The sequence below is a fragment of the Streptomyces sp. DI166 genome, assembly GCF_900091315.1.
GTDB lineage: Bacteria > Actinomycetota > Actinomycetes > Streptomycetales > Streptomycetaceae > Streptomyces > Streptomyces fuscus.
The window spans coordinates 1-56897 of record NZ_FLSP01000049.1 but is presented as its reverse complement, the minus strand read 5'-3'; the positions used below and the strand labels follow the sequence as shown (position 1 = coordinate 56897).

General features: G+C 72.0%; 48 protein-coding genes, 1 tRNA gene and 2 pseudogenes (1 of these 51 running past the window's edge). 20 read left to right on the top strand and 31 right to left on the bottom strand.

Translation table 11 applies throughout. From position 1 onward, the window contains the following. The 4 genes from GA0115233_RS23305 to GA0115233_RS23290 form a co-directional block, all read left to right on the top strand. Window positions 1–203, top strand: partial view of a vitamin K epoxide reductase family protein gene (locus GA0115233_RS23305; RefSeq protein ID WP_093722218.1) — the 3' end only. Its footprint begins 406 nt before the window's first position; the window shows 203 of its 609 coding nt (coding positions 407–609); its start codon lies off the left edge, out of view; its stop codon occupies window positions 201–203. 131 nt (window positions 204–334) lie between these two features. Beyond that, on the top strand, window positions 335–847 hold the full coding sequence (locus GA0115233_RS23300; RefSeq protein ID WP_093722217.1) for a hypothetical protein: 513 nt from the start codon (window positions 335–337) through the stop codon (window positions 845–847). 159 nt (window positions 848–1006) lie between these two features. Beyond that, a complete protein-coding gene (locus GA0115233_RS23295) occupies window positions 1007–1477 on the top strand; it encodes a tyrosinase family oxidase copper chaperone (RefSeq protein ID WP_093722216.1) in 471 nt (156 codons plus the stop codon). After that, window positions 1461–2327: a tyrosinase family protein gene (locus GA0115233_RS23290; RefSeq protein WP_093722215.1), complete on the top strand. Its 867-nt coding sequence runs from the start codon at window positions 1461–1463 to the stop codon at window positions 2325–2327. Before GA0115233_RS23295 ends, GA0115233_RS23290 begins: the two co-directional genes overlap by 17 nt. Window positions 2328–2464: 137 nt before the next feature. Here GA0115233_RS23290 and GA0115233_RS23285 read toward each other — a convergent pair whose 3' ends face one another. From GA0115233_RS23285 to GA0115233_RS23275, 3 genes and pseudogenes are all read right to left on the bottom strand, one after another. After that, a complete protein-coding gene (locus tag GA0115233_RS23285; protein ID WP_093722214.1) occupies window positions 2465–2755 on the bottom strand; it encodes a chaplin in 291 nt (96 codons plus the stop codon). A 92-nt stretch (window positions 2756–2847) separates the two neighbouring features. Further along, window positions 2848–3808 (bottom strand): annotated as a pseudogene (locus GA0115233_RS23280) (D-2-hydroxyacid dehydrogenase family protein). Between the two features lie 130 nt (window positions 3809–3938). After that, complete coding sequence (locus tag GA0115233_RS23275) at window positions 3939–4535, bottom strand: hypothetical protein (protein WP_093722213.1); 597 nt, start codon at window positions 4533–4535, stop codon at window positions 3939–3941. Window positions 4536–4627: 92 nt separating this feature from the next. Between GA0115233_RS23275 and GA0115233_RS23270 the strand changes: the two genes are divergently transcribed. Continuing rightward, entirely contained in the window at window positions 4628–5230 is a 603-nt protein-coding gene (locus GA0115233_RS23270; RefSeq protein WP_093722212.1) for a response regulator transcription factor, read from the top strand. On the opposite strand, the gene GA0115233_RS23265 is transcribed toward GA0115233_RS23270, so the two are convergent. Further along, window positions 5171–6334: a sensor histidine kinase gene (locus GA0115233_RS23265; protein WP_255310314.1), complete on the bottom strand. Its 1164-nt coding sequence runs from the start codon at window positions 6332–6334 to the stop codon at window positions 5171–5173. The genes GA0115233_RS23270 and GA0115233_RS23265 overlap by 60 nt on opposite strands. A gap of 274 nt (window positions 6335–6608) precedes the next feature. Between GA0115233_RS23265 and GA0115233_RS23260 the strand changes: the two genes are divergently transcribed. The 3 genes from GA0115233_RS23260 to GA0115233_RS23255 all read left to right on the top strand — a co-directional run bounded on the left by GA0115233_RS23260 (window position 6609) and on the right by GA0115233_RS23255 (window position 13347). Then, window positions 6609–12809 (top strand): DNRLRE domain-containing protein, encoded by a 6201-nt coding sequence (locus GA0115233_RS23260; protein WP_093722228.1) that lies wholly within the window; start codon window positions 6609–6611, stop codon window positions 12807–12809. A gap of 78 nt (window positions 12810–12887) precedes the next feature. Further along, window positions 12888–13064, top strand: coding sequence for a hypothetical protein (locus tag GA0115233_RS41160; protein ID WP_176711913.1), 177 nt, complete (start codon window positions 12888–12890; stop codon window positions 13062–13064). Next, the gene (locus tag GA0115233_RS23255) at window positions 13057–13347 is read left to right on the top strand and encodes a hypothetical protein (RefSeq protein WP_093722211.1); all 291 of its coding nucleotides are present in this window, start codon (window positions 13057–13059) and stop codon (window positions 13345–13347) included. Before GA0115233_RS41160 ends, GA0115233_RS23255 begins: the two co-directional genes overlap by 8 nt. 107 nt (window positions 13348–13454) lie before the next feature. Here the strand turns inward: GA0115233_RS23255 and GA0115233_RS40685 are convergent, their stop codons facing one another. The 5 genes and pseudogenes from GA0115233_RS40685 to GA0115233_RS23235 form a co-directional block, all read right to left on the bottom strand. Next, entirely contained in the window at window positions 13455–13688 is a 234-nt protein-coding gene (locus GA0115233_RS40685; protein ID WP_141689558.1) for a hypothetical protein, read from the bottom strand. A gap of 819 nt (window positions 13689–14507) precedes the next feature. Continuing rightward, window positions 14508–15890, bottom strand: a pseudogene (locus GA0115233_RS23250) (Cys-Gln thioester bond-forming surface protein); the annotation flags it as partial. Between the two features lie 261 nt (window positions 15891–16151). Then, window positions 16152–16607, bottom strand: a complete 456-nt coding sequence (locus GA0115233_RS23245; protein WP_093722210.1) for a single-stranded DNA-binding protein — start codon at window positions 16605–16607, stop codon at window positions 16152–16154. Between the two features lie 181 nt (window positions 16608–16788). Then, window positions 16789–18621 (bottom strand): YfjP family GTPase, encoded by a 1833-nt coding sequence (locus tag GA0115233_RS23240; protein ID WP_093722209.1) that lies wholly within the window; start codon window positions 18619–18621, stop codon window positions 16789–16791. Between the two features lie 3 nt (window positions 18622–18624). Next, a complete protein-coding gene (locus GA0115233_RS23235; RefSeq protein WP_093722208.1) occupies window positions 18625–20232 on the bottom strand; it encodes a dynamin family protein in 1608 nt (535 codons plus the stop codon). A gap of 320 nt (window positions 20233–20552) precedes the next feature. Between GA0115233_RS23235 and GA0115233_RS23230 the strand changes: the two genes are divergently transcribed. The 6 genes from GA0115233_RS23230 to GA0115233_RS23205 all read left to right on the top strand — a co-directional run bounded on the left by GA0115233_RS23230 (window position 20553) and on the right by GA0115233_RS23205 (window position 24647). After that, window positions 20553–20625: transfer RNA gene (locus tag GA0115233_RS23230), tRNA-Arg, on the top strand. A 197-nt stretch (window positions 20626–20822) separates the two neighbouring features. Continuing rightward, window positions 20823–21362 carry a hypothetical protein gene (locus tag GA0115233_RS41155; RefSeq protein ID WP_176711912.1) on the top strand — a complete coding sequence of 180 codons (540 nt, stop codon included), beginning with the start codon at window positions 20823–20825 and terminating at the stop codon, window positions 21360–21362. A 21-nt stretch (window positions 21363–21383) separates the two neighbouring features. Further along, window positions 21384–21710, top strand: coding sequence for a GYD domain-containing protein (locus tag GA0115233_RS23220; protein ID WP_093722207.1), 327 nt, complete (start codon window positions 21384–21386; stop codon window positions 21708–21710). Window positions 21711–21888: 178 nt separating this feature from the next. Then, entirely contained in the window at window positions 21889–23553 is a 1665-nt protein-coding gene (ettA, locus tag GA0115233_RS23215; RefSeq protein ID WP_093722206.1) for an energy-dependent translational throttle protein EttA, read from the top strand. A gap of 6 nt (window positions 23554–23559) precedes the next feature. Further along, window positions 23560–23976, top strand: a complete 417-nt coding sequence (locus GA0115233_RS23210; protein ID WP_093722205.1) for an acyl-CoA thioesterase — start codon at window positions 23560–23562, stop codon at window positions 23974–23976. After that, window positions 23973–24647 carry a hypothetical protein gene (locus tag GA0115233_RS23205; protein ID WP_093722204.1) on the top strand — a complete coding sequence of 225 codons (675 nt, stop codon included), beginning with the start codon at window positions 23973–23975 and terminating at the stop codon, window positions 24645–24647. Before GA0115233_RS23210 ends, GA0115233_RS23205 begins: the two co-directional genes overlap by 4 nt. Window positions 24648–24676: 29 nt before the next feature. On the opposite strand, the gene GA0115233_RS23200 is transcribed toward GA0115233_RS23205, so the two are convergent. Then, window positions 24677–25081, bottom strand: coding sequence for a globin (locus tag GA0115233_RS23200; protein WP_093722203.1), 405 nt, complete (start codon window positions 25079–25081; stop codon window positions 24677–24679). 105 nt (window positions 25082–25186) lie between these two features. Here GA0115233_RS23200 and GA0115233_RS23195 point away from each other — a divergent pair, with 105 nt between their 5' ends. Next, window positions 25187–26185 carry a methyltransferase domain-containing protein gene (locus GA0115233_RS23195; RefSeq protein ID WP_093722202.1) on the top strand — a complete coding sequence of 333 codons (999 nt, stop codon included), beginning with the start codon at window positions 25187–25189 and terminating at the stop codon, window positions 26183–26185. Window positions 26186–26335: 150 nt separating this feature from the next. Here the strand turns inward: GA0115233_RS23195 and GA0115233_RS23190 are convergent, their stop codons facing one another. The 15 genes from GA0115233_RS23190 to GA0115233_RS23120 all read right to left on the bottom strand — a co-directional run bounded on the left by GA0115233_RS23190 (window position 26336) and on the right by GA0115233_RS23120 (window position 46089). After that, window positions 26336–27721 (bottom strand): FHA domain-containing protein, encoded by a 1386-nt coding sequence (locus GA0115233_RS23190; protein WP_093722201.1) that lies wholly within the window; start codon window positions 27719–27721, stop codon window positions 26336–26338. A gap of 94 nt (window positions 27722–27815) precedes the next feature. After that, window positions 27816–29162, bottom strand: a complete 1347-nt coding sequence (locus tag GA0115233_RS23185) for a vWA domain-containing protein (RefSeq protein ID WP_093722200.1) — start codon at window positions 29160–29162, stop codon at window positions 27816–27818. Window positions 29163–29264: 102 nt separating this feature from the next. Then, window positions 29265–30575 (bottom strand): protein phosphatase 2C domain-containing protein, encoded by a 1311-nt coding sequence (locus tag GA0115233_RS23180; protein WP_093722227.1) that lies wholly within the window; start codon window positions 30573–30575, stop codon window positions 29265–29267. A 3-nt stretch (window positions 30576–30578) separates the two neighbouring features. Beyond that, window positions 30579–33065 carry a serine/threonine-protein kinase gene (locus GA0115233_RS23175; protein ID WP_093722199.1) on the bottom strand — a complete coding sequence of 829 codons (2487 nt, stop codon included), beginning with the start codon at window positions 33063–33065 and terminating at the stop codon, window positions 30579–30581. Next, the gene (locus GA0115233_RS23170) at window positions 33062–34399 is read right to left on the bottom strand and encodes a hypothetical protein (RefSeq protein ID WP_093722198.1); all 1338 of its coding nucleotides are present in this window, start codon (window positions 34397–34399) and stop codon (window positions 33062–33064) included. The genes GA0115233_RS23175 and GA0115233_RS23170 overlap by 4 nt, the downstream gene beginning before the upstream one ends. A 58-nt stretch (window positions 34400–34457) precedes the next feature. Further along, window positions 34458–35501: a glutamate ABC transporter substrate-binding protein gene (locus GA0115233_RS23165; protein WP_093722226.1), complete on the bottom strand. Its 1044-nt coding sequence runs from the start codon at window positions 35499–35501 to the stop codon at window positions 34458–34460. Between the two features lie 14 nt (window positions 35502–35515). Then, window positions 35516–36889, bottom strand: a complete 1374-nt coding sequence (locus GA0115233_RS41150) for a hypothetical protein (RefSeq protein WP_093722197.1) — start codon at window positions 36887–36889, stop codon at window positions 35516–35518. Window positions 36890–37115: 226 nt separating this feature from the next. Then, the gene (locus tag GA0115233_RS23155; RefSeq protein ID WP_093722196.1) at window positions 37116–37889 is read right to left on the bottom strand and encodes a glycosyltransferase family 2 protein; all 774 of its coding nucleotides are present in this window, start codon (window positions 37887–37889) and stop codon (window positions 37116–37118) included. Window positions 37890–38076: 187 nt separating this feature from the next. Next, window positions 38077–39048, bottom strand: a complete 972-nt coding sequence (locus GA0115233_RS23150) for an N-acetylglucosamine kinase (protein ID WP_093722195.1) — start codon at window positions 39046–39048, stop codon at window positions 38077–38079. Beyond that, window positions 39039–40304: a 6-phospho-beta-glucosidase gene (locus tag GA0115233_RS23145; RefSeq protein ID WP_093722194.1), complete on the bottom strand. Its 1266-nt coding sequence runs from the start codon at window positions 40302–40304 to the stop codon at window positions 39039–39041. The genes GA0115233_RS23150 and GA0115233_RS23145 overlap by 10 nt, the downstream gene beginning before the upstream one ends. 8 nt (window positions 40305–40312) lie before the next feature. Then, window positions 40313–41206 carry a carbohydrate ABC transporter permease gene (locus GA0115233_RS23140; RefSeq protein ID WP_093722193.1) on the bottom strand — a complete coding sequence of 298 codons (894 nt, stop codon included), beginning with the start codon at window positions 41204–41206 and terminating at the stop codon, window positions 40313–40315. Continuing rightward, a complete protein-coding gene (locus tag GA0115233_RS23135) occupies window positions 41206–42141 on the bottom strand; it encodes a carbohydrate ABC transporter permease (protein ID WP_093722192.1) in 936 nt (311 codons plus the stop codon). The genes GA0115233_RS23140 and GA0115233_RS23135 overlap by 1 nt, the downstream gene beginning before the upstream one ends. Before the next feature lie 6 nt (window positions 42142–42147). Beyond that, window positions 42148–43479, bottom strand: coding sequence for an ABC transporter substrate-binding protein (locus GA0115233_RS23130; RefSeq protein WP_093722191.1), 1332 nt, complete (start codon window positions 43477–43479; stop codon window positions 42148–42150). 111 nt (window positions 43480–43590) lie between these two features. Beyond that, window positions 43591–44808 carry an ROK family transcriptional regulator gene (locus GA0115233_RS23125; protein WP_093722190.1) on the bottom strand — a complete coding sequence of 406 codons (1218 nt, stop codon included), beginning with the start codon at window positions 44806–44808 and terminating at the stop codon, window positions 43591–43593. Window positions 44809–45000: 192 nt separating this feature from the next. After that, a complete protein-coding gene (locus GA0115233_RS23120; RefSeq protein WP_093722189.1) occupies window positions 45001–46089 on the bottom strand; it encodes a mechanosensitive ion channel family protein in 1089 nt (362 codons plus the stop codon). 300 nt (window positions 46090–46389) lie between these two features. Between GA0115233_RS23120 and GA0115233_RS23115 the strand changes: the two genes are divergently transcribed. After that, on the top strand, window positions 46390–46926 hold the full coding sequence (locus tag GA0115233_RS23115) for an HNH endonuclease (RefSeq protein ID WP_086843133.1): 537 nt from the start codon (window positions 46390–46392) through the stop codon (window positions 46924–46926). Window positions 46927–46986: 60 nt separating this feature from the next. Here GA0115233_RS23115 and GA0115233_RS23110 read toward each other — a convergent pair whose 3' ends face one another. The 5 genes from GA0115233_RS23110 to GA0115233_RS23090 are packed head-to-tail and all read right to left on the bottom strand — an operon-like array spanning window position 46987 to window position 51217. Continuing rightward, window positions 46987–47580 carry a hypothetical protein gene (locus GA0115233_RS23110; RefSeq protein ID WP_093722188.1) on the bottom strand — a complete coding sequence of 198 codons (594 nt, stop codon included), beginning with the start codon at window positions 47578–47580 and terminating at the stop codon, window positions 46987–46989. Continuing rightward, on the bottom strand, window positions 47577–48908 hold the full coding sequence (locus GA0115233_RS23105; RefSeq protein ID WP_093722187.1) for a hypothetical protein: 1332 nt from the start codon (window positions 48906–48908) through the stop codon (window positions 47577–47579). Before GA0115233_RS23105 ends, GA0115233_RS23110 begins: the two co-directional genes overlap by 4 nt. Then, window positions 48905–49666: an ABC transporter ATP-binding protein gene (locus tag GA0115233_RS23100; protein WP_250742137.1), complete on the bottom strand. Its 762-nt coding sequence runs from the start codon at window positions 49664–49666 to the stop codon at window positions 48905–48907. The genes GA0115233_RS23105 and GA0115233_RS23100 overlap by 4 nt, the downstream gene beginning before the upstream one ends. A 28-nt stretch (window positions 49667–49694) precedes the next feature. Further along, window positions 49695–50621 (bottom strand): zf-HC2 domain-containing protein, encoded by a 927-nt coding sequence (locus GA0115233_RS23095; RefSeq protein ID WP_093722186.1) that lies wholly within the window; start codon window positions 50619–50621, stop codon window positions 49695–49697. Beyond that, the gene (locus tag GA0115233_RS23090) at window positions 50618–51217 is read right to left on the bottom strand and encodes an RNA polymerase sigma factor (protein ID WP_093722185.1); all 600 of its coding nucleotides are present in this window, start codon (window positions 51215–51217) and stop codon (window positions 50618–50620) included. The genes GA0115233_RS23095 and GA0115233_RS23090 overlap by 4 nt, the downstream gene beginning before the upstream one ends. Before the next feature lie 296 nt (window positions 51218–51513). On the opposite strand from GA0115233_RS23090, the gene GA0115233_RS23085 reads away from it, so the two are divergent. The 3 genes from GA0115233_RS23085 to GA0115233_RS23075 all read left to right on the top strand — a co-directional run bounded on the left by GA0115233_RS23085 (window position 51514) and on the right by GA0115233_RS23075 (window position 54512). Further along, complete coding sequence (locus tag GA0115233_RS23085; RefSeq protein WP_093722184.1) at window positions 51514–51777, top strand: hypothetical protein; 264 nt, start codon at window positions 51514–51516, stop codon at window positions 51775–51777. A gap of 97 nt (window positions 51778–51874) precedes the next feature. Next, window positions 51875–53998 (top strand): 4-alpha-glucanotransferase, encoded by a 2124-nt coding sequence (gene malQ, locus GA0115233_RS23080; protein WP_093722183.1) that lies wholly within the window; start codon window positions 51875–51877, stop codon window positions 53996–53998. Window positions 53999–54239: 241 nt separating this feature from the next. Next, window positions 54240–54512, top strand: coding sequence for a hypothetical protein (locus GA0115233_RS23075; RefSeq protein WP_093722224.1), 273 nt, complete (start codon window positions 54240–54242; stop codon window positions 54510–54512). Window positions 54513–54623: 111 nt separating this feature from the next. On the opposite strand, the gene GA0115233_RS23070 is transcribed toward GA0115233_RS23075, so the two are convergent. Then, on the bottom strand, window positions 54624–55223 hold the full coding sequence (locus GA0115233_RS23070) for a TetR/AcrR family transcriptional regulator (RefSeq protein ID WP_093722182.1): 600 nt from the start codon (window positions 55221–55223) through the stop codon (window positions 54624–54626). Between the two features lie 131 nt (window positions 55224–55354). Between GA0115233_RS23070 and GA0115233_RS23065 the strand changes: the two genes are divergently transcribed. After that, on the top strand, window positions 55355–56881 hold the full coding sequence (locus tag GA0115233_RS23065; protein ID WP_093722181.1) for an FAD-dependent monooxygenase: 1527 nt from the start codon (window positions 55355–55357) through the stop codon (window positions 56879–56881). The last annotated feature ends 16 nt before the right edge of the window (window positions 56882–56897 follow it).

Sequence of the window (56897 nt, the reverse complement as noted above, 5' to 3'; positions counted from 1 at the left end):
GCCTGTGGTGCTGTCTGGCGTGGATCGCCACCGTCATCCTCTTCTGGTACGTCACCTCCCTGCTCGTCACCCGGCAGCTGGTGCCCGCGCCGGGCTGGGCGGTGACCTTGTTCGCCGAGTTCACCTGGGTGCTGCCGGTACTGCACCTCGGCATCGTCGGAATGCTGATCCTGACCCGTTGGTGGGACTTCTGGACGAGCTGACGAGCTGACCGGATGTAGGTCGTACTACTGCGGCACTCGGGGGAATTTGTGCGCTGGTCGTGATCCCGGAGTCGTTGTGCGGAGCGGATGCCGATCCACCGAACGAACCCCTGGAAGGGACCGTAGCCGAAATGAAGTCGACCACCCGAGGAACCCTTGTCGCCGTAGTCACCGGCGTGGCCGCCGCGGTCGCCGGCGCCGCACCCGCCGCCGCGGTCGGCACGGTTCCCGTCCCGGTGCCGCTGGACGGCGTGGAGAAGTCCCTCAACATGGAGCTGCCGAGGATCGCCGGCGAGCTGCCGGTGCCCATGCCGGGCGCCCCCGAGGGCCCGCGGTACGTCGAGGGCCGGCTCATCCCCGAGCGGGTCCTGCCGCAGCTCCCGGTCACCGGCGGGCTGCCCGGCCTCGACGTGCGCAGCCCGCTGCCGCACCTCCTCGGCGACGACTTCGACCACGTCGGCGTGGACGCCCCCGCCTCCGACCTGCGCACCCTGGCGCCCGGCCTGACCCTGGACGCCCCGCTCACCCCGCCGAACCCGGACAACTTCGGCCTGCCCGACCCCAAGCTGCCGCAGGTGGGGCTGCTGGCCCCGGTCCTGCAGACGGTGACCGGCGCGGACGTGGCGGCGGGGCCGGGTCTGTAGGTCGTTCGTTGTCATCTACAGGTCATTCGTGGTCAACGGCCGTGGGCCCGGGGCGTTCGACGCCGGCCGGGCCCTTCGGCTGTCCGGGGCACGGGCGGTGACCCGAAGCCGGGCCCGGGGGTTACCGCTACGACAAACCAACCTGATGAGGAGCACACGATGGTCGTAGGCGTCGGTGGCGTGGCCGTGGGGGCGGAGCCGGGCGCGCGGGGGGCGAGACCCGTGGCGGCGCGCGGTGGACGGCGGGACCTGCTGCGCGGGCTGCTCGCCGCGGCCGGGGCGGTGGCGCTGGCCCCCGTGGTGGCCGCCTCCCGCCCCTCGTCCGAAGTCCGGGGCGGGGACGCACCCGGCGAACTGGCCTTCGACGAGACCTATCGCGGCCGGCACATCCGCGGCATCCACCACACGGGCGCCCCGGTCGGCGCCGCGCAGTGGCACGTCACCGTCGACGGCGTACGTCTGCATCTGATGCGCCGGGCCGACGGCACCTGGCTCAGCATGGTCGACCACTACCGCTCCTACGCCACCCCGCTGGACGCCGCCCGGGCCGCGGTGGACGAACTGGGGCCGGGACAGCGGCTGCGGGACAGCGGAACGGACACGGGGGACCACCATGGCGTACACGCGTAAGGACGTCACCAAGCTGACCCGCACCGAGCGGCGGCGGCTGGTGAACGCGTTCCTGGAGATCAAACGGAGCGGCGAGTACGACGAGTTCGTACGCACGCACATCGACCACTACGTCTCCGACGGCGAGGGCGGACTGCGTACGGCCCACATGACGCCCTCCTTCCTGCCCTGGCACCGGCAGTTCCTGCTGGAGCTGGAGCGGGCGCTGCGCCGGGTGGACTCCTCGGTGACGCTGCCGTACTGGGACTGGACGAAGGACCGCAAGGCCGGGGCGGCGCCGTGGACGGAGGATCTGCTGGGCGGCAACGGGCGTATCACGGACCGGCAGGTGATGACCGGGCCGTTCGCCTACTCCTCGGGCAACTGGACGATCCGGGAGAGCATGACGGACGCCCTCTTCCTCCGTCGGGACCTCGGCCGGCGGCGCGACCCGATCGAGCTGCCGACCAGGAGCGACCTGGAGTGGGCGATGTCGGACCCGGTCTACGACAGCTCGCCGTGGGACTCCACGTCCCGCAAGGGCTTCCGCAACAAGCTGGAGGGCTGGGGCGCCGGGCGCGGTCCGGTGGCCTGGCGCAACCACAACCGGGTGCACCGCTGGGTGGGCGGGGACATGGTGGGCGGCGCGTCCGTCAACGACCCGGTGTTCTGGCTGCACCACGCCTTCGTCGACCTGTGCTGGACGCGGTGGCAGAAGCGGCACCGGAACCACCGCTACCTCCCGGCGAAACCGCCGGGGATCGGTGACGAGCAGCGGGGCCGGATCGTGGCGCGGCACCAGAAGCTGCCGCCGTGGGACGTGACACCGGATCAGCTGGAGGACGTGAGCCGGATCTACCGCTACGCGTAGTTCTCGGACTTCACATGTTTCCCATGGTTCGCATGGGGAGAGCCCCGGCGCTCAGGGTGCCGGGGCTCTCGTGCGTCACGTCCGGTTGGGGAAGGCGCGGACGGGACGGAAGGGCGTCGTGGAGACGGGGAACGGTCTCAGTCGCCGTAGCCGCCGTTGCCGTGACCGCCGTGTCCGCGGTCGTGGTCGCCGTTGTTGACGCAGGTGTTGCCGAAGGCCGGGTTCAGCAGGGCGATCACGTCGACGGTGTTCCCGCACAGGTTGACGGGAACGTTGACCGGGACCTGGATGAGGTTGCCCGAGGCGACGCCGGGCGAGTGGGCGGCCTTGCCGTCTGCGCCCGCGTCCGCCAGGGCCATACCGGCCCCGCCGACCACCATGGCACCGGTACCGACGGCGACAGCGGCTGCCTTCGCGATGCGAGACATCACGTTCTCCTTTGACTCGGTGAGCTCGGCGGCGGCAGTTGGCGCCGCCGCACTTCCCGTTCAACGCCGCTGATCGCGGAGGGTAACGGGTGTTACGGCAGTTGCCGTACGGGTGAGCCCGCGAGGTAGGCACGGATGTTCTCGACGGCCTGGCCGTAGTAGGTGCGGTAGTTGTCCTGGGAGACGTACCCGAGGTGGGGAGTGGCCAGGAGCCGGGGAGCGGTCCGCATCGGGTGATCGGCGGGCAGCGGCTCGATGTCGAAGACGTCGACTCCGGCACCGGCGATCCGGCCCGCGCGCAGGGCGTCGAGGAGGGCGTCCTGGTCGACGATGGCGGAGCGGGAGGTGTTGACGAGGTAGGCGGTCGGCTTGAGCAGCCCGAACTCCCGGGCCCCGATCAGCCCGCGGGTCCGGTCACTGAGCGCGAGGTGAATGGAGACAAAGTCACTGCCCGCGAGCAGGTCCTCCTTCGAACCGGCCCGCTCCACCCCCACCTCGGCCGCCCGTTCCTCGCTGAGGTTCTGACTCCAGGCACTGACCCGCATCCCGAAGGCGAGCCCGACCTGGGCGACCCGGCTGCCGATCTTCCCGAGCCCGAGCAGCCCCAGCCGGCGCCCGTGCAGATCGGCCCCGACTGTGGACTGCCAGGGCCCGCCGGAACGCAGGGAGTCGCTCTCCCGCACAATCCCCCGGGCCAGTCCCAGCAACAGCGCCCAGGTCAGTTCGACGGGCGGGGTGGAGGAGCTGGCGGTACCGCAGACGGTGACCCCGTGGGCCTCGGCGGCGGCGTAGTCGATGACGCTGTTGCGCATACCGGAGGCGATGAGCAGCCGCAGCCGGGGGGAGCCGGGCGAAGACAGCGGCGGGAAAGGGCACGCGCTCGCGCAGGGTCACGACGATGTCGAACCCGGCGAGCGCGGCGACCAGGGCGTCCTCACTGTCGAAGTGCGCTGCGAAGGACACCACTTCGACGTCCTCGGCGATCGGCGACCAGTCGGCGAGCGTGGTCGCGACCTGCTGAAAGTCGTCGAGGACGGCGCAGCGGAGGGGCACGGGGGATCCTTTCGTGGGCTGTGGGCTGTGGGCTGTGGGCTGTGGGCTGTGGGCTGTGGGCTGAGGGCTGGGGGTTTGAGGGTTGGGGGCTGGGGCGTGCCGACTCTACGGGGGCCTCGCCCGGAGGGTTCTATCCGCTCAGGCCCACGACGCACCACCCGCGCCGTTCCCCTTCGGCCAGGACGTGCCCCCAGCCCGTCAGCAGGCTCGCGAACTCGTCGTAGGTGGTGATCCAGCCGGTGTCCGGGAACGATGCCCGGCCGAACGGCTCCCGCACCCGGTGGAGTTGAGGACGCACGCGCTCCCAGACCGCGGCCAGCTCCCGTACGCGCTCCGGTGACCGTGCGAGCAGTACGCCGGGGCTGGGCTCCCCGAACAGGTCCGCATCGGTGCAGCGGTCCTCCGGCCCGAGGAGCCCGTCCAGCAACGCGTCCAGATCGTCCCGCAGCGGAGGGTCCACCTGCTCCCGTACCTCGTCCCACCGCTCCCCGGCCCAGAAGTGCGGTTTGTAGGAGCCGAGGGTGCCGGGAAACTCGTACAGCGCGAAGCGGTCGCTGTTCGCCCCCTCGGGCCACACCCACCCCTCCTCGACGCAAGGCGCGTCGATACCCCACAGGCCGGTGTCGTCCGCGAGCAGGGTGGCGCGGAGGTGCGAGAGGCGCTTCTGCGGAGGAAACGGGGTGAACGGGGAGGGATCGGCGATGATCACGGTTATGTCGAGGCCCATGATGGGGGAGGGTAGCGAGGGGACACGACCGGGCCCCGAATGCCGGAGACCGGGTGTGCCCCCCGGAGTGAGCGGACCGGAGTGTTCAATTCGTGATCAGCGTGCTCGTTGTGGAGGACATGCAGGTGGTGAGGGCCGGACTGGTGGCTCTCCTCGACGGCGAGTTCGGCATCGAGGCCGCGGGCCAGGCGACCGACGCGGTGGAGGCTCTGCGGCTCGCCGAACGCCTCCGGCCGGATGTCGCACTGCTCGACATCGATCTGCCGGGCATGGACGGGCTGGCGCTGGCACGGGAGCTGCCGCGGCGGGTGCCGGACTGCCGCACCGTGATGCTCACGGCCCTGGACAGGCCGGGCCACGTCCGTCGCGCCCTGGACGCGGGCGCGTCGGGCTATCTGCTGAAGAGCGTCTCGCCCCGCGTGCTGGCGGAGGCGGTGCGGACGGCGGTCGCCGGAGGGCGGGTGATCGAGCCGCCCGAGCTGGCCGAGGAACTGGGCTCGCCGAGTCCTCTGACGCCGGCCGAGGCCGAGATGCTCCGGATGGCCGCGGGCGGGGCGGACGCCAGGGCCATCGCGGCGGAACTGTTCTTCAGTGTGGGCACGGTGCGCAACCGGCTGTCCGCCGCGGTGGGCAAGCTACACGCACGCACTCTCGTGGACGCGGTCCGTATCGCCGAGCGCCACGGGTGGATCTAGCGGAAGCTCGGCGGTCAGTACGAAGTGCCCACCGCTGACCTCCGTACGCAGGACGCCGCTCAGGGCCAGGGTGCGCAGCCTCAGGCTCTCCAGACCACTGCCCGTCCGGGTCTCCCGCACCGCGGAGCGCAGGCCGTCGTTGTCGACGGACAGCCGGATCGTGCTGTCCGAAGCCGTCACCTCGATCTCGCACCGGGTCGCTTGGCTGTGCTGGACGACATTGCTGACGGCCTCCCGCAGCACGGCGCTCAGGCAGCCGCTCACCGCTCCGGGGAGGGTCAGCTGCGGCGGCAGAGTGGTGCGGCTGACCACGCCGGCGCTGGACAGCAGGCGCTGGGCGTGGGCGAGTTCCGAGTGGAGCTGGGAGGACTCGCGCGCACTGGTGATGCTGCGCACCTCGCTGTGGGACCGCCGGGCGAGCGAGGCGATCTCGCTTAGCGCCTCGTACGCGGGGGTGGAGCGCGGGGTGCGGCGCAGGGCGCTCTCGCTCTGCACGGCTATGGACACCAGTGAGGAGCCGATCAGGTCGTGCAGATTCCGGGCGATGCGGGTGCGCTCGCGGTACTCGGCGAGGCGCGCGGCCTGGGCCTGCGAGGCCTGGAGGCGGGCGGCCAGGAGGGAGAGGTGCACCACCGCGTACACGGCGCTCCCCGTGATCAGCGTGGACGCGAGCACGCTCATGCTGCTGCGGTTCGCCTCCACCAGGCTGCTGTGCACCAGCGCGGGACCGCTGGCGACGACGGCGAGCGCGATCACCACGGAGGCCGGGCGGGGCACGGTGAGCAGGACGGCGCCGGCCAGGAAGCCCAGCAGGCTCAGCCAGCGGTGCTCGAAGACGAGGACCGGCAGATAGGTGAGCAGTGTCTGGAGGCCCAGCAGCACCCAGCGCCACCGGTAGGGAAGACGGTAGGGCGGTGGCGCGTACTGCCCCAGCAGCACGGCCGGGAGAAGGAGCAGCAGGATGATCCCGGTGATCAGCGTTCTTCTGCTCAGGGGTTGAGCCAGGACATCCGCGGCCACCAGCGTGAGCGAGCCGACGACCAGGAGGGCGACGGTGGCGAACGCGACCTTGTTCGCGGTGGTCAGGTATGCCCGGCGAAACACTGTTCTCCTTTCTCAGGTCTGTCCCGTGTGCGGGCAGACTTCCCCCACTACATGAGCATTCAGAGAGGCGGCAGGTTGCTTCGGAGACCGATGAAGATCTCACTTTTTTGATGATCTTGAGCGTGATCGGATCGGGCGCCCGTATGTTCTGAACTCTTCAAGGGATGCCTGTTCGATGAACCACGACGTACCCCCGCCGCGGGACTGGGAGGGCTGTGAACCGGTCCTCCAACGCCACAGACGGGGTCTGTCACAGATCGCTGTGGTCGCCGCCATGCTGCTTGTCTCGGAGGCCGCGCTCCTGGTCGGCGACACGGGTGAGGCCGTGGCGCGCAACCTTTCCGGGCAGCGGCAGCAGCCGGAGGCCGCCGCGCCGAAGAAGCCCGGCGTCCGCGAGGCCGAGGACATCCCCTCGGCCCGAGTCGCTGCCCGGCTGTCCGGTCACCGTGTGGAGGCGCTGAGCGAACGCACCGAGACCTCGACGACCTGGGTGAACAAGGACGGCAGTCTGACCACGGAGATGGCCGCGGGGCCGGTCCGGTTCCAGGAGGACGGCCGGTGGACCGACGTCGATGTCGAGCTCCGCGAGGTCGCGGGCGGGGTCGAGCCCAAGGCCCATCCGGGCGGGCTGCGTCTCGCGGGCAAGTCGGGAACCCCGGCGAAGTCCCTGCGGGCGGCGCGCGAGGCGAAGGCCACCGATCTGGTCACCCTCGGCGAGGGTGACCGGCAGATCACGCTCCAGTGGAAGGGTGGGCTGCCGAAGCCGAAGCTGGACGGCACGCGCGCCGAGTACGTCAACGCGGTGCCCGGCGCGGACGTGGTCGTGGAGGCCACGCGTACCGGTTTCGAGCAGTTCGTCGAGATCAAGCAGCGTCCCGACACGGAGGGCTACTCCTACACGCTGCCGCTGAAGGCCAAGGGTCTGAAGGTCAAGCAGCTCAAGGACGGCAGCCTGCTCTTCACGGACAAGAAGAGCAAGAAGCGGGCCGTGATGCCGGCGCCGGTCATGTGGGACGCGACGGTCGACAAACGGTCGGGCGAGCACACCAACCGGGCCAAGGTCGGCCTGAAGGTCGTAAAGAATCGTTCCTCCGTCGACCTGGTCATCACCCCGGACGCGAAGTTCCTGGCGGCCCCGGACACCCAGTACCCGGTGACCGTCGACCCGTCCACCTCGTCACTGTCGAACGTCTTCGACACCTACGTGCAGCAGGGCGAGACGGTCGACTGGTCCGCCGACACCGAGCTGGACCTCGGCAACCCCGGCACCACGAACTCCAACGGCACCCCGCGCACGGCCCGCTCCTTCATCTCCTGGAACACCACGCCCATCCAGGACGCGCTGGTCCTCGACGCCAAGCTGTCGCTGTGGAACTTCCACTCGGGCAACACCGACTGCAAGGCCTACCCGTGGGAGGTGTGGTCGACCGGCGCCGCCTCGACCTCGTCGCGCTGGACCTCGCAGCCGGCCTGGACGGCGAAGAAGGCCACCTCCACCGAGACCAAGGGCAACCCCGGCTGCACCTCGCAGCCGGACGGCTGGATCAACGCCAACGTCACCACGCTGGTGCAGGAGTGGGCCTCCGCCAAGGCCGCCCGCGGACACATGGGCCTGCGCGCCTCCAGCGAGACCGTGGTCGCCCAGTGGAAGCGGGTCAACTCCGCCAACGCGGCCTCCAACCCGCCGAAGCTGGTGGTGAAGTACAACTACCGGCCGCGCACCGGCACCAAGCAGGAGGCCGGCCCGCCGTACTTCTCCCACAGCGGCTCCTACGTGGTCAACACCACGACGCCCACGCTGCGGGACACCTTCGTCGACGCCGACGGTGACAAGGTCAACGGCACCTTCCAGATCTACGACAGCGCCACCGACAAGCAGGTCGGTGACGTCCTCGTCTCGAAGTACGTGCCCTCCGGGCAGGTCGCCTCGGTGACCGTGCCGTCGGGGGTGCTGGCCAACGGCAAGACGTACAAGTTCCGTACCTCGCCGTACGACGGGACCCACTACAACAACGGCTGGTCGGCCTGGAAGACCTTCACCGTCGACACCAAGGCCCCGTCCGCCCCGGCGAAGATCGTCTCCACGGACTACCCGTCCGACAAGTGGGTCAGGGGTGCGGGCCAGGCCGGCACCTTCACCGTCACCCCGCCCGGCTCCGACCACAACTGGCTGGAGTGGTCCCTGGACGGCGTGACCTGGACCAAGGTCACCACCGGCGGCTCCACCGCCGACAAGGCCATCTCCGTCGCCCCGCCGAAGGACGGCACGCACACCCTTCAGGTGCGGGCCGTGGACAAGGCGGACAACAAGTCCGAGGCCATCGAGTACACCTTCCACGCCGGACCCGGCGGCTTCGTACAGCCCTCCGACGGGGAGCGCACCGCACGCCGACTGCCGCTGGTCGCCGAGGCCGACCCCGGCAAGTACGACAAGGTCTCCTTCTCCTGGCGCCGCTCCGAGGCCGACGACTGGGCCAGGATCCCGGCCGGGGACGTCACCTTGGGCGGCGACCCGGTCGATGCCTGGCCGGTCCCCCTCACCAACGGCAAGAACAGCCCCCTGGTGTGGAACGCCGCCGAGACCGTCGACCCCGACGGCACCGTGCAGATCAAGGCCGACTTCACCGGCCCCGGCGGCGCCTCCGGCAGCACCGAGCCGCTGACCGCGGTCGTCGACCGCAACGCCGAAGGCGCGGCGAGCGACGAGGTCGGGCCGGGCAGCGTGAACCTGCTGACCGGTGACTACACGCTGTCGGCCACCGACGCCTCCGCGTTCGACCTGTCCGTCTCCCGCACCGCGTCCTCGCGCGTCCCGGACAAGGGCGCCAAGCAGGAGGGCCAGGCGCCGATCTTCGGCAAGGAGTGGGTCGCCGGCACCGCCGCCGAGATGACGGACTCGGACTTCAGCCACATCCGCAGGATCTCCGACACCGCTGTCGCCGTCGTCGACGCCGAGGGCGAGGAGACCCACTTCACGGCGAACGCGGCCAAGACGGCGTGGGTGCCCGAGCCGGGCTCGGAGGACCTGACCCTCAAGGGCAGCGTGAGCGGCAGCTTCACGCTCTCCGACACCGAGGGCACGGTCACCGAGTTCACCAAGCCCGACGCGGCCGCCCCCACCTGGCAGGTCTCCAGCACCCTGCTGGACGGGCTGTCGAACACCACGACCACCGTGGTCTCCGAGACGGTGACGGTGGACGGCAAGAAGCTGGCCCGCCCCAAGCGGATCATCGCGCCCACGTCGGCCGCGACCGCCGCCGCCTGCACCTCGGACCCCGCCACGAAGGGCTGCCGGGTGCTGGAGTTCGGGTACGCGACCTCCACCACGGCCACCGCGGACGCCTTCGGTGATGTCAGCGGCCAGGTGAAGGAGGTCCGCCTGTGGGCCACCGAGCCCGGCGCGTCCGCGGCCACCTCGAAGACCGTGCAGGTGTACCGGTACGACAACGACGGCCGGCTGCGCCAGGTCTGGAACCCGCAGATCAGCCCCGCCCTGAAGACCGAGTACGCCTACGACGGCGCGGGCCGGGTCACGAAGTTCACCCCGGCCGGTGAACTGCCCTGGACCTTCACCTACGGCAAGGCGGGAGGCGCCGCCACCGCCGGCGACGGGATGCTGCTCGGGGCGTCCCGGCCCGGACTGAAGCGGGGCACCACCGACGTCCAGGAGGGCACGGCCGCCACCGGCGTCGTCTACGACGTCCCGCTGACCGGCACCAGCGCCCCGTACAAGATGGGCGCCGCCGATGTGCGGGCCTGGGGCCAGCTCGACGCCCCGACCGACGCCACCGCCGTCCTTCCGGCCGACGCGGTCCCGGCGTCCCACTCCGGCGACGCGCTGTCGGCGGCCGACTACAGGCGGGCCCAGGTGCACTACCTCGGGGTGTCCGGCCGCGAGGTCAACTCCGCCACCCCCGGCGGGCACATCACCACCACCGAGTACGACCGGTTCGGCAACACGGTCCGTGAGCTGACCGCCGCCAACCGCGCCGTCGCCCTCGGTCTGACCGACGCCGACAAGGACACCCAGGCCGACCTCGGCATCACCCGGCTCACCGCCGCCGAGCGGGCCGACCTGCTGGCCACACGCTCCGTCTACAACGACACCGGCACCCGTGAGCTGGAGGAGTTCGGGCCGCTGCGCCGCATCGACCTGACCGCCGACCTGAAGCAGGGCTCCACCACCCTCGTGCCCTCCGGCACTTCGGTCACCGCCCGCAGCTGGAAGGTCAACCAGTACGACGCCGGCCGGCCGACCGACGGCACCGCCAAGGTCAAGGACCAGGTCACCAGGAGCACGGTCGGTGCCCAGGTGCGTGAGCACCCCTCCGTCCACGGCGAGACCCGAGTGACCCAGACGGTCTACGACTGGGCCAAGGGCCAGCCTGCGCAGACCATTCAGGACCCCGGCGGTCTGGCCATCACGACCAAGACCGAGTACGACGCGCAGGGCCGCATCGTCAAGCAGCTCCTGCCCGGCGCCAACGGCTCCGACGCGGGCACGCGCGTGACGACCTACTGGTCCGCGACGGGCTCCGGCCCGTGCGCCGGGCGTCCCGAGTGGGCCGACCTGGTCTGCTCGGTCACGGCGGGCGGCGCGATCACCGGCGGCGGCTCCAACCCGACCGGGCTGCCCACGACCGTCACCGAGTACGACTGGTGGGGCAACCCGAACAAGGTCACCGAGACCGCCAACGGCGTGACCCGGACCACCACCACCTCGTACGACGACGCGGGCCGGCAGACCAAGGTCGCCGTCACCGGCGGCGTCGGCCCCGCGGTCCCCGCGTCGACCACCGAGTACGACCCGGCCAACGGCCAGGCGGTGAGGACCACCTCGCCCACCGGCGGCACCATCACCAAGGTGTTCGACAAGCTCGGTCGGCAGGTCTCCTACACCGACGCCGACGGTGGCACCACCACGACCGAGTACGACCTGCTGAACCGCCCGGTCAAGGTCACGGACACCGTCCCGTCGACCGTCACCTACACCTACGACCACACGGCCGAACCGCGCGGTCTGGCGACCAGTACCACCGACTCGGTGGCCGGTACCTTCAGGGCCACCTACGACGCGGACGGCTCGGTCGCCACCGAGAAGCTGCCCGGCGGCTACACCCTCACCCTCACCGAGGACACCACCGGGTCCGCCGTCGAGCGCACCTACCGGCGCGACAGCGACGGCACGATCGTCTACTCCGACACCGTGACCGAGTCCGTCCACGGGCAGGTCGCGAGCCACGCGGGCTGGTCGGACCAGACGTACCGCTACGACGCGATCGGGCGCCTGACCACCGTCGAGGACACCTCCGAGACGGTGTGCACCCGCCGTTCGTACACCTTCGACGCGCGCACCAACCGCAAGTCCCTGACCACCGCGGCCGGCACTCCGGGTGCCGACTGCCCGACCGGGGGAGGCACCACCACCAACCACACCTACGACAGCGCCGACCGGATCGTCGACTCCGGCTACACCTACGACGCCTTCGGCCGCACCACCGCGGTTCCGGGGCAGGGCACGGTCGGCTACTACGCCAACGACCTGGCGTACCAGCAGACCGCCGGCGGCAAGCGCCAGACCTGGCAGCTGGACTCCGCCCTGCGCTTCCGCTCCTGGACGGTCGAGACCGGCAGCGGCAGCAACTGGACGCAGACCGCGTCCAAGCTGAACCACTACGACAGCGACGGCGACAACCCGCGCTGGATCGTGGAGAACACCGCCACCGGCGCGCTCACCCGCAACGTGGACTCCGCGTCCGGTGATCTCGCCGCGACCACCACGAAGACCGGCGACACGGTGCTGCACCTGTCCAACATCCACGGCGACGTGGCCCTCCAGCTCCCGCTGGACACCGCCAAGGCTCCCGTCGCGCTCGACACGGACGAGTACGGCAACCAGCGGGTGAGCGGGACGGCGGCCCGGTACGGCTGGCTCGGCGCCAAGCAGCGGTCCAGTGAAACAGCGGCGGGCCTCACCCTGATGGGCGTGCGCCTGTACAACCCGGCCACGGGCCGCTTCCTTTCGACGGACCCGGTCTACGGTGGCAGCGCGAACGCCTACGACTACGTCTACGCGGACCCGCTGAACGCCTACGACCTCGACGGCAGGTGGAGCTGGCGCAAGGCCTGGCGCAAGACCAAGAGTTGGGTCAAGCGTCACCGAGTGGGACTGGCCGCGGGCGCGGCCGGCATCGGTTGCGGGCTGGTGTCCATGGGGGCGGCGGGAGCCGCCTGCGCTGTGGCCGCCGGAATGATCGCGGGCGGAGCAGCCAAGAAGCTGGGCAACCGCAAGGCTTCCTGGGGCTCGGTCGGCCGTGCGGCGATCTACGGCGGCGGAGTGGCCTCCCTCGGCTGGGGGCTCAGCGCCGGAGTCCGTTACGGTGCGGGCCGGGCACTGGTCCGCTGGCGACCGCGCGGTGGAAAGCACACCAAGCAGCGGATCTCACACCGTAAGTCACGGTCATGGCGCTGGTGACCGCCTTCTGAAGTAACGGCCTACGCGCTTAGGGCCGGCCGCCCGTTCCGGGCGGCCGGCCCTGGGACAGGAAGAGGAATGTCAAATCAAGCAAAGCGCACCTCACGGGCGATGTTCTGGTTGGGTGTGACCGTATTCGTGCTGGGAGCCGTGGCGTCCGCCCTGTACGGGCACCGGGACGGCGAGCGGCTGTTCCTCTGCTCCGCCGTGGTTCTCGCGATCGCCTGGCTGATAGAGCGCAGGTCCGATGGCTGACCAGGTTGGATCGCTGCGCAGGGCGTACAGGGTGGCTGATCGGCTTCTGGGGGGTGAGCAACTCCCCGGCAGAACACAGCGCTTCGCCGCCCGGCACCCGCTGGTCATCGGTCTGCTCGCGGGCTTCAGCGCGGTGCTGTTCGGCCTTCTGATTGCCGAGGACGACGGGGGAGCGGCCACGGTGGTGGGCGTTCTCCTCTTCGGAGTCACAGCGGGAGGAGTCTTCACCGCGACCAGTTATGCAGAACGGAGACGTCAGGCAAGGCTGAAGAAAACGCGGTGACGGGTCCATCGGCATCCCGGACTGCGGAGAGCAAGGGTGCGGTACAGAAATCGAGTCGTCTTCGGGGCGGCATGGGTCGGCGTGGTCACTCAGCCCGTCGCCGTGGTCTACGCCCTGCTCACCATGGAGGCCGAGGGGGACGGGCTGGTGAACGCGGCGGCGTTGCTGTCCATGGCCTCGCTCTTCGCATGGCTCTTCGTCAGGATCGGGGTGCAGCCGTCGATCAGCACCGGTGAGGGGTTCCTCAGTGTCCACAACCCGCTGTACTCGTACCGGGCGCGGCTCAGCGACGTCCAGTTCGTCGCGCGGGGCGGGGCGTTCGGTCTGCGGGTCGAGGGCATCGGCGCCGAGCACCCGTGGGTCCTGTCCAAGTCCGTGTTCGACGGTCGGCGTGCCCGTTCGGCCAGGAAGGAACTGCGGGAACTCATCGGCGGGGCCGTGGTGGCGCCGACCGAGCAGCCGGGGCCGTCCGCGCGCCGCTGGATCCGCTGGGGGCGATTGATCTTCTGCTCCTGCCGCCGCTCGCTTTCACCGTCTGGAACGTCGTTGACGTTCTGGCGGGCAACTAAAGGACAAGGACACGTGATCCACTACAGGAATCGAGCCGTATACGTCGCCTCCATGGCTCTGACCCTCGCCATGCTGGTGACTGCCGTCTACTTCCTCTTCCTCGACTCGGGTGCGCCGAGCGGTGCCTGGGACGTGGTTCTCGCGCTCGCCGTGCCCTGTGCCGTGGTGTGGGTCCTCGTTCGTACGGGGCTGACGCCGTACGTGGAGTGGGGAGCGGGGCGGGTCACCGTCTGCAATCCCTTCGTCGTGTACTCCGCGCCGCTGTCGGAAGTCCGGTTGTTGGGCAGGGCGGAGAAGGGCGGGGCCTTCGACGTCGCCGGAGTGGGACAGGTCAGTCCCTGGGCGCTCACGCGGTCGGTGTTCGACGGCAGGCGGGCCAACGAGGCACGCCGTGAGCTGAGACATGCCGTCCTGCGCGCGCACGAGACGGAGCAGGGCGTGGACCCCGGCGTCACCCGGCGGGTGCGGGCCGGGTGGTACGACGTGCTGCTGCTTCCGTTCCTCGCCGCCTGCGTGTGGGCCTTCCTGCCCTGACCCGCTGCGGCGGCGGCCGGTACGGGAAGCCCGTCAGTCCTGCCCCGTCCCCCGTTCCGCTGCCGGAAGATCAGCAGCGCCCCGCCGATCACGACCAGGCCGATGGCCGTGCCCGCGATGACCGGGGTGGCGTTGGAGCTGCCCGTCGCGGCGAGGTTGGTGTCGCGGGACGTGCCGCCGACCGTGGCCGGGCTGGGTTCCGAGAGGGTCTGGGTCGTGGTGTTGTCGGCCTCCGCCGCCTGGGTCAGGCAGTCGAGGATGCCGGTGAACCGCTTGGAGAAGCCGGGGCCCTCGATGGTGAAGTCGTAGACCTGGTCCTCCTGGAGCGGGATCGTGACCGTCCGGGTCTCACCCGGGTCGATCGTGTACTCCGTGTCCAGGAGCGAGAAGGTGAAGCTCTCGTCGCCCTCGTTGACGGCCGTGATGTCCACGCCGCCCTTGGCGCAGTTCTCCTCCGCCGACAGCGCCGGCACCGCTCCCGTCCTCGCCCACGTCGCGCTCGCCTTCGCGGACACGGTGGACTCGCTGGAGCCCGCCAGGATCTGCGTCTGGCTGCGGGTGTCGGAGGTGAAGGCGCGCCCGACCGGCACGGTCGTCGAGCCCTGCACCACCAGCTCTGCGGTGCCGTCCGGCGCGTCCTCCGGCACGTCGAACCAGACCTGCCCGCCGTCCGACGTGGCCGTGACCGGCGTGCCCTTCTCGTCGACGATCCGCACTCCGCTCATCGCCGACGGCGGCGTCACGGTCACCGTGCCGGCGTCGGTACGCACCGTCACCGGTCCGAGCAGCTCACCGGGGCGCCCGGCGAGAGCGGGCGGGTCGAGAGTCAGGGACGCCGCCGGCTCGGGCAGGTTCCGCGCGCTCTTCTCCAGGTAGTCGGCGAGCTGTTCCGCCTGCGGGTCCACCGCGTCGACGTCCGCGCCGTCGGAGTACCGCCACACGGCCACCTGCGTGCCCGCCGCCGCGTCCTCCTCGGTGAGCCCTCCGCGTACGCCCGCCTTCCGGGCCAGCTCCGCCAGGTCGTTCACCTGCGGGTAGGAGTTCTGCAGGATCCAACGGATCTTGCCGGCGTTCTCGTTGGCCCCCAGCGAGGTCCCGCTCCACGCCGTCTCGTGGTACTTGGCGCCCTTCTGCGTGGGGTTGAACAGGTCGACGCAGTACGTCTGCAGCGTTCCGCCGCCCTCGACGGACATCTCGAACAGGCCCGCCGAGATCTCCTGGTCCCCGGCCTCGTCGTGAATGACCGCGGCGCCGTACGTCTTCAGTCCGCCTATCGTCGCCTGCGCCCCGCCCTCGCTCCGCGTCGCGCCGTCCGCCCGGGCCGTACCGGCACCGGCCAGCACCGCACCGGCACCGAGCAGGCCGGATGCCAGCGTCGCGGCGGCGATTCGGGCCGCCCCTCGGCCGCGTCCGGTCGACGCGGAGAAAGAAGAAAGCACGGAATTCCCCTCCTAGCAGGACCCGTTGGTGTGGGGGGAACGGTCCCACCAGCAGAACTACAAGCCACGAGAGCCTTGTTCGGCATCCTAAGGAGCAGGTGCACCGCGCCCCCCGGAGATCACAGGACATATGCGATCCGACTCGGAATCGTTATCGCGGAGACGCCTGCGAACTGGGCTTATCGACAAATCCACCCACAATGTGCGGTGTGTGACGCTCAATAAGCCGCAGTTCAGGCAATAACGCGCCAATGCGTGACGTTACGTCACCACCACCGGCTCCGGCGCCTGTTCGGCCGGCTCCCGTGTCTCCCACTCCGGCTCCGGCCGCCTCGGCAGTCCGCTCACCGCCGGTTCCGGCCGGCCTGGGCGGCGGAAGACGGACGTACCGCGCGCGAGGTCGTGCCCGATCGCCACCGCCTCGATGTCGGCCGAGGTCCAGGTCTGCTGCTCGCGCACCTCCGAACGGACCTTCAGCCTGCCCTGCACCAGCACCGGGTCACCCACCGTCAGCGACGCCGCCGCGTTCGTCGCGAGCTGCCGATTGGCCCACACCGTGAAGAAGTTGGTGTGGCCGTCGGTCCACTCGTTCTTCTCCCGGTCCAGATAGCGCGCGGTCACCGCCAGCCGGAACCGTGCCGACGGCCCCGTCGCCGCCTCCCGGTACACCGGCTGCGTCGCCACATTCCCCACCACGGAAATGGTCGTCTCGTTCATCGTCCGCCTCCCGTCAGAACGCCGGACGGGCCCGTCCCGTACGGCTGCTGCGTCTGCTTCGAGAGCCAGACTGCCGCCGTCGGAACGAGCCCGCCGCGCCCTGTGGACCGGTGCCGGGGCTGTGGACAACCCCGCCACCCGAACGAGGAGTTCCGCCTCCGCGTGGAACCAGGGCCCAGGGTCAGGCCCCCACCCCCATGACCTTCCCGTACTGCTCCCGCACCTCCCGGTACCGCAGCAGCTCCGCCGCCACCGGATCCAGGACCCGCGCCCGCCCGCACCCGGCCGCCGCCTCCCGCAACCGCCGTTCCGCGTCCATCCCGTACCGCCGCGCAGGCCCCCGCGCCGCCATCCGGCACCCCCACTCCACGAGCGGCCCGCCCACGATCCCGGCCACCATCAACAGCACCGGCACACCCAGGTTCGGCGACATCACCCCCACGATCTGCGCCACCAGCCACAGCCCGCCGACGACTTGAAGCAGCGTCATCGAGGCCTGCACCAGTACCGCCGCGGGCCACCACCCCGGCCGCGGCGGACGCCCCGGCGGCAGCCCCGCCCGCGCCGCCAGCTCGTCCAGCGCCTCGGGCAGCCCCTGCGAGCCCCGTACGGCCGCCTCCCGCACCGCCTGCGCCCACGGCGCCGGCAGCCCGGCACAGGCCCGCTCGGCCACCGTACGCACCGCCTGCTCCACCCGCTGCCGGGCGGTGGCCTCCTCGTCCGCCTGGGCGCGCAACGGGAGCCGTCCCGTGGGCGGTTCGAGCCGGTCCTGGTACCATCGCCACAGCCGCAGCCAGGGCGTGCCGCAGGCACGGTTGGCGTTGCGCAGCCAGGCGCGCTCGGCGGCCTCCCCGGCCGCGGTGGCGCCGACGGCGTCCGCGAGCCGGTCGGCGAACTCCTCGCGGGCCGCCTCGCTGAGCCCGGTGCGCCCGGAGGAGGCGTAGACGGGCCGCAGTTCCCACCCGGCGGCGTCCACATCGGCGGAGATCCGGCGCGCCGCGGCCCCGCGCTCGGCCACGAACTGGCCGAGGGACTCCCGCAGTTCGCCGACCCCGTCGCCGGTGAGCGCGGACAGGGCGAGGACGGTCGCGCCGGGTTCACCGTACTCGCCGAGCGCGATGCCGTCCTCGTCGAGCAGCCGCCGCAGATCGTCGAGGACCTGTTCGGCGGCCTCCCCGGGGAGCCGGTCGACCTGGTTGAGGACGACGAACATGATCTCCGCGTGCCCCGCCATGGGCCGCAGGTACCGCTCGTGCAGCACGGCGTCCGCGTACTTCTCCGGGTCCACGACCCAGACGACCGCGTCCACCAGGGCCAGTACCCGGTCCACCTGCTCGCGGTGCTGCACGGCCGCGGAGTCGTGGTCGGGGAGGTCGACGAGGACCAGTCCGCGCAGCTGTCCGTCCGGGTCGGCGTGCTGGGCGGGGCGGCGGCGCAGCCGGGGCGGAATGCCCAGCCGGTCGATGAGCGGGGCGGCGCCGTCGCTCCAACTGCACGCGATGGGCGCGGAGGTGGTGGGCCGCCGTACGCCCGTCTCGGAGATGGTCAGCCCGGCCAGCGCGTTGAACAGCTGCGACTTGCCGCTGCCGGTGGCGCCCGCGATGGCGACCACGGTGTGCTGCCCGGAGAGCCTGCGCCGCGCGGCGGCCTCGTCGAGCACCCGTCCGGCCTCGGCGAGGGTGCGGCTGTCGAGCCGGGTACGGGACAGCCCCACCAGCTCGCGCAGCGCGTCGAGCCGGGACCGCAGGGGGCCGTCGAACGCCAGGGTCGTCGGCGTCTGCGGTACGGAGGCCCGGCTCTCGACGGCGGAGACGGGCTGCTGCTCCTCGGCGGTGTCGTTCATACGCCGCGCGATGAGCCCGTCGTCCCAGACGCCGTCGTCCTCCTCCCGGCCCTCTTCCGTCTGCGCGGCCTCCTCCTCGGCACCGGCGCCGGACGCCTCCGGGACGCCGTCCTCGCCCTCGGCCGGTTCCGTGGCCCCCGGTTCGTGGTCCTGATCAGTGGCGGCGGTCACCGGTCACCTCTCCTTCTGCAGTACGGACAGCGCGGCGATGAGTTCGGCCTGCGGCTCGGGGTGGACGTCGAGCGCGTCCAGGGGCGCGAGGCGGCGCTCGCGTTCGGCGTGCACGGCGCGGTCGAGGTGCTCGGTGAGCAGCCGCCCGCCCCGGTCGCGCAGGCGCAGCGCGCCGTGGGCCCCGAGCCGCCCGGCGAGCCGTTCCCCCGCGGCACGCGCCCTACGGCCGCCCAGGAGCGCGGTGGCGACCAGTGCGGCGACCGCCTCGGGGTCGAGCGTCGCGCCCTTGTCCAGCTCGCGCACCTCGTCCTCGGCGCACTCCTCCAGCTCGCGCCGCCAGCGCCGTACGGCCAGACCGATGCGGTGCTCGACGCTCTCCGCGGTGGGGTCGCGGTCCCGCAGGGTCGGGGCGGCCGCCGCCGGTTCGCGGCGCCAGGACTCGTCGACGCGGTCGTCTGCGGCCGTGACGGCGCATACGAGGAGGGTGGTGAGGCTCTCCGAGAGGGCGTCGAGGAGCTCGCCGGCCGTGCAGTCGAGCGGGAAGGCGCGCCAGCGCTTGAGGGCGTCGCCCGCGAGGACCGCGCCGGACTGCAGACGGCTGCGCACGCGCGCGTGCTCGCTGTCGTACGCCGCCTCCACGGCCGCGGTCAGCCGGGTCGCGGCGGCGTACTGGGCGGCCGCGGCGCTCGCCAGCTCGGGCATGCGGGACTTGAGGGAGTCCAGGACGCCGTAGGCGGTACGGGCCATGACCTGGTGGCGGGCGGCGGAGTCCTGGGCCTGGTGGACGAGCCAGGTGCGCAGCGGCGCCACGGCGGTGGCGGGCAGCAGTCCGCCGCCCCAGGCCGACTCGGGCAGCTCGGGGACGGTGAAGCGGGGCACATGGCCGAGCCCGGCCTTGGTGAGCAGGGCGCCGTACTGCCGGGAGACCTCGGAGACGACCTGGTGGGGCACCCGGTCGAGGACGGTGACGAGGGTGACGTCGTACTCCTTGGCGGTGCGCAGCAGGTGCCAGGGGACGGCGTCGGCGTAGCGGGCGGCCGTGGTGACCATGATCCAGATGTCGGCGGCGCAGATCAGCTCGGCGGCGAGGACGCGGTTGTCGGCGACGAGGGAGTCGATGTCGGGGGCGTCGAGGAGGGCGAGCCCGCGCGGGAGCGACTCGGTGGTCTCGACGCGCAGCACGCGCGCGGGGTCCTCGCCGGGCAGCAGCATGTCGTCGCCGGGTTCCTGCTGGGGCACCCAGACACGGGTGAGATCGGGAAGGACCCTCATCCCACTGAACCAGTGATGGTCCTCCGGATGGCACACGAGCACCGGAGTCCGGGTCGTGGGCCGCAACACGCCCGCCTCACTGACCCGTCTGCCCACCAGCGAATTGACGAGCGTGGACTTGCCGGCGCCGGTGGATCCGCCCACAACGGCCAGCAATGGCGCTTCGGGATCCTTCAACCGGGGCACCAAGTAGTCGTCGAGCTGGGCGAGCAGTTCGTCGCGGTTGGCACGCGCGCGTGGCGCCCCCGCCAGGGGTAGCGGAAAGCGTGCGGCTGCGACACGGTCGCGCAGAGCGGAGAGTGCGTCGATCAGCTGGGGCCGTACGTCCAAGGTCACCACATGCGAAGAATGCCCAATTTTAGGGGAATTCTGAAGCATATGAGCATGTCTGCGCGCCGACGGAACAGAAGGGGCGGAAGGGACGACTGGGACACCGGCACAGTCCAGGCATAACGAGTGCACAACACCCGGTGCGCCAGACGTCAAAAGCGGTGCACGATTCGTACCTGCCTGCGATTATCAGGACCGCTTCACTGAACCTCCACATCGAGCCACGGAGGCGAAGCAACAGGGACACGGACCCGAGAGCCCTATCCTTGTCCCCGGCAACGTCAGGGATCAGCCCACACCCGGGCACCACGACAGAGGCCACCACACCGGCCCCCGTAGCTCAGTGGATAGAGCAGGCGCCTTCTAAGCGCTTGGCCGCAGGTTCGAGTCCTGCCGGGGGCGCCCAGTCTCCGCCCTCCTTCGGGAGGGCGTTTTTGCTGGTGGGAGTGGGTTCGTCGGCGCGTCGCCGCTCGGGAGGTCTGACTGCCGTTGAGGACGTCCCCGGCCGCTGTGCGCAGGGCCTTCACCGTCTGATACAGCAGGTGCTCCCGCTCGGCGGCGAGTGCCGTGTCCGCGGCCTTGCGGGAGGCGTCGCACGCATGGGCATCGCACGCCATGCGCCGCACGACCTCGGCCAGGTCCTCGGCCGCGTGCACCGCGCGGTAGAGGGCCTCTACGACGGACTCGGGACCTTCGAGGACGACGAACTCGGCAGCCCGGTGAACATCGCGGGCCCGAGCACGGAAGAGTTCCATCCGCTCGTCCACTTCCCGCAAGTCCGGGTTGTCGTCCCGCAACGCGTCGCGCACGGCGTCCCACGCGATGTCCCGGTCGTACACCGCCGTCAGATAGTTCGCGTAGGCGTCCCGCCGGTGCTGTCGCCGCCACTGCGCGAACTGGGAGCGCGCCGCCGCGCGCCCGGTGACCATCGCGGAGCCGAGGGTGGCGAGCGAGCCCACGGCGGCGCCGAGCAGTGCGGCGAGTGCAGCGTCCATGGGCCCATTCCGGCGGCGCCAGGGCCTTGCCCGGCCGGCGAGTCCAGCGCAGCACAGGCATCCTCGGCCCCGACCATCCCGGCCGTTCGGGGGATGCACGGGCGGCTTCAGGGACGGCTACCTCCCTTCGGGAGCATCCTTTGAATGGGACGAAGGGGAGATATCATGCCGCTCTATCTGTCGAGGTTCAGCTACACGCCGGAGACCTGGGCGAGGCTCATCAGCCACCCCGAGGACCGCGCGAAGGCCGCTCAGGCGTACATCGAGTCCGTGGGCGGCAAGCTGCACGGCTTCTGGTACGCGTTCGGTACCCGTGACGGCTACAACCTGTGGGAGGCCCCCGACAACGTCTCCATGGCCGCGGTCGCCCTGGCGATCAGCGGAGGCGGCGCGCTCAGCTCGTTCGAGACGACCGTCCTCCTGACCGTCGACGAGACCATGGACGCCCTGCGCAAAGCCGGGCAGATCCAGTACCGGCCCCCTGGCGCGTAGCGCGAGGGTGCCCGCCCGTCAGCCGGTGGCGACCGGCGGGGCCGTCACCCACCGCCGCCGGCAGCGAACCCCCAGGTCACAGCCCCCCACCTATACGCGTTTCCGCCCAGGGGTGGCGGTACGGCAAGATGGGGTGTATCTGCCCACTGCCTGATTTCAAGCTGCCGGACGGTTTCTCTTGGCTGAGTTCATTTACACCATGCGCAAGGCGCGCAAGGCGCACGGCGACAAGGTGATCCTCGATGACGTCACCCTGAACTTCCTCCCCGGGGCGAAGATCGGCGTCGTCGGCCCGAACGGCGCCGGTAAGTCGACCGTGCTGAAGATCATGGCGGGGCTGGAGCAGCCGTCGAACGGGGACGCGTTCCTGTCGCCCGGGTACAGCGTCGGGATCCTGCTGCAGGAGCCGCCGCTGAACGAGGAGAAGACGGTCCTGGAGAACGTCCAGGAGGGCGTCGCCGGGATCAAGGGCAAGCTCGACCGGTTCAACGAGATCGCCGAGCAGATGGCGACCGACTACTCCGACGCGCTGCTCGAAGAGATGGGCAAGCTCCAGGAGGAGCTGGACCACGCCAACGCCTGGGACCTCGACGCCCAGCTGGAGCAGGCCATGGACGCCCTGGGCTGCCCGCCCGGCGACTGGCCCGTCACCAACCTCTCCGGTGGTGAGCGGCGCCGGGTCGCGCTGTGCAAGCTGCTGCTGGAGCAGCCCGACCTGCTGCTGCTCGACGAGCCCACCAACCACCTCGACGCCGAGTCGGTGAACTGGCTGGAGCAGCACCTGGCCAAGTACCCGGGCACCGTCGTGGCGATCACCCACGACCGGTACTTCCTGGACAACGTCGCCGAGTGGATCCTGGAGCTCGACCGCGGGCGTGCCTACCCGTACGAGGGCAACTACTCCACGTACCTGGAGACCAAGCAGACCCGTCTGAAGGTCGAGGGGCAGAAGGACGCCAAGCGCGCCAAGCGGCTCAAGGAAGAGCTGGAATGGGTCCGCTCCAACGCCAAGGGGCGGCAGGCCAAGTCCAAGGCCCGTCTCGCGCGGTACGAGGAGATGGCCGCCGAGGCCGAGAAGATGCGGAAGCTGGACTTCGAGGAGATCCAGATCCCGCCGGGGCCGCGGCTCGGCAACATCGTCGTCGAGGTCAACAACCTCAGCAAGGCCTTCGGGGAGAAGGTCCTCATCGACGACCTCAGCTTCACGCTGCCTCGGAACGGGATCGTCGGTGTCATCGGGCCGAACGGTGCCGGTAAGACCACCCTCTTCAAGATGATCCAGGGGCTGGAGAAGCCCGACTCCGGCAGCATCAAGGTCGGCGACACCGTCAAGATCTCCTACGTCGACCAGAGCCGCGAGAACATCGATCCGAAGAAGACCCTGTGGGCGGTCGTCTCCGACGAGCTCGACTACATCAATGTGGGGCAGGTGGAGATGCCCTCGCGGGCTTACGTCTCCGCCTTCGGCTTCAAGGGCCCGGACCAGCAGAAGCCGGCCGGTGTGCTCTCCGGCGGTGAGCGCAACCGCCTCAACCTCGCGCTCACCCTCAAGCAGGGCGGCAACCTGCTGCTCCTCGACGAGCCCACCAACGACCTCGACGTCGAGACGCTCTCCAGCCTGGAGAACGCGCTGCTGGAGTTCCCGGGCTGCGCCGTGGTCGTCTCCCACGACCGGTGGTTCCTGGACCGGGTCGCCACGCACATCCTCGCCTACGAGGGTGACTCCAAGTGGTTCTGGTTCGAGGGCAACTTCGAGTCGTACGAGAAGAACAAGATCGAGCGCCTCGGTCCGGACGCCGCGCGTCCGCACCGCGCCACCTACAAGAAGCTGACCCGGGGCTGATCGATCTTGCGGCACATCTACCGCTGCCCGCTGCGCTGGGCGGACATGGACGCGTACGGCCACGTCAACAACGTGGTCTTCCTCCGGTACCTGGAGGAAGCCCGTATCGACTTCCTGTTCCGCCCGGACAAGGATTTCCAGCAGGGGTCCGTGGTGGCGCGCCATGAGATCGACTACAAGCGCCAGCTCGTGCACCGCCACCACCCGGTGGACATCGAGCTGTGGGTCACCGAGATAAGGGCCGCGTCCTTCACCCTCACCTACGAGGTGAAGGACGACGACATCGTCTACGTCCGGGCCTCGACGGTCATAGTGCCGTTCGACTTCGAGGCGCAGCGGCCCCGCCGGATCACCGCCGAGGAGCGCGAGTTCCTCGCCGAGTACATGGACGACGATGACGAGGAGGAGGCCGTCGCCGCATGACGGTGCTCCACCTCGCGGACGAGGGGGAGGCGGCCGATCTCGCCGCCTTCCTCTCCCGGCTGCTCCACTACGACCGGGGCGCCGCGGTACGCCTCCAGGCGGCCGGCACCGCGCTCGCCGTCTTCGGGCGCCCGCCGTCCTTCGAGGTACTGGCGATCCGCGCCGCGCGGCTGGCCAAGCCGTACGAGAACGGCCTCGACGTCACCCTGGACGTGACTGTCTCCGCCGGTGAACTGCTGGAGGCGGTGGACGAGCCGGCGGCCACCGCCCTCGTCCCGGCCGCCGTCACCGGACCGCCCTGGGCGGGCGTGCTGCCGCCGAGGAGCGGCTGGCGCCCCGTGCCGGGACTGCCCGCGCCGGACGACCTGCGGGCCCTGGTGGGCGCCGCGGTGGCCGAGTTCCGGGCCCGGAGCGAGGAACTCGACCCCGACCGGCGTACCCGGGCCGAACTCGACCGCATCGGGCGGGAGATCTGGTCCCGGGAGGTGGGCTCCACCGCTCTGCCGGTGCGGGCCGTGCACGCCGCGCAGTCGCTCGGCTTCCTGCGCGCCTCCGGGGAGCCCGCGCTGTTCTCCGCCGCCTCCTGGCTGCGCCTGCGCACGCCGTACGGGTCGATAGCCGTGCGCAGGGCCAACGGGCTCGGGTCGCTCGGCGTCAGCGTCTCCCACTGAGCCGGAGCGAAGGGGTCACTGCCCCCGGCTCAGCCCTCCGTGTTCACCATCGACGCCGCCGCGTACGTGAGGTAGTTCCACAGCGTCCGCTCGTGCTCCTCGGACAGGCCCAGCTCGTCCACGGCGTCGCGCATGTGCTTCAGCCAGGCGTCGTGGGCCGCGCGGTCCACGACGAACGGCGCGTGGCGCATCCGCAGCCGGGGGTGGCCGCGGTTGTCGCTGTACGTGGTGGGCCCGCCCCAGTACTGGATCAGGAAGAGGGTCAGGCGCTCCTCGGCGGGGCCGAGGTCCTCCTCGGGGTACATCGGCCGCAGGAGCGGGTCCTCGGCCACCCCCTGGTAGAAACGGTGGACCAGGCGGCGGAAGGTCTCCTCCCCGCCGACCTGCTCGTAGAAGGTCTGCTCCTGAAGCGTGCCGCGCCTAATCTCTTTCACGCCCCCATGGTCTCAGACGCCGCGGCCCAGGACTCAAGCCCTAGGTCCCCGACGTAGCTCCCCTCCGCCCTCGCCCCGCCCGGCGTCCCGCAGGACAGTGGAGGTATGAGCGCCCCCCACGCTCCCGACAGCGGCCTCGACGACTTCGACGCCCTCGCCGCCACGGCGCGGGCGCGGCTGGTGCGCGAGATCGACAGGAGCGGGGCCTGGGACGCCGATCCGAGGTGGGCGGAGGTGTTCATGGCCGTGCCGCGCCACCTCTTCGTGCCCTACTACTACGTCGCCGTCGTCGGCGGGCACGAGCGGCGCTGGGGCGAGGACCCCGACCCAGCCGCGCGCGAGCGCTGGCTGCGCGGCGCCTATGCCGACGTGCCGCTGGCCACCCGGCTGCGCGACGGCGAGCTGGTGTCCTCCAGCAGCCAGCCCTCGCTGATGGCGATGATGCTGGTCGCGCTGGAGGTCGAGGACGGGCACCGCGTACTGGAGATCGGCACCGGCACCGGCTGGAACGCCGCCCTGCTCGCCCGGCGCCTCGGCGACGACGGACTCGTCACCACCGTCGACCTGGAACCGGAGATCACCGAGTCCGCGCGCCGGCACCTGGAGGCCGCCGGGTACCGTCCGGCCGTGGTGACCGGCGACGGCGCCCGGGGTGTCCCGGAACGCGGGCCCTACGACCGGATCATCGCGACCTGCGCCCTGTCGTGCGTGCCGCGCGCCTGGCTCGCCCAGTGCCGCGCGGGGGCCAGGATCCTGGCGCCCATGGCCACCGGCCTGGTCGTACTGACCGTGCGGGACGCCGAGCACGCCGAGGGCCGCTTCCTGCACACGCCCGCCTACTTCGTCCCGCTGCGCGGCGGCGACCGCCCCGAGAGCGAACCGGCGCCGCTCGGCGGGGTGCCCCGCCGGGCCCGTGACCACGACCTGTTCCGCTTCCTGCTCGCCCTCGGCCGGGTGGGCCTGGACCCGCAGGAGGCGTACGCGCTGTGGGACCGCGAGGGGATGCCCGAGCGGGAGCGCTACGGCGTCACCGTCGGCGGGGACGGCCAGTGGGCCTGGCTGGACGGTCCGGAGGGGCCGTACACCTGGCCCCTGCGGGGGTGACTGGGCGGAGCCTCCAGGAGGCGGCGATGGCTCGGTCGAGCCCGTGGGCGCATCGGCGTTTCCCGGCGGAGGGGCCCGGCCGGGCGCGTGGGCGTGCGGGGCATTCCGGAGGGGCCGTACGCCTGGCCCCTCCGGTGAGAGTTCCGCGGCTCAGCCGCGACGGATGGTGATCGTCGTCCAGGCGCCGACGTGCACCCGGTCGCCGTCCTGGAGCGGTACCGGCACGAACGGCTGGATCGGTTCCTCGGAGCCGTTGACCGTGGTGCCGTTGGTGGAGTTCTGGTCGACGACCGCCCAGGAGCCGTTCGGCTGCTGCACCAGCACCGCGTGCTGGTGCGAGACGCCCGGGTCCTCCGGCGGCACCGACAGGTCGATGTCGGGGGTGTCGCCGGTGGAGTGCCGGCGGCGGCCGATGGTGACCTGGTTGCCGGAGAGCGTGCGCTGCTGCTCGGGCGAGTACGCGGGCAGGTTCAGGCCCGCGGCCTCGGGTCCGGAGCGCTGCATCATCGCCATGAAGTAGTCGCGGTCCGGGCCGATGGTCGCCGTCCAGGTGGCCGGCTGCTGCGGGTAGCCGCCGCCGGGCGGGGGCGGCGCCTGGCCGGAACCGGGCTGGGGGTAGCCGTAGCCGCCGCCCTGGCCGGGGCCGCCGGGGCCGGAGGACGGGGGCGAGAGCACCCAGTCGTCCTCGCCGCCGCCGAAGGACGGGCCGCCGGGCTGCGGGCGGTTCGTCTCCTGCGGGTATCCGGGCGGGGCGGGCGGGCCGGACTGGAACCCCTGCGGAGCGCCACCGGGGCCGCCAGGGCCGCCGGGACCTGCGGGCGGGGTCGGGCCGGGAGGCGGCGGTACGGGCCGCGAGGGGTCACCACCGAAGCCGGAGGGGCCACCGGGACCACCCTGGCCACCGAAGCCACCGGGACCGTTCGGGCCACCGGGACCACCGAAGCCACCGGGACCGTTCGGGCCACCGGGACCGCCGTAGGGCCCCTGGCCACCAGGACCACCAGGGCCGCCGTGACCACCAGGACCACCGGGACCACCAGGACCACCGGGACCACCGGGTCCGCCCGGGCCCGGGTCCGTGCCGAACGGCGGGAGCGGCTCCGCGGGCCGGTTCATCTGCGACGGCCGCGAGCTCTGGTAGTCGTACGAGTCACCGCCGCCGTAGGACGGTCCCGGCTGCTGCTGGAAGCGGGCGGCCGGGCTCGGGCCGGGCGCCGGCGGGCGCGGGGCGGCCGGGGTGTACGACGTGGCCGTGTTGGTCAGGAAGTTCCACCGGCACTCCTCGCAGAACGGCGCGCCGCCCTCACGGGGCGTACGGCACTGCGGGCAGAGCTCCGGCTCGGGGTCCGGTACGGAGGACAGGTGCGGCGGCCGGGCACCGCCGGGGGCTCCGGGGCCACCGGGCGGCGGGAAGCCGTACCCACCGCCGGGCGGGGGCGGCGGAGGGGGAGGCGGTACGGCACCGGCCATGCGGTGACCGCAGACCTCGCACCAGTCGTCGGAACCCGACTGGTGTCCGTTCGGGCAGGTCGGCATGTCGGCGCTTCCCCCTCTCCTTTCCGGCCGTTGCAGCCGGATTTCTCCAACCCCGAGGGGCCGGGCTCGCGTTGTCGCTCGGTCAGTGGTGCGGTCACTTCTTTACACGAACAGTCTTTGTCGACCGGGTTTCGAGAGTCATCTCGTCGGCCTCCGCGACCTTCGCCTTCAGTCGCACAGTACCTGCCGCGGCGTCGACCACGTCCACCACCTTCGCAAGGAGTTTCGCCGTATCGGCGTTTCCGGAGGTGCTGGCGAGCTGAACCGCCCGGCCCAGTTTGGCCGTTGCTCCATCGATATCGCCCGCTTTGCGAAGATCGAGCCCCTGTTGGATGGCCTGTGCCAGTTCGGCCTGCCCGGTGTAGTGGGCGACCTGCGGGTTGATCGAGGTCGAGGCGACCATGTCGTCGGTCCACACGGCCCGGACCAGGCCCTGCGCGCCGAGGTTCTGGACGCTGCCGTCCGGCTGCGGGATCACCAGGGAGACCCGCGCCGCGAGCATCTCCCGGCCCAGGTCGGCGGGCGGAACCTCGACACAAACGTGGTAGTCACGGGACTCGTCGCCCCAGGAACCGGTGGGGTAGTCGCCCGAACGCGGGCCCGATTCGGTGCGGCGGCCGGTCAGGTCCTCGACCGTCGGTGCCACCTGCTTGACGAATTTGATCGTCGTGCCCACCGGGGTCCACACCCGCAGGGAGACGTCCGCGACCTCCTTGCCCATCGCCGTCTCCATCATCTGCGTGAAGTCGGCGGCCAGCCCCGCCGGGTCGGCGACGATGTCGGCGGTGCCGAGGAGCGCGGAGGCGATCCCTGTGACTTCTTTCACTTCCCAGTCGGTGCCCACACCGCGCGCGTCGCAGGTGAAACGCCCCGCGCAGGCGTCCAGCGCGGCGCGCAGCTCCTCGGGTGACTCGTGTTCATTGCGGCCGTCGGTGAGCAGGATGCCGTGGCGGATGGCCACGTCCGCGGAGGACAGCAGCCGGTCGGCGAGCCGGAGCCAGGTGCCGATCGCGGTGCCGCCGCCCGCGGTGAGCCCGCGCAGCGCCTGCTTGGCCTGCTCGCGGGTGGTGGCGTCGGCGACCGCGAGGCGCCCGGCGCCCGGGTAGACCTCCTTGGCGACGTGGGTGCCGCCGATCACCGCGAAGTGCACCCCGTCGCGCAGGGTGTCGATCGCGGCGGCCGTGGCGTCCCGGGCGTTGCGCATCTTGGTCGCCGGGTAGTCCATCGAACCCGAGCAGTCGACCATGAGCGCCACGGCCGCGGACGGGCCCTGCCCCGGTGTGAACAGGTGGGGCGCCGCGACCGCGCTCCCGATCGTGCCGCCGCCGGTCGCGGTGACCGTGACGATCGCGTTCACCTCACGGCCGCCCTCGGGGAGGTACTCGTTCTGGTAGACGTCCATCGAGAACTGCGGCACGTTCGACTTCGAGAAAATGGCCATGCCTTCTCTGATCCCCCTAGGACACCCCACCGGAGTGGGGCGATGGCTGATGGCGGACCGGTCCCCTCCGGTCCGTCGAGGCCGCCCCCGCTGAACGGGGCCTCAGGCCGATCCTGCCCCCATCGGAGGGGCCGGGAACGGCAGCACGGCCACTGTTACGTTGTCGTGGCCCCCGCCGTCGAGCGCGTGACCGACCAGTACCTGGGCGCTGTGCAGGGGCCGTACGGCCGCGTCGAGGGGCACCACGTCCGCCATCTCCTCGGCCGCCTCGGCGTAGTTCCACAGACCGTCGGTGCAGACCACGACCACACCGGGCCGGTCCGGCTTGAAGGACGCGGTGTGCGGCTCCAGTTCGTAGGCGTCCGCGCCGAGCCAGCCGGTGATCGCGTGGGCGCGCTCGTCGGCGTACGCCTCGGCCTCGTTCATCAGGCCCGCGGCGACCATCTGGGCCGCCCAGGAGTCGTCCTCGGTGAGCCGGGCCGGGGGCGCGCTGCGGTCCACCGGCACCCAGTAGACGCGGCTGTCGCCGACCCAGCCGACCACCAGCAGACCGGCGGTGACGATCGCGCCGACGATGGTGCAGGCGGGCGCGTTCTGGTGCGGGGCCTGCTCCAGGGCGGTGGCGGGTTCACCGGCCAGCGCGTTGACCGCGCGGGAGGCCGCCACGATCGCCTCGTGCATCGCCTGCTGCGGGTGCGTGCCCTGCGGCAGGGCGGCCAGCAGGGCGTCGCTCGCGGCCCGGGACGCGGCCAGCGAGGCGTCGTCGGGGCGGGTCGCGGAGGAGACGCCGTCGCAGACGATCGCCAGGGTCGCGGGGGAGCCGTCGGCGAGCGCGGTGCAGCCCACGGCGAAGGCGTCCTCGTTGCGGTGGTGGCGCAGCCCGCGGTCGCTGACCGCCGCGACCGGGCCGCACTCCTGCTCCATGTGGTCGCGCTCGCGGGGCTGGGCGTGCCCGCAGTTCTCGCAGTAGCCGTCCTGGTCGACCCGGCCCGCCCGGCAGGCCACGCACACCTTGGCGGGCGCGGGCTGCTCGGCGGCGACCCGCGGGTCGGGTGCCTGGAGTGGGTACTCGTCGGGCTCCGGCGCACGGTCGAAGCGCACCCCGCCGGGCGCGGAGCCGTCGGACCCGGTGCCCTTCAGTTCGGCCGGCACATGCACGGCCGGGGGCGTGTCCGTGCCGGTGGGCTCGGAGGCGTGCGGCCAGGCCACGGGGGCGGCACCGTTGACCGGAGCCGGAGCCGGAGCCGGAGCCGGAGCCGGAGCCGGAGCCGCGGTCGGGGCTGCCGGGGCCTGGGGCGCGGCCGTCGCGGACAGGTCGTATCCGCACTTCTCGCAGAAACGGTCACCTGTGAGCAGCGGTTCGGCGCAGCTCGGGCAGTGCGACAGAGCGGCCTGCTGGGGCATCTGTGACATCAACTACACCCACGTCCGGGGGCGGTAACGGTTGGCGCGTTCCACCAGGTCGATCCTCTCCTCGCCGCCCTGCGCGAGCCGGGCCAGCATGCGGTACGAACGCTCCAGCCCGAACCGCAGTCCCCGCTCGTCCAGGCCACTGCCGAGCAGCACCCGTCCCCCGGCGGCGTCGGGGACGGAACCTTGGCCACCGGAGAGTACCCAGTCCAGCGCACAGCCGAGCACCTCCGTCGCCAACTCCTCGCGGCGCGCCGGGTCCAGGCCGAACGCCTGCAGCGCCTCCACCTGTCCCGCGGCGGCGGTCAGGTCCTCCAGGAACGGTACGTCGGAGGCGACCGCGGTGCGCTGCCGCAGCCGCGCCCGTACGGCAGCCACCCGGGCGGCCGTGTAGTGGATCGAGCTCTCCGGGACCGACTCCAGGGTGGCCACGGCGCCGCGCCGGTCGCCGGTGGCGAGCTGCACCCGGGCCAGGCCGAACGCGGCGCTGACGAAGCTGGGGTCGGTCGACCAGACCAGGCGGTAGTACTCGGCGGCGTTGTCGAGCTGCCCCAGCACCTCCGCGCACAGGCCGAGGGCCAGCTTGGGCGCGGGTTCACCCGGGAAGGCGTCGTAGACGGCGTCGAAGGCGAGGGCGGCGCCCTCGTGGTCGCCGGTGACCAGCGCGGCCACGCCCCGGTACCACACCACCCGCCAGTCGTCGGGCCGTTCGCCCTCCAGCCGGGTCAGCGTCTCGTGCGCGGTGCCCGCCTCGCCGTTCTCCAGCCAGGCCCGCACCTGCCGCAGCCGGGTCTCGGTGGACGGCGCCGGGGCGGCGGCCAGGGCGCTCACCAGTTCGGCCGGGGCGGAGGCCAGAAGTCCCGCGAGGAAACCGGCGTTGGGGTCCGAGGGGTCCACGTGCGGCACCGGAAGGGCGAGGGCAGCGACAGGGGCGTTGACGGGCTTGACCAGCCCCGCGGAGAGCGCGGGCGCGCTCACCCCGGCCCCTGCGGGCCCGTTGCGGCGTGCCCCCAGCCGGGAGACCTCGCCGTCCAGCCTCGGGAACAACTCGGTGTCGGTGACCTTCACTTCGGGCCCGAACAGGGTCGACAGGGCGGGCCGGGGCTGCCCCGTCTGGAGCGAGACGACCTCGCGCAGTACGCCCGTGAGCTGCTCCGCCATCTCCTGCGCGGAGGCGAACCTGCGCGCCGGGTCCGGGTCGGTGGCGCGCACCAGGAGCCGGTAGAAGGACTCGTACTGCCGGAAGACCTCGATGTTGTCCGGGTCGGGCAGGGAGTCCACGAAGACGTTGGTGTAGCCCTGGAAGTCGAAGGTCAGCACCGCCAGGGTGCGGGCGACGGTGTACAGGTCGCTCGCCACCGACGGGCCCACCTCGGCGACCTCCGGCGCCTGGTAGCCGACCGTGCCGTAGATCGCCGACTCGTCGTCGTCCATGCGGCGCACGGCGCCCATGTCGATGAGCTTGAGCTGGCTCTCGGTCTGGATGGCGTTGTCGACCTTGAAGTCGCAGTACAGCAGGTTGCGGCTGTGCAGATGTCCGAGCGCCTCCAGGGCCTCGATGCCGTAGGCGCAGGCCTGCTCCACCGGCAGCGGGTCGCGCTTGCCGTCGGGCGTGCGGCGGCCGTTGGCGATCTCCTTCAGCGACTTGCCGCCGACGTACTCCATGACGATGTAGCCGTCGAGGGAGCCGGTGCGCTGGTCGAGGTGCTCGACGAAGTTGTAGATCCGCACGATGTTGGCGTGCTCGATCTCCGCCAGGAAGCGCCGTTCGGAGATCGCCGCCGCCATCGCGTCCTGGTCGCCGGTGTCCAGCAGGCCCTTGAGGACCACCCACCGGTCGGAGACCGCGCGGTCCACCGCGAGGTAGATCCAGCCGAGCCCGCCGTGCGCCAGGCAGCCCACGACCTCGTACTGGCCGTGCACCACGTCCCCGGCCCTGAGCTTGGGCACGAAGGAGTACGGGTGCCCGCACTTGGTGCAGAAGCCCTCCGTACGGCCCGGCCGGTCGCCGCGCGAACGGCCCACCGGCGCCCCGCAGTCGGAGCGGGAGCAGAACCGCTTGCGCTCGGGCACCTCCGGGTTGTCCAGCACCATCGCGCGCGGGTCGGGCCGCGGTACGTCCGGCACCTCGACCAGGCCCACCCCGAGCCGGCCGCGCCCGGAGGAACCGGCCGTGGAGCCGGAGCTGCGCACCGACACCGAACGGCCCGAGGTGCGCCCCGACAGGGACCGCGAGAGGCGTCCCGACACCGAGCGGCGCGACTTCGACGACTGCGAGGACGTACGCGAGCTGCGGCTGCTGGAGCGGGAACTGGCGCTGGAGGAGCCGCCCTTGCCGCCCCCGCTCACCCCCGTCGGGGTGGAGCCGACCACGCCGTTGGTGGCGACGACGGGGGCCAGACCGCAGGTGTCGCAGTACAGCTCGCCGCCGCCCATGTCCTCGTAACTGCCGCCGCAGCCGGGCCGCTGGCAGGTCTGCTGTGCCTGACTCATGACGACGTCTCCCCCCTGCGGTCCTGCGGGCCGCCCTGCTCCGGCACGTGCGAGGCGGCGCTGAGCTGCTCCGCCGCCGCCTGCTGGTAGCGCAGCACGGCCTGCTCCGCGACGCGCAGGTCGCAGGGCGCGCTCCACAGCATGCGCCGGGCCGCGTCGTAGCGCTCGATCAGGAACGGGTCCTCGGCCAGGCCGTGCCGGGCCACCTTCGCCTTGTACGCGTCCAGCCTGCCGCGCAGCTCGGCGCGGACCGCGAGCGGCGCCGTGACCGCGGTCAACGACTCACGGGCGCGCAGCAGTTCGTCCTCCGCCTTCTGCTCCAGGGAGTCCAGCAGCGGGGACAGCCGGTGCCACTGGGCCTGTCTGCGGTACTCGGCGGCGGTCGCCAACTGCTCCTGGAGCACGGTCGGCGGGCCGCTGACCACCGGCACCTCGGTGGCGGCGATCTTCGCGAGGACCTCGCCGCGCGCGGTGCGGGCCTCGGCGAGGGTGCGGTCCGCGCGCGAGAGCACGTCCCGCAGCTTCACCAGGCGGGCCTCCGCGTCCTGCCGGACCGTCAGCACGGCCTCGATCTCCCGGCGTACGTCCTCCAGGGCGCGGGCCTCGCGGTCGTAGACCGTGGTGTCCGGCCTGCCGCCGCCGGGCGCCGAACTGCCCTCCGTCGGAAGCCAGTACGCCAGCGGGTCCGACACCACCTCTTCGCGCAGCCGGGTCAGGGTGCGGGTGATCCGCTCCAGGTCGTCCCCGGCCGGGTGCTCGCCCGGCCGCACCCCGACGGAGTGCGCGAGCTTGCGGGTGCGCTGCAACTCGGCGGCCAGTAAATCGATCCGGGCGGGCAGCGCGGACCAGACCGCGTCGGCGGCGACCACCATGTCCAGCGAGGTCGCGTACAGCTCGTTCATCCGGTCCACCAGCGTCACCAGCGAGTACTGCTCGGTGAGCCTTCCCGAATTGCCGTGCAGGGTGGGTGCGTTGGCGGTCGCGGCGGCGGACCCGGCGACGGTGACCGACTCGCCGCGCAGCAGCTCGGTCAGCTCCGCCAGGTCCTCGCGGCTGGACCAGCGGCGGCGGGCCCGGATCTCCCGCGCGGTGCGCAGGGCGGCCGTGTAGGCGTCGAAGTACGTCCACAGCAGCGTGATCGACGCCTCCGTGGCCGTCCAGCGCTCCTTGGTGACGCCGGTCAGCTCGGCCCCTTCGAGGAGTCTGCGGCCCGCGTGGTCCTGGAGGGCGAGCAGTGAGGTCTCGATCGCCTCGTGCTCCGCGCCGAGCCGCGCCAGCGCACGGTCCACCTCGTCCCGGTCCATCACCGGCCCAGGGGGTCCCGTGACGCCCATCGATCACCTCTCGCTGCTGTTGTGTCCGGCTGGGGAGTTGTTGTCGTGCGGTGCGGGTTCAGCTCTTGCGGAGGTACTGCGGCGCGGGCGGCTCCGAGTCCTTCGACTCCGCCCCCAGTGTCGCCGAAAGCCACTTGTCGTAGGACGCCTGCCAGCCGCCGGAGGTGTCCTTGCGGTAGTCCACCAGGATCTGGTTGACCCGGCGTACCAGATCGTCGGCGTCCTTCTTCATCGCCACGCCGTAGTACTCGGTGGTGAACGCCTCGCCCTTCAGTTCCACCGTGGGGTCCTGCGCGGCCTGGCTGGCGGCCAGGGCGCCGTCGGTCACCACCGCGTCCACCTCGCCGAGTTGGAGGCGGACCAGGCAGTCCAGCTGGTTGGGCACGGTGCGGGAGATGTCGGCGGAGCCGGGCAGGTCGCCGTCCTCGCGGCCCTGCTCCAGTGTGGAGTAGGCGGTGGAGCCCTCCGCGGTGCAGATCCTGGCGTCGGCGAGCGAGTCGTCGTAGCCGCTGATCTTCGAGGACTTGGGGGCCAGGACCTGCTGGCCGGTCTTGAAGTAGGGCGCGGAGAACGCCACATCGGCGAGCCGGTCGCAGTTGATCGTCATGGTGCGCACCACCATGTCGACGCGGCCCTCCTGGATCGCCGGGATGCGCTGGTTGGTGGGGATCGCCTTGAACTGCACCGCGTCCGGGTCGCCGAGGATGTCCTCGGCGATGCGGTGCACCAGGTCGATGTCGAAGCCCTCCAGCTCGGCGGCGCCGGTGCTGTTGGGGTTGCGGTAGCCCCAGCGGTAGCTGTTCTGGTCGACGCCGACGACCAGCTTGCGCTTCTCGCCCTGCCGGTTCTTGATCTCCTCGATGGTCGGACCGTCGGCGCCGGACGGGGACAGGGTCTGCTTCTCCGGGTCCGCGCACTCCTCCGCGGCGCGCGCCTGCTCGGCCCGCGCGGCCTTGCCGCCGCCGGTGCCGGCGTCCTCGCCCCCGGAGGTCCGGGCGAGCGGCAGCAGCAGGGCGAGTACGACCGCGAGGGCGCACACGGCGGCCATCGCGCCGACTCCGCCCCAGCCCCGCAGACTGGCCCGCAGACGTCGTGCCCGCATCGTCATGCCCCCTCTCACCGGTACTCCGACAGCCTGCGGCCGATGCCCAGGACGGCGCCCGCCGCGCCCAGGACCGCGAGGACGGCGGCGCCGATCGCCAGCCCCGACATCGCGTCCAGGCCGCCTCCGGCCGCCGACCTGAACTCGTTCGTCTCGTGCTTCAGCGCGGTGGCGAGGTTGGCGTCGACACTGTCGAAGCACTCGCCGGTGGCGCCCTTGGCGCCGATCACCCGGTCCAGCGCCTTCTGGTACTCGCCGTTCTCGTCCTCGGCGCGGGCGGCGGAGTGGCGCTTCTGCCACTCCTTCATGTTCCCCATGGCCGCGGTGACCGGCTTGCCGCCCTCGGTGTCGTCGGCGAGGTCCTCGGCGAGCGCGAGGCCCTTGCCGAGGGCGGCGATGTCCTGCTGGAAGTCGTAGTCGTAGGCGTCGTACGTCTCCTCGCCGACCTTCTTGGTCTCGGCACCGCGGGAGACCAGCGTCAGGTTCTCGTTGCCGCGGGCCTTCAGGGAGGCGATACGGGCGTCGGTGAGGACGTTCAGCGAGCGGACGCCGTGGTCGTAGGAGTCGTTGAGCCCGGCGCGGGCCACGCTGTGGCCGACGACCAGCCAGAGCAGCACCACCGTGGCGGCCGCCGTGGCGGCGACCAGGCCGTGGTTCAGGACGCGGTTGGTGCGGCGGTAGTTGCGGTGCTGGGCCCAGGCGAGGGCGGCCAGCGCGACGACGCCGAGGGCTATCGCGGCCCAGGGGTACGGGGTGGCGTCGGCGTAGTCGTCGCGCAGGCGCTGGTTCTCCTTCTTGTACAGGTCCTCCGCCGCCGGGAGCATCTCCTTCTGCATCTTCTCGTTGGCGTAGCGCAGATAGGCGCCGCCGACGGGGAAGCCCTGGCGGTTGTACGTACGGGCCTGTTCGACCAGGCCCTTGTACTCCGGCAGCAGCCGGTTGAGCTTGGAGATCGCGGCGGCCGAGGGGTCGCCCGGGTCGGAGTTGGACGCGGCGGCGACGAGCTTCTCGGCGGCGGTGCGGATGCCCTTCTCGTAGCGGACGCGGTTCTCCCCGGACTCCGCGCGGCCGGCCAGGAAGCCGCTGGAGGCGGCGGTGTTGGCGTCGGCGAGCGACCGGTAGATGTCGGCGGCGTCGGAGCTGATGGGCTGGCTGCGGTTGAGGACGCTGTCCGCCGCTGTCGCCCGGTCGTTGACCTGCCACGCCGTGACCGCGCCGAAGGCGACGACCAGGAGGGCGAGTACGGCGCCGATGATGCGCAGGCGGCCGGGTTCGGTGGTCGCGGCGGCCCGTAGCTGGTCGAGGCCCTCCGCGAAGGCCGTACGGCGCCTGTCGGGGGCCGGCGGCGGCGTGGTGGCTCGTGTCTGTTGCGGGGGCACCGAGGGCATGCCGGTCGGCGGTGCCGACGTTGGTGGTGCCGTGCCGCTGTTCGCCGACCTGTTCACTCCGACCTCCCCCATGGTCATCCGTCGCCCGCAAGTATCACTGGCGGCACCGGTATTCGTCACCGTGGGTCCGCCGGCGGCCTCGCAGTGTCCCGGATCACCCCCTGCCCATGAATACGCCGTGCGAATCGGTTCGGTTCCGGGGAGGGGGCGTGGGGAGGTTCTTGACCTAGATACGCGAGTTGCGCACCGACTGCCACGCGGCGCCGGCCAGCGCCAGCGACGCGCGCGGCACCGACAGACGCTCGTGCTCGCGGTACAGGGCCCAGTTGTACTTGACCAGCGACAGCTTGTTGGAGGACAGCGACCCCGCCTGGTGGGCCCGGTAGACGGCCAGCGGCTCGTCCAGGCCGCGGGCGTCGGCGCCGTCCCGCATGATCGACAGCCACAGGGCGTAGTCCTGGCGCTTGCGCATCTCCGGCATCAGCCTGGTGCCCAGGACCCGCCGGTCGTACATGGCGGTGAGGGCCCCGATGTAGTCGCGGCGCAGCATCGCCCGGTAGTCCACGTGCGACCGGGCGTGGATCACCCGCCCGTTGGGGACCCAGTCGACGCTCTCACCGGCGTGGTCGGCGTCCATCTTGTAGTACGAGGTGAACGTCAGCGGCGCGTCGCCCTCGGCGGCGAAGGCGAGCTGCTTCTCCAGCTTCTCCGGCAGCCACATGTCGTCGCTGTCGAGGAAGGCGACGTAGTCACCGCGGGCGCGCTGCATCGCGAGGTTGCGGGCCCGTCCGGCGCCCCCCTGCTCGGGCGCCGTCCGCGGCAGGACGCGTTCGTCGTGCGCGGCGATCTCGCGCAGCAGGTCCATGGAACTGTCGGTGGACTGGTCGTCGGTGATCAGCAGCTCCAGGTCAGCATGGGTCTGCGTCAGCACCGACCGGACTGCCGCGCCCAGCGTGGTCGCCGAGTTGTACACGGGCATCACGACGGACACCAAAGGCACTGCATTTCTCCTTGCCGGACCGGAACGGGCGGTCCATTCAAGCACCGGTATCGGAGGCGAGTCGCCACGCGGGTGGTCGTCGCAGGTCAGGGCCGTACGGGGCGGGCCCTGACCGTGCGGGCCGCCGAGATCGATCATGACCTCGCCGGTTACGGGACGTACACGCAGTGTGTCCGTCGAGTCGGGCTCACGGCTCGTAGTGGGCGCGGGCCCTCAGGGCCGCCTCCGGGTCCGCCCGCAGGTGGTCCAGGCCCAGGAGCACCGCCCCCAGCACCGGCCGCGCCGTCACCACCCTCGGTACCGCCTTCGGTGCCGTCGACGCCAGCAGGTCCCGCACCCCCACGTCCAGTTGCTCATGCCGCGCGGCCAGCACACTGCCGCCCAGCACCACCGGCGTCTCCTCCTCCAGCAGGTCAAGGCGCCGCAGGGCGACCGTGGCCATCGTCGCCACCTCCTCCGCCAGCCGGTCCACCAGCCCGCGCGCGACCTCGTCCCCCGCCGCCGCCGTGTCGAAGAGGACCGGGGACAGCTCGTGGCGGCGGGCGAGGGGGATCCTGTCCAGGTGCAACGCCTCGATCAGCGACAGCATCGACGGCAGGCCGAAGTGCGCGGGCAGCGCCGAGGCCAGCTCCGTGGCCGGCCCCCGCCCGTCCTCCGCCCGCGCCGCGTGCCACAGCGCCTCCTCCGCCAGGCCCCAGCCCCCGCCCCAGTCACCGGAGATCCGGCCCAGCGCCGGGAAGCGGGCCGTACGGCCGTCGGGGTGCATGCCGACGCAGTTGATGCCCGCGCCGCACACCACGGCGACCCCCCGGGGCTCCGCCACCCCGGCCCGCAGGATTGCGAACGTGTCGTTGCGAACGTCCACCGAGGATCCCCACCCGCGGGCCCGCAACGCCGCCGTCAGGCCCTCCTCCTCCACCGGCAGGTCCGCGTTGGCCAGGCATGCCGAGACATGGGTCACCGAGGACACGCCCGCCGCCGCGAACGCCTCCCGCACCGCCTTCTCCAGCGTGTCCACCGCCGTGTCGACCCCCACCGCCGGAGGGCGGAAGCCGCCCCCGCGTGCCGTGCCGACGACCTCCCCGGCCGCGGTCACCACGGCCACGTCGGTCTTGCTGTTCCCCGCGTCGACGGCGAGGACCGTGCCCGTCATGCCCACGCGAGGTGCTCCCGGTTGTGCGCGATCAGCCGGTCGGTCAGCGTCTCGGCGTACTCGAACTGGCCGATCAGCGGGTGGGCCAGCAGCGCCCGGAACACCCGCTCCCGGCCGCCGCGCAGCGCCGCGTCCAGCGCGAGGTCCTCGTAGGCCGTCACGTTCGCGATCAGTCCCGCGTACAGCGGGTCCACCGGGCGCACCGGCAGCGGCGAGGCGCCCTGCGGGCCCACGGCCGCCTGCACCTCCACCACCGCGTCGTCGGGCAGGAAGGGCAGCGTGCCGTTGTTGTACGTGTTCACCACCTGGTAGGTGCTTCCGCCCCCGCCCAGCAGCCCCGCCGCCAGGTCCACCGCCGCCTCCGAGTAGTAGGCGCCGCCCCGCCGCGCCAGCAGCTCCGGCTTCTCGTCCAGTGCCGGATCCGCGTACATCCGGAGCAACTCGCGCTCCATCTGAGCCACTTCCGCCGCCCGCGAGGGCTTGGTGCGCAGTTCCCGCACCACCTCGTCGTGCGCGTAGTAGTAGCGCAGGTAGTAGGACGGGACCACGCCCAGGCGGTCCAGGACCGCGCGGGGCAGGTGCAGGGTCTCGGCGAGCGGACCGCCGTGCTCCGCCAGCAGCTTCGGCAGCACGTCCTCGCCCTCCGGGCCGCCCAGCCGTACCCCCGTCTCCCAGGTGAGGTGGTTCAGGCCCACGTGGTCGAGGTGGACCTCGGACGGGTCGACGCCGAGCAGCCCGGCGAACCGGCGCTGGAAGCCGATCGCCACATTGCACAGGCCTACCGCGCGGTGCCCGGCCTTGAGCAGGGCCCGGGTCACGATGCCGACCGGGTTGGTGAAGTCGATGATCCAGGCGTCGGGGTTGGCGCGCCGGACCCGTTCGGCGATGTCCAGGACCACCGGCACCGTCCGCAGCGCCTTCGCCAGGCCACCGGCGCCGGTCGTCTCCTGGCCCACGCAGCCGCACTCCAGCGGCCAGGTCTCGTCCTCGTTGCGGGCCGCCTGTCCGCCGACCCGGAGCTGCAGGAGCACCGCGTCGGCGTCCGCGACGCCCGCGTCCAGGTCGGCGGTGGTGACCACGCGCGCGGGGTGGTCCTGCCGGGCGAGGATACGGCGGGCCAGGCCCCCGACCAGCTCCAGGCGCTCGGTCGCCGGGTCGACCAGGACCAGCTCCTCCACCGGCAGGGTGTCCCTCAACCGGGCGAAGCCGTCGATGAGTTCGGGCGTGTAGGTCGACCCTCCGCCGACCACGGTGAGTTTCATTGTGCGGCTCAACCCTTCACTCCGGTCAGTGTGACGCCCTCGACGAACGCCTTCTGCGCGAAGAAGAACACGAGGATCACAGGGGCCATGACCAGAACGGTCGCGGCCATGGTCAGGTTCCAGTCGGTGTGGTGCGCGCCCTTGAAGGACTCCAGGCCGTAACTGAGCGTCCAGGCACCGGGGTTCTCGGAGGCGTAGATCTGCGGGCCGAAGTAGTCGTTCCAGGCGTAGAAGAACTGGAAGAGGGCCACCGCGGCGATGCCCGGCTTCGCCATCGGGAGCACGACCCTCAGCAGGGTGCGTACCTCCCCGCAGCCGTCCACCCGCGCCGCGTCCAGGTACTCGTTCGGGATCGTCAGCAGGAACTGGCGCAGCAGGAAGATGGAGAAGGCGTCCCCGAACGCCATCGGGATGATCAGCGGCCACAGGGTGCCGGACAGGTCCAGCTGTTTCGCCCAGAAGAGGTACATCGGGATGATCACGACCTGCGGCGGCAGCATCATCATCGCGATCACCAGCATCATGGACAGATTCCGGCCCCGGAAGCGGAACTTGGCCAGCGCGTACGCCACCGGGATCGACGACACCACCGTGAGGACGGTGCCGAGGCCCGCGTAGAGCAGGGTGTTGCGCCACCAGGTGAGGAAGCCGGGGGTGTCCAGGACGCGGCGGTAGTTGTCCCACACCCAGGTGTCGGGGACCAGGTCGCGGGTGAGGGCCTGCTGGTCGCTCATCAGCGAGGTGAGGACCACGAAGACGAAGGGCAGGGTGAAGAAGAGCGCGGCGGCCACGCCGAGGGAGTGCACCGCGATCCACTCCAGCAGGGTGCGGCGGCGCGCGGTGCGGATCTGCTCGGCCACGGGGACCGGCCGCACGGGCGGCTTGTCGAGTACCTGGGTCATCAGTCACCTGCTCCGAGCAATCCGCCCCGGCGCCGCATCAGCAGCGCCGTGAAGGCCATGGCGAGGGCGAACAGGACCAGCGCGACGACGCAGGCGGCGCCGTAGTCGAAGCGCTGGAAGCCGAGGTTGTAGACGAGTTGGGGGAGGGTGAGAGTCGACTTGTCGGGGTAGCCGGGCTCGAACTGCTGGCCCGAGCCGCCGATCACCCCGGAGGCGACCTTCCCGGCGACCAGCGGCTGCGTGTAGTACTGCATGGTCTGGATCACCCCGGTGACCACCGCGAACAGCACGATCGGCGAGATGTTCGGCAGCGTCACGTACCGGAACCGCTGCCACGCCGAGGCCCCGTCCAGCTCGGCCGCCTCGTACTGCTCCTTCGGTACGTCCAGCAGCGCGGCCATGAAGATGACCATCAGGTCGCCCACGCCCCACACGGCGAGCGCGGTGAGCGCCGGCTTGGACCAGGCGGCGTCGGTGAACCAGCCCGGCGTGGGCAGCCCGACGCTGTCCAGCACCGAATTCACCGGGCCGGTACCGGGGTTGAGCAGGAAGACGAAGGCGAGCGTGGCCGCGACCGGCGGGGCGAGGTAGGGCAGGTAGAACAGGGTGCGGAAGACCCCCGCGCCCCGCTTGATCCGCGTGACCAGCAGGCCCACCCCGAGCCCGAAGACGACCCGGCACGTGACCATCACCAGCACCAGCCACAGGGTGTTGCGCAGCGCGGGCCAGAACATGGGGTAGTCGGAGAAGACGTAGGTCCAGTTGTCCAGGCCGCGGAACTCCGGGGTGTTGAAGCCGTCGTACTTCATCAGCGAGAAGTAGACGGTGGAGATCAGCGGGTAGGCGAAGAAGACGGCGAAGCCGATCAGCCAGGGGGAGAGGAAGGCCAGCGTCCGCAGGGCGGACCTGCGGCGCCGTACGGCGAGCGTGGACATGGCGGGCTACTTCGCCTGCTCGATGTCACGGTCGATCTGCTCGGCCGTCTTCTCCAGGCCCGCCTTGAGGTCCTTCGCCTTGCCCGACTCGTACTGGTAGCCGAAGTCCTGGAGGGTGAGCTGGTAGGTGGCGCCGTTGACCGCGTTCGGGGCGGTCGTGGACTCGGGGTGCTGGGCGATGTCCAGGAAGGTCCTGAACTCCGGGTCGGTCTTCAGGTCGGGGGACTTCAGGGCCTCGAAGGTGGACGGCACATTGTGGATGGCGTTGGAGAAGGCGACGACGGACTCGGTGTCGGTCGTCAGGTACTTCACCAGCTCCCAGGCCGCGTTCTGCTTCTTGCTGGCCGGCGCGATGCCGACGATCGTGCCGGACAGGAACCCCTTGCCGTACTCGTCGACCTCGTCGTCGGCGACCGGCAGCGGCGCGGTGCCTATCTCGAAGTCGAGACCCGCGTCCTTGGCCATGCCCAGCCGCCACTCGCCGTCGAGCTGCATCGCCACCTGGCCGGTGTGGAAGGGGTGTTCGGCGCCCCACTCGTCACCGAAGGTGTTGCGGTACTTCTCCAGCCTCGCGAATCCGCCGAGGTCGTCGACGAGCTTCTTCTGGTACGTGAACATCTCGGCGAACGCCGGGTCCTCGGCGATGTTCGACTTGCCGTCGGCGTCGAAGTACGCGTGGTCCCACTGGGACATGTAGTGCGAGACGACCGTCTCGTAGCCGTGGTACGTCGGCATGAAGCCGAGCTGCTCGTAGGAGTCGCCCTTGGGCTTGGTGAGCTTCTTGGCCACCTTCGCGAACTCCGACCAGGTCTTCGGCGGGGCCTTGATGCCGGCCTCCTCGAAAGCGTCCTTGTTGTAGTAGAGGCCGTAGGCGTCGCCGAGCAGCGGCAGGGCGCAGCGCGTGCCCTCGAACTGGGTGTAGTCGAGCATCGGCTTCGGGATCAGCGCGTCCAGGTCGAGCTTCGACTTCTCGATGAACGGCTTGAGGTCGACGAAGGCGCCCGAGGAGCAGAACTTGCCGACGTTGGAGGTGGTGAAGGAGGACACCACGTCCGGTCCGTTCGAACCACCCGCGCGCAGCGCCTGGTTGAGCTTGTCGTCGTTGATGTTGCCGACGACCTTCACCTTGATGTTGGGGTGCGCCTTCTCGAACCGCGCGATGTTCTCCTCGACGGCCTTCACCTCGGCGGGCGCGCTCCAGCCGTGCCAGAAGGTGAGGGTGGTCTCCGCGTTGGGGTCGTCGGTGGCACCGGACTCGGAGGAGCCGGTACAGGCGGTGGCGAGAAGGGCGAGGGACGCGGTGAGGACGCAGGCGGCATTTCGGGTGAATCTCGGCATGGCGAGGCCTCCTGTGGGCAGAGGTGAAGCGCCGGTAGGGGCGCGGGGAACTGCGCGACCAGCCACATGCGGCCCGCAGTGATCGGACAACCGGTGGGGCAGTGCTGCTCGTCAGCGCAGCGGCAAGGTGTCGAAGACCTCGTCGCGGGTCGTCGCCAGCGCGCTCTCCAGCGCGCCGCGCAGCACGGGGTGTTCGGTGACGTCGCCCATCACCAGGCGGGGCCGGGATGCGGCCAGTTCCGCCAGTTCGGCCTGGACCAGGGCCAGCAGCCGTTCGCCGCCCGAGGTGAGGGCGCTGCCGCTGAGGACGACGAGTTCGGGGTCGAGTACGGAGACGAGGGAGGCGAGACCGGTGGCCAGCCCGGTCGCGTACGTGGAAAGGAGCCGCCGTTCCGCCTCGGCGCCACTGTCCGCGGCCCGCGCCAGCAGAGCGGCGGCGACCTCGGTGTACGGCCCCTCGGGGACGGGGGAGACGCCCAGTTCCCGGGCGAGCCGGGGGATCACCTGGGCACCGGCCAGCTCCTGGTAGCCGCCGCTGTTGGTGCGGGTCACCTGGCGCACCAGGGGCGCGCCCGGCACCGGCAGGAAGCCGACCTCCCCGGCGCCGCCGGTGAAGCCGCGGTGCAGCCGTCCGCCGAGGACGAGCGCGGCGCCGAGTCCGCCCTCGTTCCACAGCAGGACGAAGTCCCCGTGGCCGCGGGCCGCGCCGAGCCGCTGTTCGGCGACGGCGACGAGGTTGACGTCGTTCTCGTACTCCACCGGCATCGGCAGCGCGGCGGCGAGTTCGTCCAGGAGGCTCGGGGAGTGCCAGCCGGGCAGGTGGGCGGCGTAGCGCAGCCGGCCGGTGTTCGGGTCGAAGGCGCCGGGGGTGCCGATGACCAGGCGCCGGACGTCGTCGCGGGTGAGTCCGGCGGCCTTCACGGCGCCGTCCAGGGCCTCGGTCACCTGCTGGACGACGGGCCGGGCGGGGCGGCGGCCGGGGGTGGGCAGTTCGTACCGGCCGACGGTGCGGCCGGTGATGTCGGCGACGGCGGCGAGGACCCGCTCGGGGGTGACGTCGAGTCCGGCCGCGTGGCCCGCCGCGGGGTTGACCGCGTAGAGCTGGGCGCTGGGGCCGGGGCGGCCCTCGGTGGTGCCGGTGGCCAGGACCAGTCCGGCGGCCTCCAGCCGGGCCAGCAGCTGGGAGGCGGTGGGCTTGGACAGTCCGGTGAGCTTGCCGATCCGGGTGCGGGACAGGGGGCCGTGCTCCAGGAGCAGGTCCAGGGCGGCGCGGTCGTTCATGGCGCGCAGGACGCGTGGGGTGCCCGGCGTGCCGACGGTTCCTGCCATGCGATCTGCCACCTGCCTTTCCGGGGTGAAGCTTCTCACGCCCGGTTCTCACGCTGCCCGGGACTGCGAGCACTGTTAGGAAACTTTCCTATCGGTTGACGAGGAAGGTAGGCGCAGGAAGCGGAGGCGTCAAGCCCCGGGAACGGCGAAGCCCCGCCGGAGCGGCGGGGCTTCGGCCGTCGCGTCGTACCGCTACTTGGTCACGCTCGGCGGAGTGATCGGCGACGCCGCCATCGACTGCGGCGAGGTGGCGCTGGCGTAGGCCGAGGGCGCGGCGATGGTCGCCGTCGGGTCGGGCACGGACTCCTCCTCGGTGGGCTGCGAGCCACCGATGATCTGGACACCGGCCGCGTCCAGGGCCCGCTTGATGCGCCAGCGCAGCTCCCGCTCCACGGTCACCGACTTGCCCGGCATGGTCTTCGCCGAGACCCGGACGACCATCGAGTCCAGCTGCACGCTGTCCAGGCCGAGGACCTCGATCGGGCCCCACAGCATCTCGTTCCAGGGCTCTTCCTTGCTCATCCGCTCGGCGACGTCACCGACGACGCTCTTGAGCCGGTCCAGGTCCTCGGTCGGGCGGACCGTGACATCGACCCCGGCGGTCGACCAGCCCTGGGAGAGGTTGCCGATCCGCTTGACCTCGCCGTTGCGGACGTACCAGATCTCGCCGTTGTCGCCGCGCAGCTTCGTCACGCGCAGGCCCACCTCGATCACCTCGCCGGAGGCGACCCCGGCGTCGATCGAGTCACCGACGCCGTACTGGTCCTCCAGGATCATGAAGACGCCGGAGAGGAAGTCCGTGACCAGGTTGCGGGCGCCGAAGCCGATCGCCACACCGGCGACACCGGCCGAGGCCAGCAGCGGCGCGAGGTTGATCTCGAAGGTGCCCAGGATCATCAGGGCCGCGGTGCCCATGATCAGGAAGCTGGCCACCGAGCGCAGCACCGAGCCGATCGCCTGCGAGCGCTGGCGCCGCCGTTCGGCGTTGACCAGCAGTCCGCCTATCGCGGTGCCGTCGACCGCCTGGACGGTGCGGTTCATCCGGTCGATGAGCTTGGTGATCGCCCGCCGCACCACCACCCGCAGCACTGCCGCGATCACCAGGATCAGCAGCACCCTGAGACCGATCGCGAGCCAGGTCGACCAGTTCTCCTCGACCCAGCTCGCCGCGTTGGTCGCGCTCTCCTGGGCGTCCTGGAGCGAGGGCACCACCGGAGTCGTCTCCGAGGGAGAGGGGGACGGGGTGGAACCGGCGGCCAATAGGACGGCGGACAGGGACACGGCGGGTACCTCCAGGTGCGGCTTCTGCCCTCTCGGTACGGCGGTCGGGGGTCCAGCGGTTCAAGGTCACGGAATGGTCACCGGGAGGGGCAGACTCACCACACTAACGGTGCATTGTGTGTGGATCGTCCTCGTGTTCGGGGGAGAGGCCCTCCTCACCTGGGGATGAAGAAAGGTGTGGTCGAAAACACTCTCAGCCCGTTACCTGGACATGGTGGCGCATTCGTACGGCCTGAGGGGAGACTGACTACAGATCGTCCCGGCACGAGCCACGTGCCGCCGACGCCCAAGGAGGCATCCGTGCCGCATGTCCTGGTCCTCAACGCGTCGTACGAGCCACTCGGCGTCGTACCGCTCCGCCGCGCGCTCGTCCTCGTCCTCGAAAACAAGGCTGTCTGCCTTGAGGAGTCCGGCGCCTTCATGCACAGCGCAACTGTCACAGTCCCCGCACCAAGCGTGGTCCGGCTCAAGCGATTCGTCCGGGTTCCCTATCGGGGGCCCGTTCCTCTTACCCGCCGAGCGCTCTTCGCGCGCGACGGGGGCCGGTGCATGTACTGCGGTGGCGTCGCAACCAGCGTCGACCACGTCATCCCGCGCAGCCGCGGGGGCAAGCACGTCTGGGACAACGTGGTGGCGTCCTGCCGCCGCTGCAACCACGTGAAGGCCGACCGTCATCTGTTCGAGATCGGCTGGCGGCTGCGGCACAAACCGGCTCCGCCGACCGGACTGGCCTGGCGCATCATCGGCACCGGCCATCGTGACCCGCGCTGGTTGCCGTACTTGCAACCGTACGGGGCGGATGACGCCTTGGCCCGGATCGACGGCATTTCTGCCTGAGGTTCCGGGCCTTCGCGTATCCGCGGGTGTGCACGGGTGCACGGGTGCGCGGCTCCCCTCTCAGGGAGTTCCGCGCGCCCCCTTCACCATGTACGCGCCGCCCCCCAGGGCGAACAGCAGCACCGCCGTCGCCCATGCCCCCGAGCCGGTACCCGGCTCCAGCAGCCATGCCCAGGCGGGCAGCGCGGTGCCGCGTACCCCCGAGATCCCCATGTACATCGCGCTGACGTAGCAGAACACCGGCAGCCAGCTCAGCCGTGCGCCCAGCAGCACCGCCGCGCCGGCGGTCAGACCGGTGCAGCCAAGGACGTTGCGGACCATGGCGGGCGGGCCGAAGGTCTGCGCGCTGGACAGGACCGCGAGCGGCAGCAGCGCCGCCGCCAGCGCCGTCAGGCACAGCAGATGGGCCAGCCTGCGGTGCCACCAGGGGCGTACCGCCGTGCGGTCCAGCTCGTCGGAGGCGGAGTACAGACTGGCGCCGATCGCGGCCGCCGCCAGCAGCGGGGCCAGGGCCACCACCGGGACCCTGCGCTCCGGGTCCAGGTAGGAGTCCAGGGCGTGCGCGGCCCAGACCGCGAGCAGGGCGGTCGCGGCGAGCGCGAGAACCGTCTGCGGAAGGGCCCGGGAGCGGGCGTAGAGGACGGTGCCGGTCACAGGGTCGGCACTCCGCTCGGGTCGCAGACGTCGGCCGTCGCGAAGTATTCCGACAGCCACTCCCGGCGCTCGTCCTGCGCCATCCCCAGCAGCCGGGCCCGGGCCTGCTGCCTGGCCTTCAGCTTGGCGCGGTCGGCCTCGGTGCCCTTGGCGGCCAGGTCGTCGAAGTACTTCTCCATCGGGCTCGGGGCCAGGTAGTGCTCCACGGCACGGTCGGTGCGGGCGACGGCGTCGTCGGTGGTGTCGCACTCCCCGCGGCCGACGAGTGACATCCCCGCCTCCCACGCGTACAGCTCGGGGTCGGTGAGCTTTCCGCGGACGACCGACCGGCCGAGCGGGGTGACCATCGGCAGCCGCGCCTCGTCGGGGCGCGAGCGGCCCGCGCGGTCCTCGAAGCGCACGGGGAGGTTGTCCACGCCCTCCAGACGGCCCGTCAGCCCGGACAGCGCCTCGGTGATCTGCGGCAGCAGCTCCTCGTACCGCTTGTTCACACACACCTGCGGGGTCGTGGAGGTGTCGCAGACCTGGCGGCGGGCGACCGGGTTGGGGCGGGTCAGCTCGTCGGCCTCGACGAGGGTGATCGCGGCGGCCGTGGCGAGGGCCAGCGGCACCAGGGCGACGGCCCGGCGGCGGGCGGTGAGGGCCAGGACCGCGGTCGCGGCCAGCCCGCCCACCCACAGCACCGACACCCAGGGCTGCCACCACACCGTCAGCTTGGTGACGGAGGTGTCGATCAGCGGGGACAGGCCGGCGTAGGTGTTGCGGTGGTCGTAGGAGAGGAAGCCGAGGACGACGTACCCGCACGTCGCCAGCACCGGCGCCGTCAGCCGCCAGGGCACGACCCGGCCCACCGCCTGGCCCCCGAGCGCCGCGGCGAAGAGGAGGAGGGTGTCGGTGAGCGGCACGACCAGGTACGGGCTGTCCCCGGTGGCGCAGTACCAGGTGGCCAGCAGCGCGCACCCGGCGGCGACAAGGTGCCCCACCGCCACCCACAGGGCGACCGGCACCGCCGAGGCGAGGAAACGGGGGAGCGCGCCGCGCACGGAGGTCCGCAGCAGATCGCCGGTACGGCACCGGCGTTCCCGCCCGCCCTGCCAGCAACCCGCGGCCAGCGCCAGCGGTATGCCGAGCAGGACCGCGGCCGCGTGCGTACGGTCCCGGGTCTCCGCCCAGCCGCCCTGCCAGCTCGCGGCCGGTTCGGCCAGGGCGACCAGCAGCGTGAGCAGGACCGCGGCACCGGCGAGCGGGGCGAAGCCGCGCCGGAACTCCGGGCGCAGGGGCCTGAACCCGGCCGCCGCCTCGGGCTTCTTCTCGATCAGGAGCGTCATCGGACAGCCACCTCCCGGTGGGCGCGCAGGGCGGCCGTGTAGCCGCGCTCGATGGGGTGGTCGCCGACGCCGTCGGCGGCGGCGCCGAGGGCGCTCAGCGCGTCGGGGGTGCCGCGGTAGGCGAGGCGGCCGTCGGCGATCAGCGTGACCTCCGTGCAGGCCGCGGCCACGTCCTCCACCAGGTGTGTGGAGACCAGGACCGTGGCCCCGGCGCCGAGTTCGCGCAGCAGCTCGCGGAACTCCACGCGCTGCTCCGGGTCCAGGCCCGCCGTGGGCTCGTCCAGGAGCAGCACCGCCGGGTCGTTGACGATGGCCTGGGCGATGCCGACCCGGCGGACCATGCCGCCGGACAGCGTGCGGATCCTCGCGTCGATCCGGTCGGCCAGCCCGACCCGCTCCACGGCGCGCTCCACGGCGGCCGGCGTCGCGGCGGCGGGCATCTCCTTCAGCCAGGCCATGTAGGCGACGAACTCGCGCACGGTGAAGCCCGGGTAGTAGCCGAACTCCTGCGGCAGATAGCCGAGTCGGCGGCGGACCTCGGTACGTGCGCGCGGGTCGGCGAGGTCCTCGCCGAGCATCCGCACCCGGCCGCCGGTCGGGGCGGCGACCGTGGCGAGCACGCGGATCAGCGAGGTCTTGCCCGCGCCGTTCGGGCCGAGCAGCCCGTGCACGCCGCGGCCGAAGTCGACGTCGAGGGAGTCCAGGGCGACGGTTTTGCGGTGCCGGACATGCAGACCGGCCACCTGAATGGTGGTCAAGGAAGCTCCAGTGCCGAGAGGTTGGTGGTCAGTGCCGTTCGAGGCGGTCGTACGTCGTGCGCCGGGCCGCCAGCAGAGCCGCGCACGCGGCCGCGGCCACGGCCCAGCCGCCCTGGGTCGCGGCACCGCCCACATAGGTGGAGAGCTGGTCCGACAGCTGCCGGGAGACCGCGCCGTCGGGTGCCGCCAGCGCCGGTGCCAGTACGGCGCACAGCCAGCCGCCGCCGGTCACCGCCGTCGCCGCGCGCAGCCCCAGCCAGCCGCCGAGGGCGAGCGCGGCCAGCGTCAGCGTGAGTCCGGGCAGCAGCCAGGCCGCGGCGCCCGGCGCGTCCGAGGCCGGCAGCACCACACCGGCGAGGGTCAGCAGCGGCAGGCTGACCGCCAGCACCAGCACGGTGCGGGTCAGCACCAGCCGCAGGCCCGCCGACGGGGTGGACGCGGCCAGTTCGTGCAGCGGGTCGGCGTGGCGGCCGTAGGACAGGGCCACCCCGGCGACCGGTACGACCGGCGCGACGGCCAGCAGCAGGGGGCGGGCCCCCGAGAAGTCGGCGACGTGGGCGAGCAGGACGGCGCCGAGCGCCACGAGCAGGACCGCGGGCAGCCAGGCACCGCGCACGGCGGGGGCGGCGGCCCACAGGAGGCGGGGGGTGCGCAGCGGGGCCTTTGCCCGGACCGGCGTCTTCGCGCGGACCGGCGGCGCGGGGGTCTTCGTGCGGACCGGCGTCTTCGCGCGGACCGGCGTCTTCGCCCGGACCGGCGGCGCGGCGTCCAGGACGGCACCGCGCACCTGGGCCAGCACCGTCCCGGCCGCCGTGGCCCGTACCGCCCCGGACACCCGGCCCGCGCAGGCGGCGCAGGACTCCAGGTGCTTCTCCAGGGACCAGGCGTCGGAGTCGGGCAGGGAGCCGTCGGCGTAGCGCGCGATCAGGGACTCGGGTGCGTGCCAGCCGGTCATGCCGGGCCTCCCATCGGGGACGGGGACAACTGGGCGAGCGCGGTCCGCAGTTCGGCGCGGGCGCGCATCGCCCGGGACTTGACGGTGCCCTCGGGGATGCCGAGCAGCCGGGCGGTCTCACGGGTGGTCAGCCCGTCCACCACGGTGGCGCGCAGTACCTCCCGCAGCTCCGGGGAGATCCGGTCGAGGGCGGTGCCGACATCGCCGTACTCCAGCCCCGCCAGCACCCTCTCCTCCGCGGAGGGCGCTGACGGGGCAGGTTCGACGCCGGACGGGGTGGCGTCGATCGGTGTGGTCTCCAGCCGCCCGGCCCGCTCCTGGACGCGGCGCGCGTCGATCAGCCGGCGTGCCGCGATCGTCCACAGCCAGCCGCCCGCCTCCTCGCCGCGGTGCGCCCCGGCCGACCGCCACACGGTGACGAAGGTGTCCTGGAGCACCTCGCGCACCACCTCCGGGTCCGCGCAGCGCCGGGTGAGCCGCGTGTGCAGCCAGCCCGCGTGCCGGTCGTACAGGGCGGCCATCGCCGCCGAGTCCCCGGCCGCGACGGCCCGCAGCAGCGCCGCGTCCCCCTCGTCCTTCTCCCGATGGCCCCCCACGGGGCGGAACAGTCTCACACCCCGTCTATCGACGGGCCCGGCCGCGCCGGTTCACCGACTCCGGGCGGGCGTCGCGGACGTGCCGGGGCGCGGAGCCTGCCCCACCCTGGAGAAGAGGCGGTGGCGGAACGGAGTGTGACGCGGGGCACGTTGTCCGCACGGGGACGTCTGCCGTCGCGCCCGCTGGGTAGGGCTGCATCAACCCGCGGCTGCATTCGACCGCGGGGGAACCGCAAGGGCCTGGCCGGCGCGATCCGCAGGACAGGCCGTAGGCCGTACTCGACAAGGAGGCCCCCGTGGCCGCATCGGCACACCTTCTGCTCACCGCCCTGTCCAAACCCGAGGCGTTCACCGGGCCCGAACCGCATGTGTGCGTCTTCAGCTCGGAGAGCGCCTGTGCCGAGACCCCGCTCACCAGCGAGCCGCCGCTGCCCGCCGCCGAGCCCCTGACCAGCGAGCCGCCCCTGCACGAGGCGCTGCCCCTGACCAGCGAGCCGCCGCTCGCCGCTGCCGAACCGCTGACGGGCGAGGCGTACTCCTTCGACCAGGACACCTTCTAGGACCACTGCCTTCCAGGCCCACCACCTCTTCCAGGCCCACCACCTCTTCCAGGCCCACCACCTTCTGAGACCACACCCGGACCCCGAGAGGCCGTAGATGGCACAACAGCGGTCGGTCGAACCCCCGTCCGAGGACCTGCCCGCCGAGGAACTGTCCCGGCTCGCCGAACTGCACGGCGTGGCCACCTCCTACCGGCCCTCCCCGGACCGCACGGTCCGGGCCTCGGCCACCGCGCTCACCTCCGCACTGGCCGCGCTCGCTGTTGACGTCCGCACCCCCGACGCCGTACGGCGCTCCCTCGCCGCCCGCGAGAGCGAACTGCGCGAGCGGCTGCTGCCGCCCACCGTGGTGTGCTGGAACGGCCCCGCATCTGACTCCGACTCCGGCGCCGACCCGCTGCCCGCCGCGCTCACCGGCCTCCCGGCCGGCACCCGGCTGCGGGTGGAGACCGAGCAGGGGGAGACCCGGGCCGCCGTCGACCGACTGCCGCACGGCGTGCACCGGTTGACCGCCACCGCGCCCGACGGCCGTACCGCCCGCGCCCACCTTGTCGTCGCCCCGTCCCGGCTGCCCGCGCCCGCCGGACGCTCCCACGGACTCCTCGTCCAGCTGTACTCGCTGCTCTCGCGGCGCTCCTGGGGCATGGGCGACCTCGGTGACCTCGCGGAGCTGGCGGCCTGGTCCGGGCGGGCCCTCGGTTCAGGGTTCGTGCAGGTCAACCCCCTGCACGCGGCGGTGCCCGGCGCACCGACCGACCCCTCCCCGTACCGGCCCTCCTCGCGCCGCTTCCCCGACCCGGCGCACCTGCGGGTCGAGGACATCCCGGAGTACGCCCGCATCGAGGACCGCGAACGGCTGCGCGCCCTGCAGGAACGCGCCCGGCTGCTGCGGGAGTCGGTGCTGGAGAAGGGTGCGCTGATCGACCGGGACGCGGTGTGGGAGCTGAAGCGCGCGGCGCTGGAGCTGGTGCGCGAGGTGCCGCTCGGGCCCGGCAGGCGCGCGGCCTACGCCGACTTCCTGGCCGCCGAGGGCCAGGCGCTGGAGGACCACGCCACCTGGTGCGCGCTGGCCGAGGTGCACGGCTCCGACTGGCGGCGCTGGCCCGAGGAACTGCGGGACCCGAGGTCGGCCGGGACCGCGCAGGCACGCGGGGAGCTGGCCGACCGGGTCGACTTCCACTCGCTGCTCGCCTGGCTGACGGACGCCCAGCTCACCGCCGCGCAACGGGCCGCGAAGGACGCGGGGATGCCGGTCGGGATCGTGCACGACCTCGCCGTCGGCGTGCATCCCGAGGGGGCCGACGCGTGGGCGCAGCAGGAGTACTTCGCCGCCGGGATGTCGGTCGGCGCGCCGCCGGACGCCTTCAACGCGCGCGGCCAGGACTGGGGGCTGCCGCCGTGGCGCCCGGACCGGCTGGCCGAGTCCGGGTACACGCCCTACCGGCGCCTGCTGCAGGCCCTCTTCCGGTACGCGGGCGCGCTGCGCATCGACCACGTCATGGGCCTGTTCCGGCTGTGGTGGGTCCCGCAGGGCCGCCCGCCGACGGACGGCACGTACGTCCGCTACGACGCCGAGGCCATGCTCGCGATCCTGGTGCTGGAGGCCTCCCGGGCCGGGGCCCTGGTGATCGGCGAGGACCTGGGCACCGTCGAGCCCGGCGTACGGGAGGCGCTGCGCGCCCGCGGGGTGCTCGGCACCTCGGTGCTGTGGTTCGAGCGGGACTGGGAGGGCGACGGCCGCCCGCTGCCACCGGACCGGTGGCGCGCGGACTGCCTGGCGACGGCCACCACCCACGACCTCCCCTCCACCGCGGCCCGCCTCACCGGTGACCACGTCGAACTCCGGCACCGTCTGGGCCTGTTGACCCGCTCCCTGGAGGAGGAACGCGCCGAGGCCGCGGCGGACACGGGGGAGTGGCTGGCGCTCCTGTCCCGGCTGGGCCTGCTCCACGGCACGGGCGGCGGGCACGGCCCGTCCCAGGAGGAGGCCGAGATCCAGGCCGTGCACCGCTTCCTGCTGCGCACCCCGGCCCGCCTGGTCGGCATCTGGCTCCCCGACACGGTGGGCGACCGCCGCCCGCAGAACCTCCCCGGCACCTGGGACCAGTACCCGAACTGGCGCCTGCCCCTCAGCGACGCGGAGGGCAGGCCGATGACCCTGGAGGAGCTGGCCGCCTCGCCCAGGCTGCGGGCGCTGCTGGAGGTGATGCGGGCGGGCTGAGGGCGGGAGCCGGGGCCGGGTGTGGGTGCGGGCGGGCTGAGGGCGGGAGCCGGGGCCGGGTGCGGGTGCGGGTGGACTGAGGGCGGGAGCCGGGGCCGGGTGCGGGTGGACTTGAGGGCGGGGCCGGGCCGGGTGCGGGCGGGGTCCGTGGTGGTCACGGTCCAAGATCACCGACCCCCGCGGCTCCCCATACGCACCCCCGGGCGAGCGCCCCCATTCGGGGTTCGATACTTTGGGCACCGTGGACAAGAAGAACGCCCTGCGCGCCGGCGCCCTGGCTGCCGGTACGGCGCTGATGATGCTGCTCATGTCGTCCCCCGCGGCCGCGGTGGCCCGTGACGACGGTGACGACCCCGGCCAGGGCCTGAGCGTCATCGAGACGCTGGGTCTGTTCGTGGTGGCTCCGCTCGCCATCTTCGCGGTCATCGTGGGCCTCGTGATGGTCCTGGACCGCTCGTCGGAGGACCACCTGGTCAAGGCCAAGCCGAAGGCGAAGGCCACAGCGAAGGCCTGACCCCGCCCGCACTCTTCGAGGGCGCCGTTCCCGGGGCGCGTACGTGCAGTTCGCCGTACGCCGCCGGGGGCGGCGCCTTTTCGGTTTCCGGCGCCGACTGCGGGGGCGGACTCAGGGGTTCGGGGCCGTCAGATAGCGCTGGACCGTCGGTGCCAGCCATGCCACCACCTCCTCCACGGGCAGTGCGACCGCGGGCGGCAGCCGCAGGACGTAGCGGGTGAGGGCGAGCCCCAGGAGCTGTGTCGCGACCAGCGCCGCCCGCGCCGGGCTCTGTTCGGGGTCCGGGCAGACCAGCCGGGCCACGGGCAGCAACTGCTCCCCGAAGATGCCCTGCATGCGCTCGGCCCCGGCCTGATTGGTGACGCCGACCCGGAGCAGCGCCGTGAGGACCTCGTTCTCCTCCCACATGTGCAGGAAGTGCAGGACCATCGCCTCCCCGATCTCCTGCCGGGGGAGCCGGCTCAGGTCCGGCAGTTTCAGGTCGACCGAGACCGCCGCCGCGAAGAGCCCCTCCTTGTTGCCGTAGTAGCGCATGACCATCGACGGGTCGATGGCCGCGTCCTTGGCGATGGCCCTGATGGTGGCCTTTTCGTAGCCGTCGGCGGCGAACCGTTCGCGCGCCGCGGCGAGGATCGCGGTCCGGGTCGCCTCGGACCGCCTGCGTCCGCCTCCCCCGTTGTCGGTCACGCCGGGGAGTCCATTTCCAGTCATACCAACAAGCGTAGGTCAACGAGCGTGGGCCAACAAGTGTTGACTATTGCGTCCGTCCCGGCGTATGGTCGTCAACGAGCGTTGGCCAACAGGCGTTGGCAATTGAGAGGCGTTGGCTCAAGGAGGCCACCATGAACGGCACCGGCACCGGTCTCGGCACCGACCCGAACCCCACCCCCCACCCGGGCGCCGAAGACCCCACCCGCTCCGTGATCGTCGTCGGCTGCGGCCCCACCGGACTGGTGCTGGCCGGCGACCTCGCCGCCGCGGGTGTCCCCGTCACCCTCGTCGAGAAGCGCCCGCACAAAATCAGCAACCTCTCCCGCGCGATCGTTGTGCACGCCCGCACCCTCGAACTCCTCGACGCCCGCGGCCTCGCCGACGAGGTGGAGTCCCTCGGCAGGCGCCTGGACCGGATGAACCTCTTCACCCGGCTCACCGTCGAGTTCGACACCCTCCCCTCCCGCTTCAAGCACCTGCTCGTCCTCCCGCAGTACGAGATCGAGCCGATCCTGGAGCGCCGGGCCGTCGCCGCGGGCGTCCGGTTCCGCTACGAGACCGAGGTGACCGGGCTCAGCCAGGACGACGAGGGCGTCACCGTCGTCACCCGCGGCGCCGACGGCACCACCGAGTCCCTGCGGGCGGCGTACGTCGTCGGCACCGACGGCATGCGCAGCACCGTCCGCGGCGCCATCGGCCTGCCCTTCCCGGGCCGCTCGGTGATCCGCTCCGTCCTGCTCGCCGACGTGCGGCTGGCCCAGCCGCCGGAGAACATCCTCTCCGTGCACTCCCGCGGCGACGCCTTCGTGTTCTTCGCGTCCTTCGGCGACGGCTACTACCGGATCGTCGCCTGGGACCGCCGCCGGGACACCTCGGAGAGCGAGCCGCTGGACCTGGAGGAGGTCCGGCAGACCGTGCGGGCCGCCGCCGGGCACGACTTCGGGATGCACGACGCCCGCTGGCTGTCCCGCTTCCACAGCGACGAACGGCAGGCGCCCTCCTACCGCGTCGGCCGGGTCTTCCTCGCCGGTGACGCCGCCCATGTGCACACCCCGGCCGGCGGCCAGGGCATGAACATCGGCATGCAGGACGCCGCCAACCTGAGCTGGAAGCTGGCCTCGGTCCTCCAGGGCCGCGCGGACGACAGCCTGCTCGACACCTACCAGGCCGAGCGGCACCCCGTCGGCACCGAGGCGATGCGCAGCAGCGGTGTCATCGTGCGGCTCGCCATGGCGAAGCACCCCTGGACGCGGGGCATGCGGGCGGCCCTGACGGCCACCTTGAACACCGTCACCCCGATCCGCCGCAAGCTGGCCCTGCAGATCTCCGGGATCAGCGTGAAGTACCCGGCCCCCGACGGCGCCCACCGCCTCGTCGGCGCCCGCGTGGCGGATGTGAAGCTGGAGGGCGGGCGCCTGTACGAGGTGCTGCGCGGCGGCCGGTTCGTGCTGATCACCCCCGAGGACTGCCGGGACAAGACCGGCCTGGAGGACCGCCTCGCGGTGGACCGCCGCACCGACCGCGGCAGCGCGGGCCGGACGACGGTGCTGGTGCGCCCCGACGGCTACGTGGCCTGGGCGGCGGACGCCCCCGGCCTGCCGGCCATCGAGGCGGCGGTCGAGGAGCACCTCGGGGAGCGGATCAGCCTGGCGCGGTAAGGGCGGGCGGTGGGTT

What these genes read in the sequence shown, in the direction of transcription:
- GA0115233_RS23300 (WP_093722217.1), top strand. Translation starts at nt 335, where the DNA reads ATGAAGTCGACCACCCGAGGAACCCTTGTCGCCGTAGTCACCGGCGTG.
- GA0115233_RS23295 (WP_093722216.1), top strand. Translation starts at nt 1,007, where the DNA reads ATGGTCGTAGGCGTCGGTGGCGTGGCCGTGGGGGCGGAGCCGGGCGCG.
- GA0115233_RS23290 (WP_093722215.1), top strand. Translation starts at nt 1,461, where the DNA reads ATGGCGTACACGCGTAAGGACGTCACCAAGCTGACCCGCACCGAGCGG.
- GA0115233_RS23285 (WP_093722214.1), bottom strand. Translation starts at nt 2,755, where the DNA reads ATGTCTCGCATCGCGAAGGCAGCCGCTGTCGCCGTCGGTACCGGTGCC.
- GA0115233_RS23275 (WP_093722213.1), bottom strand. Translation starts at nt 4,535, where the DNA reads ATGGGCCTCGACATAACCGTGATCATCGCCGATCCCTCCCCGTTCACC.
- GA0115233_RS23260 (WP_093722228.1), top strand. Translation starts at nt 6,609, where the DNA reads ATGCTGCTTGTCTCGGAGGCCGCGCTCCTGGTCGGCGACACGGGTGAG.
- GA0115233_RS41160 (WP_176711913.1), top strand. Translation starts at nt 12,888, where the DNA reads ATGTCAAATCAAGCAAAGCGCACCTCACGGGCGATGTTCTGGTTGGGT.
- GA0115233_RS23255 (WP_093722211.1), top strand. Translation starts at nt 13,057, where the DNA reads ATGGCTGACCAGGTTGGATCGCTGCGCAGGGCGTACAGGGTGGCTGAT.
- GA0115233_RS40685 (WP_141689558.1), bottom strand. Translation starts at nt 13,688, where the DNA reads ATGCCCTCGACCCGCAGACCGAACGCCCCGCCCCGCGCGACGAACTGG.
- GA0115233_RS23245 (WP_093722210.1), bottom strand. Translation starts at nt 16,607, where the DNA reads ATGAACGAGACGACCATTTCCGTGGTGGGGAATGTGGCGACGCAGCCG.
- GA0115233_RS41155 (WP_176711912.1), top strand. Translation starts at nt 20,823, where the DNA reads ATGGGCATCGCACGCCATGCGCCGCACGACCTCGGCCAGGTCCTCGGC.
- GA0115233_RS23220 (WP_093722207.1), top strand. Translation starts at nt 21,384, where the DNA reads ATGCCGCTCTATCTGTCGAGGTTCAGCTACACGCCGGAGACCTGGGCG.
- GA0115233_RS23205 (WP_093722204.1), top strand. Translation starts at nt 23,973, where the DNA reads ATGACGGTGCTCCACCTCGCGGACGAGGGGGAGGCGGCCGATCTCGCC.
- GA0115233_RS23195 (WP_093722202.1), top strand. Translation starts at nt 25,187, where the DNA reads ATGAGCGCCCCCCACGCTCCCGACAGCGGCCTCGACGACTTCGACGCC.
- GA0115233_RS23190 (WP_093722201.1), bottom strand. Translation starts at nt 27,721, where the DNA reads ATGCCGACCTGCCCGAACGGACACCAGTCGGGTTCCGACGACTGGTGC.
- GA0115233_RS23185 (WP_093722200.1), bottom strand. Translation starts at nt 29,162, where the DNA reads ATGGCCATTTTCTCGAAGTCGAACGTGCCGCAGTTCTCGATGGACGTC.
- GA0115233_RS23180 (WP_093722227.1), bottom strand. Translation starts at nt 30,575, where the DNA reads ATGTCACAGATGCCCCAGCAGGCCGCTCTGTCGCACTGCCCGAGCTGC.
- GA0115233_RS23175 (WP_093722199.1), bottom strand. Translation starts at nt 33,065, where the DNA reads ATGAGTCAGGCACAGCAGACCTGCCAGCGGCCCGGCTGCGGCGGCAGT.
- GA0115233_RS23170 (WP_093722198.1), bottom strand. Translation starts at nt 34,399, where the DNA reads ATGGGCGTCACGGGACCCCCTGGGCCGGTGATGGACCGGGACGAGGTG.
- GA0115233_RS23165 (WP_093722226.1), bottom strand. Translation starts at nt 35,501, where the DNA reads ATGCGGGCACGACGTCTGCGGGCCAGTCTGCGGGGCTGGGGCGGAGTC.
- GA0115233_RS41150 (WP_093722197.1), bottom strand. Translation starts at nt 36,889, where the DNA reads ATGCCCTCGGTGCCCCCGCAACAGACACGAGCCACCACGCCGCCGCCG.
- GA0115233_RS23145 (WP_093722194.1), bottom strand. Translation starts at nt 40,304, where the DNA reads ATGAAACTCACCGTGGTCGGCGGAGGGTCGACCTACACGCCCGAACTC.
- GA0115233_RS23140 (WP_093722193.1), bottom strand. Translation starts at nt 41,206, where the DNA reads ATGACCCAGGTACTCGACAAGCCGCCCGTGCGGCCGGTCCCCGTGGCC.
- GA0115233_RS23135 (WP_093722192.1), bottom strand. Translation starts at nt 42,141, where the DNA reads ATGTCCACGCTCGCCGTACGGCGCCGCAGGTCCGCCCTGCGGACGCTG.
- GA0115233_RS23130 (WP_093722191.1), bottom strand. Translation starts at nt 43,479, where the DNA reads ATGCCGAGATTCACCCGAAATGCCGCCTGCGTCCTCACCGCGTCCCTC.
- GA0115233_RS23125 (WP_093722190.1), bottom strand. Translation starts at nt 44,808, where the DNA reads ATGGCAGGAACCGTCGGCACGCCGGGCACCCCACGCGTCCTGCGCGCC.
- GA0115233_RS23105 (WP_093722187.1), bottom strand. Translation starts at nt 48,908, where the DNA reads ATGACGCTCCTGATCGAGAAGAAGCCCGAGGCGGCGGCCGGGTTCAGG.
- GA0115233_RS23095 (WP_093722186.1), bottom strand. Translation starts at nt 50,621, where the DNA reads ATGACCGGCTGGCACGCACCCGAGTCCCTGATCGCGCGCTACGCCGAC.
- malQ (WP_093722183.1), top strand. Translation starts at nt 51,875, where the DNA reads ATGGCACAACAGCGGTCGGTCGAACCCCCGTCCGAGGACCTGCCCGCC.
- GA0115233_RS23070 (WP_093722182.1), bottom strand. Translation starts at nt 55,223, where the DNA reads ATGACTGGAAATGGACTCCCCGGCGTGACCGACAACGGGGGAGGCGGA.
- GA0115233_RS23065 (WP_093722181.1), top strand. Translation starts at nt 55,355, where the DNA reads ATGAACGGCACCGGCACCGGTCTCGGCACCGACCCGAACCCCACCCCC.